This is a genomic window from Halomonas halophila (assembly GCF_030406665.1).
GTDB classification, from domain to species: Bacteria; Pseudomonadota; Gammaproteobacteria; order Pseudomonadales; family Halomonadaceae; genus Halomonas; species Halomonas halophila.
In genome coordinates, this window is the sequence record NZ_CP129121.1 from 731,319 (window position 1) to 788,016 (window position 56,698).

At 68.9% G+C, this 56,698-nt stretch carries 49 protein-coding genes (1 of these 49 running past the window's edge); 23 read left to right on the forward strand and 26 right to left on the reverse strand.

What is annotated here, in order from left to right; all coding sequences use genetic code 11:
* The 4 genes in view from QWG60_RS03345 to QWG60_RS03360 are tightly spaced (at most 26 nt apart) and all read right to left on the reverse strand, a layout consistent with a single transcriptional unit that may run on beyond the window.
* A protein-coding gene (locus QWG60_RS03345) for an alpha-glucosidase family protein (protein WP_046079304.1) crosses the window boundary here: on the reverse strand, positions 1-236 show its beginning. Its footprint begins 1,387 nt before the window's first position; only the first 236 of its 1,623 coding nucleotides appear in the window; it begins with the start codon at positions 234-236; the stop codon falls past the left edge of the window.
* A gap of 26 nt (positions 237-262) precedes the next feature.
* A complete protein-coding gene (locus QWG60_RS03350) occupies positions 263-1,105 on the reverse strand; it encodes a carbohydrate ABC transporter permease (protein ID WP_035594861.1) in 843 nt (280 codons plus the stop codon).
* Entirely contained in the window at positions 1,102-2,076 is a 975-nt protein-coding gene (locus QWG60_RS03355) for a carbohydrate ABC transporter permease (RefSeq protein ID WP_046079303.1), read from the reverse strand. The genes QWG60_RS03350 and QWG60_RS03355 overlap by 4 nt, the downstream gene beginning before the upstream one ends.
* 12 nt (positions 2,077-2,088) lie before the next feature.
* Positions 2,089-3,357: an ABC transporter substrate-binding protein gene (locus QWG60_RS03360; protein WP_106488631.1), complete on the reverse strand. Its 1,269-nt coding sequence runs from the start codon at positions 3,355-3,357 to the stop codon at positions 2,089-2,091.
* A 375-nt stretch (positions 3,358-3,732) separates the two neighbouring features.
* Between QWG60_RS03360 and QWG60_RS03365 the strand changes: the two genes are divergently transcribed.
* The 4 genes from QWG60_RS03365 (at position 3,733) to ugpC (ending at position 10,997) form a co-directional block, all read left to right on the forward strand.
* Entirely contained in the window at positions 3,733-5,250 is a 1,518-nt protein-coding gene (locus QWG60_RS03365) for a carbohydrate porin (RefSeq protein ID WP_146907792.1), read from the forward strand.
* Between the two features lie 106 nt (positions 5,251-5,356).
* Positions 5,357-8,065 carry an HTH-type transcriptional regulator MalT gene (malT, locus tag QWG60_RS03370; RefSeq protein WP_146907794.1) on the forward strand — a complete coding sequence of 903 codons (2,709 nt, stop codon included), beginning with the start codon at positions 5,357-5,359 and terminating at the stop codon, positions 8,063-8,065.
* A 143-nt stretch (positions 8,066-8,208) separates the two neighbouring features.
* The gene (locus tag QWG60_RS03375) at positions 8,209-9,894 is read left to right on the forward strand and encodes an alpha-amylase family glycosyl hydrolase (RefSeq protein WP_107182198.1); all 1,686 of its coding nucleotides are present in this window, start codon (positions 8,209-8,211) and stop codon (positions 9,892-9,894) included.
* Complete coding sequence (gene ugpC, locus QWG60_RS03380) at positions 9,882-10,997, forward strand: sn-glycerol-3-phosphate ABC transporter ATP-binding protein UgpC (protein WP_146907796.1); 1,116 nt, start codon at positions 9,882-9,884, stop codon at positions 10,995-10,997. The genes QWG60_RS03375 and ugpC overlap by 13 nt, the downstream gene beginning before the upstream one ends.
* Before the next feature lie 190 nt (positions 10,998-11,187).
* On the opposite strand, the gene malG is transcribed toward ugpC, so the two are convergent.
* From malG to QWG60_RS03405, 5 genes are all read right to left on the reverse strand, one after another.
* Complete coding sequence (gene malG / locus QWG60_RS03385; RefSeq protein ID WP_146907798.1) at positions 11,188-12,078, reverse strand: maltose ABC transporter permease MalG; 891 nt, start codon at positions 12,076-12,078, stop codon at positions 11,188-11,190.
* 14 nt (positions 12,079-12,092) lie between these two features.
* Positions 12,093-13,667, reverse strand: a complete 1,575-nt coding sequence (malF, locus tag QWG60_RS03390) for a maltose ABC transporter permease MalF (RefSeq protein WP_107182201.1) — start codon at positions 13,665-13,667, stop codon at positions 12,093-12,095.
* 74 nt (positions 13,668-13,741) lie between these two features.
* Positions 13,742-14,938, reverse strand: a complete 1,197-nt coding sequence (gene malE / locus QWG60_RS03395; RefSeq protein ID WP_146907800.1) for a maltose/maltodextrin ABC transporter substrate-binding protein MalE — start codon at positions 14,936-14,938, stop codon at positions 13,742-13,744.
* 335 nt (positions 14,939-15,273) lie between these two features.
* Entirely contained in the window at positions 15,274-16,206 is a 933-nt protein-coding gene (locus QWG60_RS03400) for a lysine exporter LysO family protein (protein WP_146907802.1), read from the reverse strand.
* Positions 16,207-16,297: 91 nt separating this feature from the next.
* A complete protein-coding gene (locus QWG60_RS03405) occupies positions 16,298-16,954 on the reverse strand; it encodes a hypothetical protein (RefSeq protein ID WP_046079293.1) in 657 nt (218 codons plus the stop codon).
* Between the two features lie 186 nt (positions 16,955-17,140).
* Between QWG60_RS03405 and QWG60_RS03410 the strand changes: the two genes are divergently transcribed.
* Positions 17,141-17,698, forward strand: coding sequence for a DJ-1/PfpI family protein (locus tag QWG60_RS03410; RefSeq protein ID WP_046079292.1), 558 nt, complete (start codon positions 17,141-17,143; stop codon positions 17,696-17,698).
* Positions 17,699-17,723: 25 nt separating this feature from the next.
* Here QWG60_RS03410 and QWG60_RS03415 read toward each other — a convergent pair whose 3' ends face one another.
* The 5 genes from QWG60_RS03415 to ehuR form a co-directional block, all read right to left on the reverse strand.
* Positions 17,724-19,079: a nicotinate phosphoribosyltransferase gene (locus QWG60_RS03415; RefSeq protein WP_146907804.1), complete on the reverse strand. Its 1,356-nt coding sequence runs from the start codon at positions 19,077-19,079 to the stop codon at positions 17,724-17,726.
* A gap of 11 nt (positions 19,080-19,090) precedes the next feature.
* A complete protein-coding gene (locus tag QWG60_RS03420) occupies positions 19,091-19,660 on the reverse strand; it encodes a nicotinamidase (RefSeq protein WP_146907806.1) in 570 nt (189 codons plus the stop codon).
* A gap of 88 nt (positions 19,661-19,748) precedes the next feature.
* Positions 19,749-20,684: a 2-hydroxyacid dehydrogenase gene (locus QWG60_RS03425; protein ID WP_107182207.1), complete on the reverse strand. Its 936-nt coding sequence runs from the start codon at positions 20,682-20,684 to the stop codon at positions 19,749-19,751.
* 66 nt (positions 20,685-20,750) lie between these two features.
* Complete coding sequence (locus QWG60_RS03430; protein WP_146907808.1) at positions 20,751-22,373, reverse strand: methyl-accepting chemotaxis protein; 1,623 nt, start codon at positions 22,371-22,373, stop codon at positions 20,751-20,753.
* A 105-nt stretch (positions 22,374-22,478) separates the two neighbouring features.
* Positions 22,479-23,882, reverse strand: a complete 1,404-nt coding sequence (gene ehuR / locus QWG60_RS03435) for a MocR-like ectoine utilization transcription factor EhuR (RefSeq protein WP_052719357.1) — start codon at positions 23,880-23,882, stop codon at positions 22,479-22,481.
* A gap of 207 nt (positions 23,883-24,089) precedes the next feature.
* On the opposite strand from ehuR, the gene doeA reads away from it, so the two are divergent.
* From doeA to QWG60_RS03485, 10 genes are all read left to right on the forward strand, one after another.
* Positions 24,090-25,289: an ectoine hydrolase DoeA gene (gene doeA / locus QWG60_RS03440; RefSeq protein ID WP_146907810.1), complete on the forward strand. Its 1,200-nt coding sequence runs from the start codon at positions 24,090-24,092 to the stop codon at positions 25,287-25,289.
* Positions 25,290-25,300: 11 nt separating this feature from the next.
* Positions 25,301-26,314 carry a N(2)-acetyl-L-2,4-diaminobutanoate deacetylase DoeB gene (doeB, locus tag QWG60_RS03445; RefSeq protein WP_046079288.1) on the forward strand — a complete coding sequence of 338 codons (1,014 nt, stop codon included), beginning with the start codon at positions 25,301-25,303 and terminating at the stop codon, positions 26,312-26,314.
* Positions 26,311-26,790: an Lrp/AsnC family transcriptional regulator gene (locus QWG60_RS03450; protein ID WP_146907812.1), complete on the forward strand. Its 480-nt coding sequence runs from the start codon at positions 26,311-26,313 to the stop codon at positions 26,788-26,790. The genes doeB and QWG60_RS03450 overlap by 4 nt, the downstream gene beginning before the upstream one ends.
* A gap of 170 nt (positions 26,791-26,960) precedes the next feature.
* Complete coding sequence (locus QWG60_RS03455) at positions 26,961-27,830, forward strand: carbon-nitrogen hydrolase family protein (RefSeq protein ID WP_046079286.1); 870 nt, start codon at positions 26,961-26,963, stop codon at positions 27,828-27,830.
* A 179-nt stretch (positions 27,831-28,009) separates the two neighbouring features.
* On the forward strand, positions 28,010-29,485 hold the full coding sequence (locus QWG60_RS03460) for a biotin carboxylase (RefSeq protein WP_146907814.1): 1,476 nt from the start codon (positions 28,010-28,012) through the stop codon (positions 29,483-29,485).
* Positions 29,486-29,541: 56 nt separating this feature from the next.
* The gene (locus QWG60_RS03465) at positions 29,542-30,531 is read left to right on the forward strand and encodes a C45 family autoproteolytic acyltransferase/hydolase (RefSeq protein WP_107182211.1); all 990 of its coding nucleotides are present in this window, start codon (positions 29,542-29,544) and stop codon (positions 30,529-30,531) included.
* A 36-nt stretch (positions 30,532-30,567) separates the two neighbouring features.
* Positions 30,568-33,345, forward strand: coding sequence for an aminotransferase class I/II-fold pyridoxal phosphate-dependent enzyme (locus QWG60_RS03470; protein WP_107182212.1), 2,778 nt, complete (start codon positions 30,568-30,570; stop codon positions 33,343-33,345).
* A 187-nt stretch (positions 33,346-33,532) separates the two neighbouring features.
* Positions 33,533-35,014, forward strand: coding sequence for an NAD-dependent succinate-semialdehyde dehydrogenase (locus tag QWG60_RS03475; RefSeq protein ID WP_046079283.1), 1,482 nt, complete (start codon positions 33,533-33,535; stop codon positions 35,012-35,014).
* A 289-nt stretch (positions 35,015-35,303) separates the two neighbouring features.
* Positions 35,304-36,713 carry an aminotransferase gene (locus tag QWG60_RS03480; protein ID WP_046079282.1) on the forward strand — a complete coding sequence of 470 codons (1,410 nt, stop codon included), beginning with the start codon at positions 35,304-35,306 and terminating at the stop codon, positions 36,711-36,713.
* A 140-nt stretch (positions 36,714-36,853) separates the two neighbouring features.
* Positions 36,854-37,537 (forward strand): haloacid dehalogenase type II, encoded by a 684-nt coding sequence (locus QWG60_RS03485; RefSeq protein ID WP_146907816.1) that lies wholly within the window; start codon positions 36,854-36,856, stop codon positions 37,535-37,537.
* Positions 37,538-37,546: 9 nt separating this feature from the next.
* On the opposite strand, the gene QWG60_RS03490 is transcribed toward QWG60_RS03485, so the two are convergent.
* The 5 genes from QWG60_RS03490 to QWG60_RS03510 are packed head-to-tail and all read right to left on the reverse strand — an operon-like array spanning position 37,547 to position 42,058.
* Positions 37,547-37,747 carry a zf-HC2 domain-containing protein gene (locus QWG60_RS03490; RefSeq protein WP_046079280.1) on the reverse strand — a complete coding sequence of 67 codons (201 nt, stop codon included), beginning with the start codon at positions 37,745-37,747 and terminating at the stop codon, positions 37,547-37,549.
* Positions 37,744-38,343: a sigma-70 family RNA polymerase sigma factor gene (locus tag QWG60_RS03495; protein WP_046079279.1), complete on the reverse strand. Its 600-nt coding sequence runs from the start codon at positions 38,341-38,343 to the stop codon at positions 37,744-37,746. The genes QWG60_RS03490 and QWG60_RS03495 overlap by 4 nt, the downstream gene beginning before the upstream one ends.
* Entirely contained in the window at positions 38,340-39,038 is a 699-nt protein-coding gene (locus tag QWG60_RS03500; protein WP_046079278.1) for an ATP-binding cassette domain-containing protein, read from the reverse strand. Before QWG60_RS03500 ends, QWG60_RS03495 begins: the two co-directional genes overlap by 4 nt.
* Before the next feature lie 8 nt (positions 39,039-39,046).
* Positions 39,047-40,759: an ABC transporter permease gene (locus tag QWG60_RS03505; protein ID WP_146907818.1), complete on the reverse strand. Its 1,713-nt coding sequence runs from the start codon at positions 40,757-40,759 to the stop codon at positions 39,047-39,049.
* Between the two features lie 42 nt (positions 40,760-40,801).
* Entirely contained in the window at positions 40,802-42,058 is a 1,257-nt protein-coding gene (locus QWG60_RS03510) for an ABC transporter substrate-binding protein (protein WP_146907820.1), read from the reverse strand.
* Positions 42,059-42,302: 244 nt separating this feature from the next.
* Here QWG60_RS03510 and QWG60_RS03515 point away from each other — a divergent pair, with 244 nt between their 5' ends.
* The 6 genes from QWG60_RS03515 (at position 42,303) to QWG60_RS03540 (ending at position 49,397) form a co-directional block, all read left to right on the forward strand.
* Entirely contained in the window at positions 42,303-43,817 is a 1,515-nt protein-coding gene (locus tag QWG60_RS03515; protein WP_379825659.1) for an NfeD family protein, read from the forward strand.
* 52 nt (positions 43,818-43,869) lie between these two features.
* Positions 43,870-44,649, forward strand: a complete 780-nt coding sequence (locus tag QWG60_RS03520; RefSeq protein WP_146907824.1) for a slipin family protein — start codon at positions 43,870-43,872, stop codon at positions 44,647-44,649.
* A 459-nt stretch (positions 44,650-45,108) separates the two neighbouring features.
* Complete coding sequence (locus QWG60_RS03525; RefSeq protein ID WP_146907826.1) at positions 45,109-46,734, forward strand: SulP family inorganic anion transporter; 1,626 nt, start codon at positions 45,109-45,111, stop codon at positions 46,732-46,734.
* 72 nt (positions 46,735-46,806) lie between these two features.
* Positions 46,807-47,154 (forward strand): putative quinol monooxygenase, encoded by a 348-nt coding sequence (locus tag QWG60_RS03530; RefSeq protein ID WP_035596534.1) that lies wholly within the window; start codon positions 46,807-46,809, stop codon positions 47,152-47,154.
* 106 nt (positions 47,155-47,260) lie between these two features.
* On the forward strand, positions 47,261-48,115 hold the full coding sequence (locus tag QWG60_RS03535) for a universal stress protein (RefSeq protein WP_046079274.1): 855 nt from the start codon (positions 47,261-47,263) through the stop codon (positions 48,113-48,115).
* 94 nt (positions 48,116-48,209) lie between these two features.
* Complete coding sequence (locus tag QWG60_RS03540) at positions 48,210-49,397, forward strand: MFS transporter (protein WP_146907828.1); 1,188 nt, start codon at positions 48,210-48,212, stop codon at positions 49,395-49,397.
* Here QWG60_RS03540 and QWG60_RS03545 read toward each other — a convergent pair.
* Genes QWG60_RS03545 through QWG60_RS03560 form a run of 4 tightly spaced genes read right to left on the reverse strand, consistent with a single transcriptional unit; the run spans position 49,379 to position 51,842 of the window.
* On the reverse strand, positions 49,379-49,849 hold the full coding sequence (locus QWG60_RS03545; RefSeq protein ID WP_046079272.1) for a DoxX family protein: 471 nt from the start codon (positions 49,847-49,849) through the stop codon (positions 49,379-49,381). The two genes, QWG60_RS03540 and QWG60_RS03545, sit on opposite strands and share 19 nt — an antisense overlap.
* Complete coding sequence (locus tag QWG60_RS03550) at positions 49,846-50,631, reverse strand: HvfC/BufC N-terminal domain-containing protein (RefSeq protein WP_146907830.1); 786 nt, start codon at positions 50,629-50,631, stop codon at positions 49,846-49,848. The genes QWG60_RS03545 and QWG60_RS03550 overlap by 4 nt, the downstream gene beginning before the upstream one ends.
* On the reverse strand, positions 50,628-51,509 hold the full coding sequence (bufB, locus tag QWG60_RS03555; RefSeq protein WP_246124629.1) for an MNIO family bufferin maturase: 882 nt from the start codon (positions 51,507-51,509) through the stop codon (positions 50,628-50,630). The genes QWG60_RS03550 and bufB overlap by 4 nt, the downstream gene beginning before the upstream one ends.
* 51 nt (positions 51,510-51,560) lie before the next feature.
* Positions 51,561-51,842 carry a BufA1 family periplasmic bufferin-type metallophore gene (locus QWG60_RS03560; RefSeq protein WP_046079270.1) on the reverse strand — a complete coding sequence of 94 codons (282 nt, stop codon included), beginning with the start codon at positions 51,840-51,842 and terminating at the stop codon, positions 51,561-51,563.
* Positions 51,843-52,141: 299 nt separating this feature from the next.
* Here QWG60_RS03560 and QWG60_RS03565 point away from each other — a divergent pair, with 299 nt between their 5' ends.
* Entirely contained in the window at positions 52,142-52,504 is a 363-nt protein-coding gene (locus QWG60_RS03565; RefSeq protein ID WP_107182224.1) for a RidA family protein, read from the forward strand.
* Between the two features lie 106 nt (positions 52,505-52,610).
* Here the strand turns inward: QWG60_RS03565 and QWG60_RS03570 are convergent, their stop codons facing one another.
* Genes QWG60_RS03570 through QWG60_RS03580 form a run of 3 tightly spaced genes read right to left on the reverse strand, consistent with a single transcriptional unit; the run spans position 52,611 to position 55,737 of the window.
* Positions 52,611-54,122, reverse strand: a complete 1,512-nt coding sequence (locus QWG60_RS03570) for a PhnE/PtxC family ABC transporter permease (protein WP_186810043.1) — start codon at positions 54,120-54,122, stop codon at positions 52,611-52,613.
* Complete coding sequence (locus QWG60_RS03575; RefSeq protein ID WP_146907832.1) at positions 54,119-54,883, reverse strand: ATP-binding cassette domain-containing protein; 765 nt, start codon at positions 54,881-54,883, stop codon at positions 54,119-54,121. Before QWG60_RS03575 ends, QWG60_RS03570 begins: the two co-directional genes overlap by 4 nt.
* Complete coding sequence (locus tag QWG60_RS03580) at positions 54,883-55,737, reverse strand: putative selenate ABC transporter substrate-binding protein (protein ID WP_146907834.1); 855 nt, start codon at positions 55,735-55,737, stop codon at positions 54,883-54,885. Before QWG60_RS03580 ends, QWG60_RS03575 begins: the two co-directional genes overlap by 1 nt.
* A 194-nt stretch (positions 55,738-55,931) precedes the next feature.
* On the opposite strand from QWG60_RS03580, the gene QWG60_RS03585 reads away from it, so the two are divergent.
* Entirely contained in the window at positions 55,932-56,681 is a 750-nt protein-coding gene (locus QWG60_RS03585; protein WP_046079266.1) for a FadR/GntR family transcriptional regulator, read from the forward strand.
* Positions 56,682-56,698: the final 17 nt, after the last annotated feature.

Consider the following 56,698-nt stretch of genomic DNA (forward strand, 5'->3'; position numbering starts at 1 on the left):
CTGCCGAACATCGGGTCGACATCGCGGTAGTCGCTGACGTCGTAGCCGAAGTCGGCCATCGGCGAGGTGAAGAAGGGCGACAGCCAGATGCCATCGACGCCCAGGCTCGCCACGTAGTCGAGCTTCTCGGTGATGCCGGCCAGGTCGCCGATGCCGTCGCCGTTGGCGTCCATGAAGCTGCGCGGGTAGATCTGGTAGATGACGCCGCCGCGCCACCAGCTCAGGTTGTCTTGCATGATCGGGGTCCTTGATGACATGAGGCCTATCCCTTGACGGCGCCGGCGGTGAGGCCGGAGACGATGCGGCGCTGGAAGATCATCACCAGGATGACCAGCGGCACGGTGACGGTGACCGAAGCGGCCATGATCGGGCCCCAGGGCAGCTCGTGCTGGCTGCCGCCGGAGATCAGGGCAATCGCCACCGGCACGGTGCGCTGGTCGTCGGTGAGGGTGAAGGTCAGGGCGAACAGGAACTCGTTCCAGGCGGCGATGAAGGCCAGCAGTCCGGTGGTCGCCATGGCGGGCCACATCAGCGGCAGGAATACCTTGGTGATGGTCACCCAAGGGGTGGCGCCGTCCATGATCGCGGCCTCCTCCAGCTCCATGGGCAGCTGGCGCATGAAAGTGGTCAGCACCCAGACGGTGAAGGGCAGGGTGAAGATGGTGTAGCTCAGGATCAGGCCGCCCGGGTTGTTGTAGAGGTTCAACGCGCGGATCACCTCGAACAGGCCGGAGAGCACCGCCACCTGGGGGAACATCGATACCCCGAGGATGGTCAGCATCACCGTGGCGCGGCCGCGGAAGCGCACCCGGCCCAGGGCGTAGGAGGCGGTGATCCCCAGCAGCAGGGCGATGACCACCACCGACACCGAGATGAGGATGGAATTGAAGATGGCGCGCACGAAGCTCTTCTGGGTGAAGATCTGCACGTAGTTGCTGACGTCCACCGACGACAGCCAGAAATCGACCCGGAACAGCTCGCTCGAGGGCTTCAGCGAGGTGATCACGGCGTAGTAGAAGGGAAAGATGGCGTAGACCATCACCACGGCGATCAGGGCGTAGAGGCCGACGCGCTTGGCGAGTTTCATCAGCTGATACTGGTTCATTGGTCGACTCCCAGTTGACGGCGGCCCAGGTACAGGTAGACGACCACGGCCAGGGCGATGATCAGGAACAGCATCGTCGAGGCGGCGCTGCCATAGCCCACGTCCTGGAACTCGACCAGCTGCTGACGGGCATAGATCGACATGGTCATGGTGCTGGTGGAGTTGGAGGTCAGCACATAGATCACGTCGAACACGCGCAGGGCATCGAGCAGGCGGAAGATCACCGCCACCAGCAGTGCCGGGGTGATCAGCGGCAGGGTGACGCGGAAGAACACCTTGACCGGATGGATACCGTCGACCTCGGCGGCCTCGAAGCAGTCCTTGGGCAGCATCTGCAGGGCGGCCAGCACCAGCAGGGCGACAAAGGGAATGGTCTTCCACACATCGACCATGATCACCGCCCACATGGAGAGGTCGGCATCGGCGGTCCAGGCCAGGGGGGCATCGATCAGGCCCAGCGCCATCAGCAGGTGGTTGATGATCCCGAACTGGTCGTTGAGCATCCAGGCCCACATCTTGGCCGAGACGATAGTGGGAATGGCCCAGGGGATCAGCACCGCGGCCCGCACCAGCATGCGGCCCTTGAACTCGGCGTTGAGCAGCAGGGCGACGACGATGCCGAACACCACTTCCAGCGAGACCGATACCACGCTGAAGTAGACGGTGTTCCACACCGCGTTCCACCACACCGGGTCGGTGAGCAGGCCGTACCAGGCGCCGTCGTCATAGACCAGATAGTTCTCGAAGCCGATGAAGGCCGCGCCGGCGGTGTCCGACAGCGAGGCGTCGGTGAGGCTCAGGTAGAAGGTACGCAGCAGCGGCCAGCCGGCGACCAGCGCCAGGGCGACCAGCATCGGGGTCAGATAGGTCCAGGCGGCGCGGACCCGCTGGCGGCGGACCTTGGTGCCCCGGTAACCCGCCTTGGCCGTGCGCCCCTCGCGGGGGGCACTGTCGGTTGCAGAAGTGGACATGTCGACCTCCGGTTACCAGCGACGACGCTTGATGCGTGACAGCTCGCTGTCCAGCTCGGCGACGGCATCGGCGCCGTCCTGTTCGTCGGTGAGCACGCCGTGCGCGGCGTTGAAGAAGGCGTTGCTGACACGGCCGTAGTTGTCGCCGGTGACGGCGGAGGGGCGGGCCACGGCGTTGGTGAAGGTGTCGTAGAGGGTGCCGAAGAAGGGCACGGCCTCGAGGACTTCCTCGTCGGCGTAGAGCGAAGTGAGCGTCGGGTTGTAGGCCGCCTCGATGGCGCGCCGCTTCTGTTCGGCCTCGCCGGTCAGGTAGGCCACCAGATCGGCGGCGAGCTCGGGATTCTCGCTGTACTTCGACACCGCGAGGTTCCACCCGCCCAGCGTGGCCGCGCTCTCTCCATTCGGCCCGTGGGGCAGCTTGACCACGCCGACCTTGCCGGCCACCTCGCTGTCCTCGCTCTGGGCCAGCGACCAGGCATAGGGCCAGTTGCGCATGAACACGGCGTTGCCCGACTGGAAGATGCCGCGGGCCTCCTCCTCGGTGTAGTTCAGGGCGCCCCGCGGGGTGATCTCGCCGATCCAGCTCGCGGCCAGGTCCAGCGCCGTGGCGGCATTCTCGTTGTCGATGGTGATCTCGCCGTCGGCATCGACGAGGGTGCCGCCGCCGTGGCTCGCCACCCACTCCAGGGCGTTACAGGTCAGCCCCTCGTAGGCGCGGCCCTGGAAGACGTAGCCCCATAGCTTGTCGTTGCCCGCCTCGCGTTCGGCGGCCTGGATCTCGACGGCGATATCGGTCAGCTGCTGCCAGGTCTCGGGCGGCGCGACGCCGTGCTTTTCGAGCAGATCCTTGCGGTAGTAGAGCACGCCGGCATCGGTGAACCAGGGCATCGCCACCAGCCGGTCGTCGACGGTGTTGTTGGCGACGATGGTCTCGAAGTGGCCCTCGGCGGCATCCTCGCCGAGCGTCTCCTCGAGATCGATCAGGTGGTTGGCCAGCAGGCCCGGCCAGACCACGTCGATCTGCAGCACGTCGATATCGCCGGAGCGCGCCGACAGGATCTGCTGGTAGAGCGACAGCCGCTCGGTGGAGGAGTTGGGCGTGGAGACGATTTCCACGTCGTGGCCGGTCTCGTTCTCCCAGGCCTCGACGCCCTGCTCGCAGAGCGTGAGTTCGGCGCCGACCGCGCCGCAGGAAATGGTCAGCTCGGCCGACAGGGCCGGAGCGGCGCCTGCCGTGCCCAGCAGGGTGAGTCCAGAGGCGATCAGGAACTTGCGTTGCATGGCGTATCCTCGTCACTTGTTGTTGTCGCGTTCCGGCACGGCGATGGCGCATGGAAGCCTGGCCTGCCAGGACGTGTCTTAATCGATTAAGATCTGCGCTCAGTTAAGCGATGCGGAGACGGCGGTGCAACCTAGACTTTGGTCGTGAAAATGGCGACCTTCGACGTTAAAACTTGTTTATTTACTACTTTTTGATGTCTCTCGTCGGGTTTTAGACATAAGTCGTGTGTTTTTCGCGTTACATTCCAACTACTGTCTTAAACGATTAAGTCCGGATGCCCGGAGCTGCCCGGCACCGCTCAACGGCTGGGCAGGGCGTCGGTTCGCCGGACGCGATCGAGATCTCACGCGACAACAACAAAGGCATTGATCACGATGACAATTCCGACCCAACGCCCGCGCAAGTCACCGCTCGTCATGGCCGTTGCCGCCGCCGCCCTGAGTGCCAGCGGGCTGGCCAGTGCCCAGGCCTCGAGCGACCTCGAGGCTCGCCTGGCCGAGCTCGAGCAACGCATCGTCGCCGCCGAACAGCGTGCCGCGGCCGCCGAGCGACGCGCCGACGAGGCCGAGCAGGAGATGGCCGAGCAGCTGTCCGACGAGGATCTGGAGGCCCGACTGGCCGCCGTGGAGCGCCAGGCCAGCGGTGAGGAGGGCTTCTCCTTCAACGCCTACGCCCGCTCGGGGCTGCTGATCGGTGACGGTGGCAAGAGCGCCGAGGGTGGCCCCTATCTGACGCCGGCGGGCGGTCAGGGCGGCGCCGTGGGACGCCTGGGCAACGAGCCGGATACCTACGCCGAGGCGATCCTCAACTACAAGATGCGCTTCGACAACGGTGCCAAGGCGCATTACCGCACCATGATCGCCGACGGGGTGCAGACCAGTAATGATTGGACGTCCGACGAGTCCAGTCTCAACGTGCGCCAGGTCTACGCCGAGTTCAGCGACCTGCCGAGCTTCACCGGTGCCTTCGAGAATGCCTCCATCTGGGCCGGCAAGCGCTTCGACCGCGACAACTTCGATATCCACTGGCTCGACAGCGACGTCATCTTCCTGGCCGGTACCGGTGGCGGCATCTATGACATGCAGCTGGCCGACAACTGGACGTCGAACCTGTCCCTCTACGGACGCAGCTTCACCGATTTCCCGGTCGACAGCATGAATCCGGCAGAGGACACCGGCAGCACCGATAACCTGATCCTGACCTCCAACAACTATGTCGGTAACTGGCAGTGGATGATCAGCGGCATGAGCGCCACCGACAACGAAGAGCGTCTGACCGAAGGCAATGTCGATGCCGCGGATGACGGCGTCCACACCATGGTCGCCTACCATGGCGATGATTTCTTCGGCCTCAGCGACGGCAGCTTCAAGGCCGCGGTGCTGCATGGCCAGGGCCTCGGCGCCGAGACCAAGAGCCTCGGTTCCAACGGCAACCTGAGTGAGGATGCCACCGCGACCCGCCTCGCGCTGTACGGCACCACCTATCTGGCGCCCCGCTGGCGCGTGGCGCCGGCCATCCTGGCCGAGACCAGCGAGGATCGTTACGTCGAGGGTGACCGGTATGACTGGGCGACCTTCAACGTGCGTCTGGCCAACGAGCTGACCGAGAACTTCGAGATGCAGTACGAGGGCAGCTACCAGTGGATGGACCTCTCCCCAGAGGGTTATGGGGGCAACAACTCGGCCGAGGGGAGCTATACCAAGTTCACCATTGCCCCGACCTTCAAGCCCCAGGTGGGCGGCTTCTGGCAGCGTCCGGAGATTCGCCTGTTCGCCTCCTGGAGCGACTGGGACGAGGAGCTCAACGGCTACTCCGGGGATGATGCCCTCGGCAGCGACGGCTTCACCGGCGATGAGTGGACCTTCGGCGTGCAGAGCGAGGTCTGGTTCTGACCCGCGCCTGGTCGAGCGCTGTTTCGATGCTTGCCCGCGACCGAGGTCGCGGGCGTTTTGCATGAGGTCGATGCCACCTTCCCCTTGTCCATCGGGAGTCTGATTCATGCCACTGCTCGAGGAAAAACTCGCCCCTCCGAGGCCTCTCCCCACCCTGGTGGCCCGGCCGCGGCTCAACGATCGCTTCGCCCTCGACGAGCGTGTCCGCCTGCTGGTGGTGCAGGCACCGCCGGGCTATGGCAAGAGTACCCTGGTGGCCGAACGGCTGGCGGCACTGGATCAGCCGGCCGCCTGGCTGCGGCTGGATGATCGCGACGACGACCCGGAGCGCTTCGCCGATTACTTCGGTGCGGCGCTGGATCGCCTGTGCCGCGAGTGGCCGGGCGTCTCGCCGCTTGCCGCCGTGGAAGGAACCTTCGATGAGCGCATCGATGCCTGGCTGGCCAGCCTGCCCGCCGAGGCCGCCCCTTGCCGTCTGGTAATCGACGAGTTCGAGCATGTCCGCCACCCCGCCATCCACGATGGCCTGATGCACTGGCTGCGTCATCAGCCGCACTGGCTGACGCTGACCCTGGTATCACGCCATCGGCCGGCGCTCGGCCTGCCGCGCCTGCGCCTGCGCGGCGAGCTCGAGGAGATCGGTACACCGGCGCTCGCCTTCGACCTGGAAGAGGCCCAGACGCTGTGCGCCGAGCAGCTCAGCTTCCCGCCCACCCGGGTCAGCCTGGAGCGGGCCCTGCGCCTGACGGGCGGCTGGGTGATGGCCCTGGACTGGCTGATCCAGCGCACCACGACCCGCGCGGGCTTCGACAGCCTGCTGGAGCGGCTGGGCGGGAGCCATCCGGATTTCGTCGCCTGGTTCGACGACCTGCTGGAGGCCTGCCTCGACGAGCCCGATCGTCGCCTGCTGTGGCAGCTCGGCGTGCTGGAGCGCTTCTCGCCGACGCTGGTGGCGCGCCTGCTCGAGGGGGAGGGGGTGTCCCAACGGCTCGAGGCCCTGGAAGGGGCGGGCCTGTTCCTGGAGCGGACCGATCCCCACGACCAGTGGTTTCGCTTCCAGCCCCTGTTCGCCGGCTACCTGCGCCATCGCCGTCACGCGCTGAGCCTCGAGTCCCAGCGCCAGCTGCATCGTCGTGCCAGCCAGGCCTGGCTGGCGCTGGGCGAGCCCGCCCTGGCGCTGGCCCAGGCCATCGAGGCCGATGATCCCGAGATGCTGACCATGCTGGTCGAGGGCCAGGGCCCACGGCTGCTGGCCCATGGCCACTTCGCGCTGCTGGCACGAGCCCTGGCGACGCTCGGCGAGACATGCCTGTGCGCCTCGCCACAGCTGACGCTGCTGCATGGCTGGGTGTCCCACGCCCAGTACCAGTTCGAGCGCACCGCCCAGGCCATCGGCTGGATCGAGGCCCAGCTCGACGACCCCGCCTGGCAGGCGCTGGCCGCCGAGTTCGCTACCCTGCGCGCCCAGCTGGCGATCAACCGGGGCGATGCCGAACGGGCCGCGCCGCTGGCCGAGCAGGCCCTGACCCGGCCGGCCCGCTACCTGGCCGTCACGCCGGTGTCGGCCGCTGCCATTCTCTGCAAGGCACGGTTCGTCCAGGGGCGACTCGCCGAGTCGCTGACGCGGGTCCATGACGTGGAGCGGGAGGCGCAGCGCATCGGCGACGACCAGCTGATGCTGTGGGCGCTGTGCCACCATTCGGAGACCCTGGTCGCCCAGGGGCGGCTGCAGGCCGCCTACGACATCCAGGAACGGGCCTTCGCGCATATCGAGCACTGCGGCCTCGATCGGCTGCCGGTCGCCGAGTTTCTCTATCGCATCCGCAGCCAGCTGCTGTGGGAGTGGCACCGCCTGGACGAGGCCGAGCAGGCGGCCCTGGCAGGCATCGCCCTGCTCGACCGCCAGGGCGAGCGCTGGACCCTGCAGTGTCACGTGAGCCTGGCCAAGGTCGCCCTGGCGCGCGGCGACCAGGCGCAGTGTGCCGACCATGTTCGCCGCATCCGCAAGATTCTTGCCGACGGCGACTACCACATCGACTGGCGGGCCAACGCCCATGCCACCCTGCTGGCCTGGTGGCAGGCCAACGACGACCGCGATGCCGTGGCCCGCTGGCTGCAGGAGGCGCCGACCGCCGAGCCCCACATCGCCAGCAACCACTTCGCCCAGGCCAACGTGCGCAATCACGCCCGGGCGCTGATGCTGCTCGGTCGGCCCGACGAGGCCCGAGCGCTGCTGGACACGCTGGAGACTCAGGCTGCGCGCTTCGGCCTGGTCACCGATGCCAACCGCAACCGGCTGTGTCTGGCGCTTCTGGAGTGGCAGTGCGGCCATGAATCGGCGGCGCTGGAGCACCTGGCCGAGGCCCTGGAGCTGGCCTCGCGCACGGCGCTCATCGGCAGCTTCCTGCGTCTGGGCCGACCGCTGTCCGAGATGCTCGGTCGTCTGCTCGAGACCCGGGCACTGGACGAGCTGGCCAGGCGACGCGCCGAGCGACTGCTCTCGCTGGCCGGCCGTCAGCGCGACTTCGGCCGCGCCGTGCGCCTGATGCTCGACGAGGCGGTGATCGCCGACATCGTTGCCCGCCCCGACGTGCCCGAGCTGATCCGCACCTCGCCGTTGACCCGTCGCGAGTGGCAGATCCTGGGGCTGATCCATGCGGGGCTCTCCAACGAGCAGATCGCCGAACAGCTGTCGGTGGCGCCCACCACCATCAAGACCCATATCCGCAGTCTTTACCAGAAGCAGGGCATCCGCCGCCGCGAGGAGGCCATCGCCCTGGCCGGCGACCTCCTCGCGCGCATCCAGGGGGAGTAGGGGACGCCTCCTCCCCCCGCCTACGCCTGTTGCCCTCCCCGCAGGAGGATTTCTCCCGCCGGTCCTGCCGCCACCATGGGCATGACGCTTTTCCTGCGGTGTCGGCCCGCCGATACCCGCGATTCACCACAAGGACCCGGCACATGACCACAGACACTTCCCAGTACCTTGGCCGACAGGGCGCCGACTGGTGGCGCGGCGCGGTGATCTACCAGATCTATCCGCGCAGCTTCCTGGATGCGAACGGCGACGGCATCGGCGACCTGCAGGGCGTGATCGAGCGGCTCGACTACATCGCCTCGCTGAACGTCGACGCCATCTGGCTGTCGCCGTTCTTCACCTCGCCGATGCTCGATTTCGGCTACGACGTCAGCGACTACCGCGACGTGGACCCGATGTTCGGCACTCTCGAGGACTTCGACCGCCTGGTGGAGGCCGCTCACGCCCGCGGCCTCAAGGTCACCATCGATCAGGTGCTTTCCCACACCTCCGATCAGCACCCCTGGTTCGCCGAGAGCCGCCAGAGCCGCGACAACCCCAGGGCCGACTGGTACGTCTGGGCCGATCCTCGGCCCGACGGCGCCCCGCCCACCAACTGGCAGGCGATCTTCGGCGGCTCCGCCTGGCAGTGGGACACCCGCCGCTGCCAGTACTACCTGCACAACTTCCTGGTCGAGCAGCCGGACCTCAACTTCCAGAACCCCGCGGTGGTCGAGGCCATTCTCGGCGAGGTGCGCTTCTGGCTGGAGCGGGGCGTCGACGGCTTCCGCCTGGACGCGGTGAACTTCTGCACCCATGGCGAGCTCCAGGACAACCCGCCCCGCGAGGAGATCGCCGAGGGCTTCATCGGCGTGCGCCCCGATAACCCCTATGGCTATCAGCAACATATCCACGACAAGACCCAGCCGGAGAACCTGATCTTCCTGGAGCGGCTGCGGGCGCTGCTCGACGAGTATCCCGGCACCACCAGCGTCGGCGAGGTCGGCGACGATGACTCGCTGGGCGTGATGGCCGAATATTCCCAGGGGGGCAAGCGTCTGCACATGGCTTACTCCTTCGACCTGCTCGGCGAGCGCCATGATCCGGAGTACCTGCGCGGGATCCTCACCGAGATGGAGGCGCGCATCGGCGATGGCTGGCCCTGCTGGGCGCTGGGCAACCACGACGTCACCCGCCTGGCCACCCGCTGGGGCGCCGAGGGCAACGACGCGGCGCTGCGCCTCTACCTGGCCTTCCTGCTCACTCAGCGCGGCAGCATCTGTCTCTACCAGGGCGAGGAACTGGGCCTGACCGAGGCCGAGCTGACCTTCGAGCAGCTGGTCGACCCCGCCGGCATCACCTTCTGGCCGGCCTACAAGGGGCGCGACGGCTGCCGCACCCCCATGCCCTGGCAGGCCGACGCCCGCCACGGCGGCTTCTCCACGGGAACCCCCTGGCTGCCGGTGCCCGATGCACACCTGGAGCTGGCGGTGGACCAGCAGGAGCCCCAGGAGGATTCGCTGCTCAACGCCAGTCGCGCCTTCCTGGCCTTCCGCCGTCGGCATCCGGCGCTGGTCAAGGGCGATATCGCCTACCATCCGGTGCGCGACGAGGTGCTGTGCCTCGAGCGACGCCATCCGGCGAGCGCCCCCGGCGAACGCCTGCTGGTGGCGCTGAACTTTGCCGATGAGCCTCGCGAACTGCCGGCCCCGCACGACGCCTGTGCCCTCGACGATGCCCCGGCCATGGTCAACGGCCAGTGGCAGAGCGGCACGCTCACCCTGCCGGCACATGGTATCGCCATCGCCCGCTGTACCACTGACTCGGAGGAAGCCTCATGGGACGTCTGACCCTGAGCGACATCGGCAAGGACTATGACGGCGTCGAGATCTCGCGCGACATCGACCTGACCATCGAGGACGGCGAGTTCGTGGTCTTCGTCGGGCCCTCGGGCTGCGGCAAGTCGACCCTGCTGCGCATGGTCGCCGGGCTCGAGGACATCAGCCGCGGCGAGATGTGCCTGGACGGCGAGCGGATCAACGAGATCCCGCCCCAGGAGCGCGATATCGGCATGGTCTTCCAGTCCTATGCGCTGTACCCGCACATGACGGTGGCCGAGAACATGGCCTTCGGCCTCAAGCTGGCGCGCACCGACAAGGCCGAGATCCGCCGCCGCGTCGAGCACGCCGCCGATATCCTGCAGCTTGCCCCGCTGCTCGAGCGCAAGCCGAAGGACCTCTCCGGCGGCCAGCGCCAACGGGTGGCGATCGGCCGCACCCTGGTCAAGGAGCCAGCGGTGTTCCTGTTCGACGAACCGCTGTCGAACCTGGATGCCTCGCTGCGGGTCGAGATGCGGGTGCGGATCGCCGAGCTGCACAGGCGCCTCGGCGCCACCATGATCTATGTCACCCATGACCAGGTCGAGGCGATGACGCTGGCCGACCGCATCGTGCTGCTGTCGAGCGGCCGCATCGCCCAGGTCGGCGCGCCGCTGTCGCTCTACCACTTCCCCAACTCCCTCGAGGTGGCCGAGTTCATCGGCTCGCCGCGTATCAATACCCTGCCGGTGACGGTGGTCGACCCGGGCCCGCAGCGCACCGGCGTGCGCCTGCCGTCCGGCGAGACGCTGGCCGTGGCGGTGGACGGCCGCGGCCTCCAGGCGGGCGACACCGCCACCCTGGGGGTGCGCGCCGAGGACTTCGTCGCCCCCGAGCAGGGCGAAGCGATGCTCGAGGCCAGGCTGATGGTGGCCGAGAAGCTCGGCTACGAGACTCTCGCCCACCTGCAGGTCGAGGGCGTCGAGGGCACCGTGACGCAGCGCCTCGACGGCCTGGCCCGGTTCGAGGAGCACCAGACCGTCGCCCTGGGCCTGTCCGGCGACCACTGCCACCTGTTCGGCCCCGACGGCCAGGCCTGTCCGCGCCAGGTGGAGATCCCCGGCATCGTCCACTGAACGACAGCCTGCCCGGACCACCCCGCCCCGGTGCGCCTTGCGCCCGGGGCGTTGTCTTTGCCATGGCCCATCATCGGGGGGCAGCGGTCGATACCTGCCCACGACCACATATAAAAAACCCCGGCGAAGGCCGGGGAAGCAGGGAGTCCCTGTCGGGACGAGGAAATCGGGGGGCAGAGGTGGGAGGAGCTCAGCCCTTCACGCCGCCGGCGGTGAGTCCGCCGGCGATCCAGCGCTGGCAGAGCAGGAAGGCCAGGGTGATGGGCAGCCCGGAGAGCACCGCCGCGGCGGCGAAGTCACCCCAGCGCTGGTTGTGATCGGCCAGATACTGCTGGGCGCCCACGGCGAGGGTCAGCTTGTCCTCGTCGAGCAGCAGCACCGAGGCCATGGGGTACTCCATGATCGACATGATGAAGGCGAGGATGAACACCACCATCAGGATCGGCACCGAGAGCGGCAGCAGGATGTGGTAGAAGGCCTGCCAGGTGCTGGCGCCGTCGACCATCGCCGCCTCCTCCAGGGAGCCGTCGATGGACTCGAAGTAGCCCTTGATGGTCCAGATATGCAGCGCCACCGCGCCCAACGAGGCGAGGATCAGCGCGCCGTGGGTGTTGAGTCCCAACCATGGCACCAGCTGGCCGAGGCGGTCGAACAGCGCGTAGAGCGCCACCAGCGAGAGCACGGCCGGGAACATCTGGAAGATCAGCATGCCCTTGAGGATCGGCGCCTTGCCCTTGAAGCGCATCCGGGCGAAGGCGTAGGCGCTGGTGGTGGAGAGCGCGAGGATCATCAGCGACGATGCCATCGCCACCTTGATGGAATTCCACAGCCACAGCAGCACCGGGAACGGTGGCTGGACCACGGTGCCGTCGGTCCGCTCCCAGGGGATGCCCAGGGCCAGCGCCCAGTGCTCCAGCGAGAAGCGTTCGGGGATCAGGCTGCCGGTGGCGAAGTTGCCCTCGCGGAAGGAGATCGAGATCACCAGCAGTAGCGGGAACACCACCAGGCTTGCGAAGCCCAGCAGGGCGAGGTGGGCGCCCAGCTTGCGGGCACGAATCGAACGGGGTTGAACCATGGCCATGAGACGACTCCTCCTTAGACCTTGACCTTGGACAGGCGCAGATTGAGCCACGACAGCCCGATCACCAGAAGGAAGATCAGGGTGGCGATGGCGGCCGCCAGGCCGAATTGCTGGCCGGCATCCTGGAAGGCGATGCGGTAGGTGTAGCTGACCAGCAGGTCGGTGGTACCCGCCGGAGTGCTGGCGCCAAGGATGTCCGGCTTGCCGCCGGTGAGCAGGGCGATCAGCACGAAGTTGTTGAAGTTGAAGGCGAAGGCGGCGATCAGTAGCGGCGTCAGCGGCTTGAGGATCAGCGGCAGGGTGATGCGCATCATGTTGGTCAGCGGCCCGCCACCGTCCACCGCGGAGGCCTCGTAGAGATCGCGGGGGATCGACTGGATCAGGCCCATGCACAGCAGCAGCATGTAGGGATAGCCGAGCCAGGTGTTGACGATCAGCAGCATGGTGCGCGCCGTCGACGGGTCGGTGAACCAGTCGGGGCTGATGCCGAAGAGGTTCTCGAGGATCAGGTTTATCTCGCCGTGGTTCTGGTTGAACATGCCCTTGAAGATCAGGATCGAGATGAAGGCCGGCACCGCGTAGGGCAGGATCAGCAGGGTGCGATAGATGGCCTTGCCCTTGAGCTGGTCCCACTGCAGCAGCGTGGCCAGCACGAAGCCCACCGCCAGGGTGAAGACCACCGTCAGCCCGGCGAAGACGAAGGTCCAGACGAAGATCTGCAGGAAGGGCCCGCGGATGTCCGGATCGGTGAAGATCCGGGTGTAATTGTCCAGCCCCACCGCCACCGGCCAGCCGGGGGTGAGGCGCTCGCCGTCCTCGGTGACGAAGAAACCGGTCTCCTGATCGGGGGTCAGGAGGATGCCCTCGCGCAGGTCGGTCAGGCTGCCGTCGGGATTCGCCTCGAAGCGCGGCAGCATCGGCGCGAAGCGGCGCAGCCCCGCCATCTTGAGCTCGATACCCTCCGGCGTCACCAGGGTCAGGCGCTGCAGGCGATCACGCCGGGCGATGACCTCGCGCATGCCCAGCGCCTCGCCGGAGGGGGCCGCCTCGGTCGGCTCGATCGCCAGGGGCTGTCCTTCGACGGCCTGGGCCAGCGGCAGGGACACCAGTTGTCTCGCGCCTTCCGGGTCGACGGCCCCCTGGGCCTCCAGATACAGGCGTGTGCGGTTTCCTTCACGTACCAGCTGGAAGTCGAAGGCCTGGCCCTCGGCCTGGTAGGTCCGGTCGAGGAACTGGGCGCGTACCCGCTCCTCGCCGAGCAGGTTGCTCGAGCTGTAATTGCTGAAGCTGATGCCGATGGTATAGACCAGCGGGAAGATCACGAACACACCCATTCCGGCCAGTGCCGGGAAGATATAGCGGTGGCTCATCCATTCACGCTTGCCGAAGACGATCGCCAGCGAGGCCCCCAGCACCAGGAACAGCAGCGAGAACATCCATTGGCCGCGCAGGTGGAAGGCCACCACCAGCCACAGGGTGGCGAGTACCAGCAGGGCCGTCAGGGTGCGCAGCGCCCAACGGCCGTAGCGCTCGGCGGGATGGCGGGAACGATGGCGCGGCAAGCCGCGCGAAGCGTTGGTCACAAACATGGGATTACCTGCGGTCTGCCCCGGCCGCGGTTCGCGGCCGGGCCGGGGCGGGAAGGAGCCCCGGAAGGCGGGCGTTACTCGATGGCGGTACGGATACGCTCTGCGGCGGCATCCAGCGCCGCCTGCGGCGACTGGCGGCCGCTGCCGATGTTCTGCAGCGCCGGTTCCATGGCCGACCAGAAGGCCCCCATCTCGGGGATGTTGGGCATCGGCTCGCCGAGCTCGGCATTCGCCAGGGTGGCGGCGATGTGCGGGTTGGCTTCCAGCTCCTGCTGATAGGCCTTGTGGGCCACGGCGCCCAGCGAGCCGTCGCCGTTGAAGGTGCGCAGGCCTTGCTCCTCGAGCAGGTAGCCCTCGAGGAACTCGGTGGCCAGGAAGTCGTTGGGCGAGGCCGAGTTGATCATCGCCGCCATCACGCCGAACATCGGCTTGGCCCGCTCGTCGCCGACCCTGGGGAGAAGCGCCACACCGAAGTCGATGCCGCTCTTCTCGAGGTTGCTCCAGGCCCAGGGGCCGCTGATCATCGTCGCCACTTCCCCCTGGTTGAAGCGGGTATCCATCACGCTGTAGTCCGTGCCCTCGGGCAGCACGCCGCTGTCGATCAGTGCGCGCAGGCGTTCGGCGCCTGCCACCGCACCGGCGTTGTTGACCCCGATATCGCTGACGTCATAGCCGCTGCCGGTATGCTGGAACGGATAGCCGCCATTGGCGGCCAGCAGCGGCCAGCTGAAGTAGGGCTCGCCGTAGTCGAAGAGAATCGCCTTCTTGCCGTCCTCGGCCAGTTCGGCATCGAGCCTGGCCAGCTCGTCGAAGCTCTCGGGCGCTGTCTCCACCAGGGCCTTGTTGTAGATCAGGCCCAGCGATTCCACCGAGATGGGGTAGCCGTAGGTCTCGCCGTTCCACTCGACGGCGTCCCAGGTGAAGTCGAAGTAGCGCTCACGGTAGGCCTCGGAGGGCGCGACGGCCTTGAGCAGCCCGCTCTGGGCCCACTCGCCCATGCGGTCGTGGGCGAAGATGACGATATCCGGCCCCTGGCCGCTGCCGGCGGCCTGCTGGAAGCGGTTGGTCATGTTGTCGGGGTGGACGATGTCGATGGCGATGCCGGTATCGGCGGTGAACCGCTCGGCCACCTCACGGATGCCCTCGGGGCCCTTGTTGTCGCCGATCCAGACGGTCAGGCCGTCGTCCTCGAAGGCCATGGCGGGCAGGGCGGCTCCGACGCCCAGGGTGGCGGCCAGCAGCAAGGAGGCGTGGTGCAGGCGTGGGGTCATGATGTCGACTCCCTTCTTGTTGTGGTGACGGTGTCGTGGCGTGGGTGAGTCCACGGCAAGGCTCGCCGATCCAGGGGGCAGCCGCCTCCTCCCCGAGGGGGGAGGAGGACGGCGTAAGCGCGGGGCGTAGGTCATGGCCCCGGGAATCCGGGAGGAGCAACAGGGGCGGTGGTGGGGAAGCCGGGGGCCGAGAGCGGACGCCCCACGAGACCACGGCCACCGGCACACCGCCTCCAGGGCGGGGCCGGGGCTCTCACCTCACAGGGTCAGCAGAAGCGGGCATCCGCGGCGGGAAATGGCGAGCACGGCGAGAGGCTGCCGCCATGGGGCTGATATCACAATGACAGCAGAAACAGGATCAGCGGCGGCGACAGCAGCGAGAGGATGAACCCCGAGACCACGGCCACCGGCACGCACCTCACGCCGCCATGCTGCTGGATCACCGGCAGGGTGAAGTCCATGGAGGTGGCGCCACCGTAGCCGATGGCCAGCGCCGGGTGGCGGCCGATCACCAGCGGGATCAGCACGAAGGCCAGCAGCTCGCGGCCCAGGTCATTGAAGAAGGCCACGCCGCCGAGCAGCGGCCCGAGTTCGTCGCCGACCAGGATGCCGGACAGCGAGTACCAGCCGAAGCCGGCGGCCATGGCCAGGCCCTCGTTCCAGCGCAGCTCGAGCAGCGGGGCGGCGACCAGCCCGCCGATCAGCGAGCTCGCCGCCAGGGTCACGGCAATGGCCAGCCCGTGGCGGTTGAGTAGTATCTGCCTGAGCGGCATGCCGGAGTTCCTGAGCTGGCAGCCGATCAGCGCCAGCAGGGCGTAGAGCACCCATTCCGACAGGCGCTCGGCCCAGGCGAAGGGCGCCTCGGCGCCGCCGGACAAGGCATGGATCAGAAGGCCCAGCACGATGCCGGCGGCCACAACGCCGACCAGCGCCAACGAGCCGGCCATGGCGGCCAGCTTGCTGGTGGGCGCGCCGTCCACCGCATGGCTCGGGTCCACGGTCAGGTGCAGTCGACACGACAGCCAGCCCAGGGCGGCGAGGTTGCAGGCCGAGGTGACGGCGAGCAGCGCGAGCGCCTGGCCGCCCATGCGCGAGAGCTGGCCGCCGAGATCGTCGAGCCCGGCCAGGCTCACGCCCATCAGCAGCAGGATGGCGTAGATCGAGGCGCTGACGCCGCGGTTGATCAGCGCCATGACGGCGTCGCGGCGTACCCGGACCAGATAGCCCAGGATCAGCGGCAGCAATACGATCAGCAGTCCGGTGAGCATGCGAGAGTTCCTTCTCTGTCTTCCCGTTCGGGCCGTCGGCGACGGCCAAAACCGCTCACTCTAGCAGCTTGCCGCCGCCGCGGCAGCGGCGTCAGTCGTCGCCGAGGCGGGTCAGGGACAGGCGGCTCTTGCGCTCGCCGTCGCGGTAGTAAGCCATGCCCAGCAGCAGGCCCGGGCGATCGGCGTCGAAGGTGATCTCCATGCGTCGGTCGTCCTCGTCGGGTTCGGCCAGCGCCACCCGCACCGCCGCGAAGCGCCCGGCCGGCAGCGTCACGGGATCGCGGTCCAGCACCCGGTAGTCGAGCCGTTCCTCGCGGCCGCGGTGGTCGCGATAGCGCAGCCGGCCCTGGCCGTCGGCGTCGTCGATGACGCGCCGGGCCAGCGCGACCAGGGCGCTCTGGCGGTCGGGCAGGGGGGCCAGATCGGCCTGGGCCAGCGAGTAGGAGCGGCGGATGCCCAGCAGCGAGTAGCCGGCGGCGTAGTGCAGCGAGCTGACACGCTCGTCGTCGAGCCGGAAGCGGCCCCATTCGTGGCCGCTGGCGCCGGGCAGGCTGGCGCGCATCTCGCTGTGCCAGTGGCCGGCCTCCTGCGACAGCTGATGTTCGATATCGACGTCCGGCCAGCCCGAGACCTCCAGATGGTAGCGGGCGTCGAAGGGCTGGGGTGCGGTGGCGGCCAGGCTCGGCAGGGCCGTGACGACCAGGGCCAGGCCCAGCAGCCAGGCGCGGCGCGGCAGGCGAAACGTCATCGGGAAGTCCTCGCGGGAAAAAGCATCGGGGTGATTCGATTGAGAGGGCGCGGCGGCCGCCGGGTTCCCCACCGACATTCCCGACGGCCGTCTCGATGACGGTCTCGCTGACATGGCCGAGTCATCGGCGAGCGGTTAGGCTGGCGGGGCAGGCCCCCATTTTCGTCTTTCACAGGAGGTGTTGTCATGGCCAGACTGCTGCTTATCGCCGGCGACTTCGTCGAGGACTACGAGATCATGGTGCCGTTCCAGGCCCTGCAGGCCATGGGCCATCAGGTGGACGCGGTATGTCCCGACAAGCGCGAGGGCGACAGCATCCGCACCGCCATCCACGACTTCGAGGGCGATCAGACCTACACCGAGAAGCCGGGACACAACTTCACCCTCAACGCCACCTTCGCCGAGGTCGCTGCAGACGACTACGACGCGCTGGTGATCCCCGGCGGCCGGGCGCCGGAGTACCTGCGCCTGGACGAGCGGGTGCTGGAGCTGGTGCGCCACTTCTTCGACACCGACAAGCCGGTGGCCGCCATCTGCCACGGCGCCCAGCTGCTGGCCGCCGCGGTGTCGCTGGCCGACTACCGGGTCTCGGCCTATCCCGCCTGCGCCCCGGAGGTGCACCTGGCCGGCGGCGACTACGCCGAGATCGGCATGGACGAGGCCATCGTCAGCGGCAAGCTGGTGACCGCTCCGGCCTGGCCGGCGCATCCGGCCTGGCTGGCGCGCTTCAACGAGCTGCTGTAAGGCGGCGCTGCGGTCAGAAAAGACGTCAGGGCGCCTCGCCGGCCCGCCCGGCGAGGCGCTCGGACAGCGTGACCGGATAGTCGCCTTCGCCCTCGAGTGGCGCTAGCCGGCGCAGTGCGGCCGGCAGGCGCTCGAGGTCCCGCGCGACCCGCTCCCGGGCGGCGTCGGCCGCCGCCATGGCGTCCGGCGCTGCCTGACCGTTCACCACGCAGGGATGCAGCAGCGGCGTCGCGTCTTCCACCCGCTCGGTGCGGCCGGTGATGACGTCGCCGACGAAGCCGCCATGGGCGTCGTGACGGCGGAAGACCTGCTTGCGCCCGGGCAGGTTGATCTTGCCGGGGGAGTGCTTGATCGTCGGCTCCCCGGCGTATTCCACCAGCTTGTAGGACAGGTCGATGACCGGGGCGTCGGCGGCTACGCCCATCCGGGTGCCGACGCCGAAGGCGTCGATCGGCGCGCCGTCGGCCAGCAGCGCCTCGATGGCGTGCTCGTCGAGACCGCTGCTGGCGACGATCTTCACGTCCACATGGCCGGCCGCGTCCAGCAGTGCCCGGGCGCCGCGGGCCAGCTCGCCCAGGTCGCCGGAGTCCAGCCGGATGGCACCGATCTCGAGCCCGGCCTCCTCGCGCATCAGCGCGATCACCGTCTTCACGCCCTCGAGGGTGTCGTGGGTGTCCACCAGCAGGGTGGTGCCGGGGTAGTGGCGAGCGAAGGCGCGGAAGGCCTCGCGCTCGCTGTCGTGGGCCAGCACGTAGCTGTGGGCCATGGTGCCGTTCAGCGCCAGGCCGTGGCGCAGCCCGCCCAGCACGTTGCTGGTGCCGGAAAGCCCCGCCGCGCGATAGGCGCGCACCCCGCGTACCGCCGCGTCCACGCCGTGCATGCGGCGCAGGCCGAAGTCCACCACCGGCCGGCCCCGGGCGGCCATCACCATGCGCACCGCCTTGGAGGCCAGCACGGTCTCGAGCTGCACCAGATTCATGATCAGGCTTTCCAGCAGCTGGGCCTGGGCGATGGGCGCGTCGACCTCCAGCAGCGGCTCGTTGGCGAACACCGGCGTGCCCTCGGGCAGCGCCCAGATATCGCCCTCGAAGCGCCAGTCGGCCAGCCAGTCGAGGAAGGCCGGTTCCAGATGATCGACCTCGGCCAGCCGTCGGAGCGCGCGGTCGGTGAAGCGCAGCCGGCTGACCCGTTCGGCGGCATGTTGCTGGCCGCAGGCGAGCATGAAGCGTCGCTCCGGGGGCAGCCGGCGGAAGAACAGGCTGAAAGTGGCCGGCGCCGTCATGGCCTCCTTCCAGTAGGCCTGGGTCATGGTCAGCTGGTAGAGGTCGGTGAGCAGTGCCAGCTCGTCGTCGTCGACGCTCAGCGGGGCGATATGGTCCATGCGCGTGTCCCTCACGGCATGACCCTGACGCCGGCTTCGGCGAAGGCGGCCCGGCAGTCGGCCACGGCGTCCGGGGCCACCGCCGCGCTCAGCGATTCGAGCAGCAGGGGCTCGAAGCCGTGCCGGCGGGCGTCGAGCACCGTGGCCCGCACGCAGACGTCCAGCGCCAGGCCGCAGACGACCACCCGGGTGACGCCGCGCTCGCGCAGGTAGCCGGCCAGGCCGGTGGCGTCGAAGGCCGAATAGGCGTCGGCGTCGAAGGCGGTGGCCTTGCTGACGCGAAGCGTATCGGCGTCGAGGTCGAGGTCGGGGTGGAAGGCCGCGCCCGGCGTGTCCTGGACGCAGTGCACCGGCCAGGGGCCGCCGCGGTGGGCGAAGCTGACGTGGTCGATGGGGTGCCAGTCCCGCGAGGCGACGATCAGCGCACCGCCGGCCCGGGCGGCGGCGATCTCGGCGTTGATGCCCGGCACCAGGGCGTTGCCGCCGGCCACGGCCAGGGCGCCGCCCTCGCAGAAGTCGTTCTGCATGTCCACCACCAGCAGTGCGTCCACGGGGCCGTAGTCCAGCTGGGCATGAGGCATCGGCTTCTCCTTCGAGGTCGGTGACGTCTCCTCTTCAGCGTATGCCCTGAGCCGACGTTCGTGTAGGGGCTCGCGAACCTGGAGAACCCTAGTAGCCGGCGTCGGGGTCGATGGTCTCGACGTCCTCGCCGGCATCCATGGCGCGCAGCGCCTCGGCCACCTGGTCGAGCGCCTCGCCGAGCGGCGTGGGGCCGGCCATGTGCGGGGTGATCAGCACCCGCGGATGCGACCACAGCGGGCTCGATGCCGGCAGTGGCTCTTCGGGGAAGGCGTCGAGCTGCGCGCCGCGCAGCCGGCCTTCGGCCTCGCCGTCGCCCAGCGCGGCGAGCAGCGCGGCCTCGTCGATCAGGCTGCCGCGCCCCGGGTTGATCAGGCTGGCGCCTTCGGGCAGGGCGGCCAGGGCCTCGGCGTCGATGATGCCGCGGGTCGCCGGCGTATCGGGCAGCAGCAGCACCAGGCTCTTCACCTCGGGCAGCAGCTCGCGCAGGCCGTCGTCACCGTGATGGCAGCGCACGCCGGGCAGCGTCTTGGGCGAGCGGCTCCAGCCGTGCACCGGGAAGCCGTCGTCGGCCAGTGACTGCGCCACCCGGGCGCCGATGGCGCCGAGCCCCAGCACCCCCACCGGCCAGTCGGCCTTGTCGACCGGCGGGCACTCGCGCCACTCGGCGCGGGCCTGCTGGCGACGATAGCGGTCGAAGTCGCGCTGGAAGTGCAGCACGCCGTAGCGCGCGTAGTCGGCGATGGGACCGGCCATGCCGGCGTCGCGCAGCTTGACGATGGGCACGCCCCGGGGCAGGGCGGGGTTGCCCAGCAGCGCATCGACCCCGGCGCCGAGGTTGACGATGCCCTTGAGCGAGATGAGCTCGTCGAGCAGCTCGGCGGAGGGCTTCCAGGCCGCCAGATAGTCGGCGCGGCGGCGCTCGTCGGCGGGGGCGGCGCTGGTGAGGATCTCGGCGTCGGGCAGGCGCTCGGCCAGGGCATCGCGCCAGGCCTCGGCGGCATCGGTGTGGACCAGGACTCGCATCGGTTCTCCGGGCGGCGAAGGGTTCGCGTCCATCTTCGCGATTTCGCCGCCGCGGGGAAAGCCCGTTCAGGCAAGCGCCGGTGTGTGGGCGCGGCGGGAGGTCGGGGCGGCGAGGGGAGCCGGTGCCTCCTCGAACGATTCGGCGAGGCGGAAGCGGGCGACCAGGGCATTGAGTTCGCCCGAGTCCTGCTCGAGCGACGCCGCCGATGCGGTGGTGGCCTGGGCCAGGCTGGCGTTGCGCTGGGTCGCCGAGTCGAGCTCGGCCACGGCGGTGCCGATCTGCGTCAGGCCGTCGGACTGCTCGCGGGTGGCCGCGCCGATGCTCAGCACCTCCTCGCCGAGACGCTCGATGCTCTGCTTGGTGTCGGTCATGCTGGCGCCGCTCTGTTCGGTCTGGCGGGCGCACTCGTCGAGCTGACGACGGGTGCCCTCCAGCAGCTGGCGGATCTCGCCGGCGGCTTCGGCGCTGCGGCCGGCCAGGGCGCGCACCTCGGTGGCCACCACGGCGAAGCCGCGGCCGCGCTCGCCGGCCCGGGCCGCCTCCACGGAGGCGTTGAGGGCCAGGATATTGGTCTGGAAGGCGATGGCGTCGATGGTCTCGATGATGCCGTCCATGCGGGCGGCATCGGCGACCACGTCCCGGATCAGCGCCACGCTGCTGGCCACGCTCTCGTGGCTGACGCGGGCCTGGACGGTGGCGTCCTCCGCCAGTCGGTCGGCCTGGCGGCTGCTCTCCGCGGTCTGCGTCACCGAGCCGGTGATCTCTTCCATGCTGGCGGCGCTCTGCTGCAGGGCGCTGGCCTGCTGTTCGGTATAGGCGGCCAGCTCGTGGCCGTCCCGGGCGATCGAGGTGGCGCCCCGATGCACGGTGTCGCTGGTGCGGCGGATCGAGGCGACCAGGCCCGAGAGCGAGTCGCTCATGCGTCGCAGGGCGCCGAGCAGGCGGGCGGTCTCGTCGCTGCCTCGCGCCTCGATGACCTGGCGCAGGTCGCCCTCGGCGACCCGTTCGGTGACGGCCAGCGCCTGGTGCAGCGGACGCACGATGCTGCGGGTGATGATCAGCGACAGCAGCACGGCCGCGGCGACGGCCAGCCCGGCGAAGATCAGCAGGCCGGTGACGGCGCCCCGATGACGCGCGGTGATGCCGGCCTCGGCGCGGGCCATGCGCTGCGTGGCGCGTTCGCCGATGGCATCGGCGGCGTCCTGCAGCCGATAGACCGCCGCCTTGTAGTCCGAGAAGGCGCGGTTGGCCTCGGCGGTGGTGGTGAAGTCGCCGTCGCGCAGGCGGGCATGGGTGGCGTCGAAGCCGGCGGCGTAGCCATCCAGGGCCGTGTCGGCCTCCCGGTAGAGGTCGCCGAGATCGGGCGTGGGCGCCAGCTCGGCGCCACGGGTCAGGACGTCATCGAGGTCGGCGTGTGCGCCCAGCCACTTGTCACGATAGGAGGCGACCCGGTCAGCCTCGCGCAGGTTGATGAAGGTGTCCTTCTCGTAGCGGCGCAGCTCCAGCGACAGCTGCTGCACGCGGGCCGCGTTGAGGGCGGTGGCGGCATCGACGTTCAGGGTGTCGACGGCGGTGTCGCGGACCTGGGACAGGCCGCGCAGGCCGACGGCGCCCGCGGTCAGCAGCAGCAGGACGATCAGGGAAAAGGCGATGGCGAGGCGGGCGCCGATGGAGAAGCGTTGCAGCATGGGGAGCGACCTTGGCGTGGACAGGAAGGGACGCCTCCCTATCGGCATGGAAGATCGCTTCTTTAGATCACGAAGTTCTAAAAATCATTGGGGGGCACGAGACGGTCAGTAGATGATCTGCATCGGAGGCGGGGCCTCGTCGAGCAGTCCGGCCAGACGCGACAGGGCGCCTTTCAGGCGTTCGAGATCCGGTTCGGCGCCGAGGCTCAGGCGGATGCGCCGCGGCGCCGGGGCCTGCTCGACCATGAACGGCGTGGCGGTGGTGACGGCCATGCTTTCCTGCTCGGCCTGCTGCTGGAGCTCCTCGGCGCGCCAGGCGCTGGGCAGCGACAGCCAGAGATGCAGGCTCGTGGGTCGGGCGCTGAATTCGTGGCCGGCAAGCAAGCGGCCGGCCAGGCGCTGGCGCTCGGCCAAGAGCTCGCGCTGCTCGATGGCCAGTCGGGCCAGGGTGCCGTCGGCGAGCCAGGCGTCGGCCAGCTCGAAGATCAGCGGGGTGGCCATCCAGGTGGTGGCGCGCATCCGCGGCAGGGCATGGTGCAGCTGGCCGCGGGGCACGCTGAGGTAGCCGGCGCGCAGCCCCGGCAGGGCGACCTTGGTCAGACTGGTGACGTGGAAGCACAGGTTTGGCAGCCGGGCGGCCAGCGGCGAGAGCCCCGGCGGCTCGAGCAGCGCATGGACGTCGTCCTCGATCAGCCACACGCCGTGGTGGTCGAGCACCCGGGCCACGGCGTCGCGCCGGGCCTCGTCCATGGTGGCCCCGGTGGGGTTGAGCTGGGTCGGTGTCAGGCACACGGCGCGCGGCCGCAGGCGCCGGCAGGCCAGGTCGAGGGCCTCGGGAATCACCCCGCGTTCGTCGATGGCCACGCCGCGCAGCTGGAAGCCCAGGGTGCGCGACAGGGCGATCAGGCCGTGATCGGTGAGCGCCTCGGTGAGCACCAGGTCGCCGTGCTGGACCACGGTGGAGATGGCCAGCATCAGGCCGTGGGCGGCGCCGTTGCACAGCACCCGGTCCTCGGGACCGCCCGGCACGCCGAGGCTGGCGGCCAGCCAGTCGCTGGCGCGCTCGCGCTGGTGCAGCAGCCCGGCGATGGGGCGGTTGGCGGCGATCACCTCGGGGCGAACGTGCTCGGCCAGCGAGGCCAGGGTCTCGCGGAAGCGGCGGTGATGGGCCGCCGTGCACACCGGATGGGCGATGGACAGGTCGACCAGCGCACTCTCCCGGCGCGGTTCCTGGCCGCGCAGGTAGGCCGATTCCCGGGCGTCGTCCAGGGTGTTGATCCAGGTGCCGCTGCCGATCCTCGACTGCACCAGGCCCATCTTCTCGGCCTGGGCGTAGGCGCGCGAGACGGTCTGCACGCTGACGCCGAGGGTTTCGGCCAGTCGACGGTGCGGCGGCAGCCGGGTGCCGGGGGCAAGCTCACCCTGGCGGATGGCCTCGGAGAGGGCTCGGGCGATGGCCAGGTACTTGGGGCCGGCGTCCTGCAGGAAGGGCGTCAGATCGAGTGTCATGATGCAATAAAGCCTTTGACCGTCGGCCAAGCGGGGGTGCTAGTATCGGCTGAAAGACATTGACTGATATTGTCATGCATTGTGCTGTCGTCAATCATGACAATTCAAGCGGCCCCTCGCATGGCCGTCAACCGCCTTGGCGCCCCGGCACCTCCAGGATCGAGAGGTGGCCGGTATCGGTGACGTGATCGTTGGACGAGCGATTTCATGATTCAGGTTTCCCTGCCTTTCACTCGCGAGGAATATGCCGGCCGGCTCTGGAAAGTCCGCGCCGAGATGGCGAGCCGGGGCATCGACGTGCTGATCATCAGCGACCCCTCGAACATGGCCTGGCTGACCGGCTATGACGGCTGGTCCTTCTATGTCCACCAGTGCGTGCTGCTCGGGCTCGAAGGCGAGCCGGTGTGGTACGGCCGGCGCATGGATGCCAACGGGGCGCTGCGCACCTGCTGGATGGACCCCGAGAACCTCACCTACTACCCGGATCACTACGTGCAGAATCCGGACATGCACCCCATGGAGTACCTGGCCCAGTCGATCATGCCCGATCGCGGCTGGCACCAGGGCGTGGTGGGCATGGAGATGGACAACTACTACTTCTCGGCCAAGGCCTACCAGTCGCTGCTGCGCGAGCTGCCTCACGCTCGCTTTCTGGACGCCAACGGTCTGGTCAACTGGTGCCGGGCGATCAAGTCGGCCCAGGAGATCGAGTACATGCGCATTGCGGCGCGGATCGTCGAGGGCATGCACTCGCGCATCCTCGAGGTGATCGAGCCGGGGCTGCCCAAGAGCAAGCTGGTCTCGGAGATCTATCGGGTCGGCATCGAAGGCTGGAAGGACGAGCATGGCAAGGTCTTCGGCGGCGACTATCCGGCCATCGTGCCGATGCTGCCTACCGGCAAGGACGCCGCCGCGCCTCACCTGACCTGGGACGACACGCCGTTCCGCGAGGGCGAGGGCACCTTCTTCGAGATCGCCGGGGTGTTCAAGCGCTATCACGCGCCGATGTCGCGCACCGTGTTCCTGGGGCGGCCGCCGGCGGAGTTCGTGCGCGCCGAGTCGGCGCTGCTCGAGGGCATCGAGCACGGCCTCGATGTGGCCAGGCCCGGCAACCGCACCGCGGACATCGCCATGGCGCTGGGCGCGGCCATGGACAAGTACGGCTTCGACCGCGGCGGTGCGCGCTGTGGCTACCCCATCGGCATCAGCTATCCGCCGGACTGGGGCGAGCGCACCATGAGCCTGCGCCCCTCCGACGAGACCATCCTCGAGCCCGGCATGACCTTCCACTTCATGCCCGGCCTGTGGGTCGACGACTGGGGCCTGGAAATCACCGAGAGCATCCTGATCACCGAGGACGGCTGCGAGACGCTGGCCGACTTCCCCCGCCAGCTGTTCGTCATGTAAGGAGTAACGCCATGAGCAAGCGACCGAGCCCCATTGCCGCCACCGTCGACTTCGAGGCCGACGGTGTCCAGCACGGCTTCCTCAAGCTGCCGATCTCCAACGACGAGTCGGCCTGGGGGGCGGTGATGATCCCGATCACCGTGGTCAAGAACGGCGAGGGCCCGACCGCGCTGCTGACCGGCGGCAACCACGGCGACGAGTACGAGGGCATCACCGCGCTGCACAAGCTCTCGAGCTCGCTGTCCGCCGAGGACGTCACGGGGCGTGTGATCATCGTGCCGATGATGAACACCCCGGCGGCCCAGGCCGGCAAGCGCACCTCGCCGATGGACGGCGGCAACCTCAACCGCAGCTTCCCCGGGGACCCCGACGGCAGCGTCACCGAGAAGATCGCCGACTACTTCACCCGCACCCTGGTGCCGATGAGCGATGCGGTGCTCGACCTGCACTCCGGCGGCCGCACCCTGGACATCGTGCCGTTCGCCGCCTCCCACGTGCTCGACGATGCCGACCAGCAGCGTCGCGCGCTGGACGGTGCCAAGGCCTTCGGCGCGCCCTACGCCATGATCATGTTCGAGCTCGACGCCGAGGCGCTGTTCGACACCGCCGTGGAGCGCCAGGGCAAGGTGTTCGTGGCCACCGAGCTCGGCGGCGGCGGCACCTCCACGCCGGAGAGCCTGGCCATCACCGAGCGTGGCATCCACAACTTCCTGGTTCACTTCGGGCTGGTCGCGGGCGAGATCGAGGCGCCCGTCGAGCCCCAGGTCTATCTCGACATGCCGGACGCCAGCTGCTACGTGCAGAGCGAGCACACCGGGCTGCTCGAGCTGACGGTGGCGCTGGGCGAGACGGTGGAGAACGGCCAGGTGATCGCCCGGGTCTACGACATGACCCGCAGCGGCGCCGCGCCCATCGAGTACCGCGCCGAGCGCGACGGGCTGCTGATGGCGCGCCGCTTCCCGGCCAACGTCAACATGGGCGACACCATCGCGGTGATCGCCGAGGTGGTCGATTCCTTGTCATGAAGCTCGATCGCTACGATCTCAAGATCATCGAGATCCTGTCCCGCGACGGGCGCATCACCAAGTCGAAGCTGGCCGAGGCGATCAACCTCTCGGTCAGCCCCTGCTGGGAGCGGGTGCGGCGGCTGGAGAAGGCCGGCATCATCGAGGGCTATGGGGCGCGCCTCAATCCGGAGGTGCTGCGGCCGCGCACGCCGGTGTGGGTGCAGATCGAGCTCAAGAGCCACAACGCCGAGAGCTTCGCCCGCTTCGAGGCACTCGTCCATGACACCCCCGAGGCCACCGAGTGCGTGGCCGTGGGCGGCGGGGTCGATTACCTGGTCAAGTTCGAGGCCGCCTCCATCGATGCCTACCAGCGCCTGATCGATGCCTGGCTGATGTCCGACGTCGGCATCGAGCGCTACTTCACCTACATCGTCACCAAGCGCGTCAAGCGGCCCGATGGCGGATTCGCCGCCGGCGACTTCGTGGCCGACTGAGGGCGGCAGATCGCGGCGTTCCTGTTGCGTTGATTCGCCCCGCCGCACGTGGCATAAGCTAGAAGAGCGGTGGGATTTCCCCACCACGCCGGGCGATCCCTCCGGCCAAGCACGATGCGTGGCGCCGGCCGCCTGCAGTGATTCGAGATCGCCTGACGCGAGGGTATGACATGTCCTACTTCACGATTGCCGGTGTCCAGATGCATGCCCTGCATCACGGCGACAACACCGAAGCCATGCGTCATCGCATCGACGTGCTGATGAGCCGCTTTCCCCAGGTGCAGATGGTGTTGTTCAGCGAGCTGATGCCGTTGGGCGCCTCGCCACACCACGCCCAGCCGATGCCCAGCCACGCCGAGGCGATGTTTTGCCACCTGGCCGAGAAGCACCGCATCTGGCTGATTCCGGGCTCGATGTTCGAGCAGGCCGGTGATGCCATCTATAACACCCTGTCGGTGATCAGTCCCCGCGGCGAGGTCGTGACGCGCTATCGCAAGATGTTCCCGTTCCGCCCCTACGAGGCCGGCGTGGAGAGCGGCGAGGAGTTCGTCGTCTTCGACGTGCCGCAGGTGGGTCGCTTCGGCGTGTCGATCTGCTACGACATGTGGTTTCCCGAGACCACCCGCACCCTGGCGGCGATGGGTGCCGAGGTGATCCTGCATCCGACCATGACCGACACCATCGACCGCGACATCGAACTGTCGATCGCGCGGACCAACGCCGCGGTCAACCAGTGCTATTTCTTCGACATCAACGGGGCCGGGGCCATCGGCAACGGGCGTTCTATCGTGGTGGGGCCCTCCGGCGATGTCATCCACCAGGCCGGCACCGGCGAGGAGATCATGCCCGTCGAGGTCGATCTGAGCCGAGTGCGTCGCGAGCGCGAGACCGGCCTGCGCGGCCTCGGTCAGCCGCTCAAGAGCTTCCGCGACCGGCGCGTCGACTTCACGCTGTATCGCCACGAGGGCGGTTTCTCGCCCTTCCTGGATACCCTGGGGCCGCTGGAAAAGCCACAACGCACTAACCTTGAGGAGTACTGATCGTCTCTCAGCAACCATTCCGGAATTGAGGAGCCACCATGTTCGCCAGAATCCTCGGTGGTTTGCGTCGCCTGTTCCATCCGTCCGCGGCCGCCGGCCATGCCGACGCCGAGCGGCCCCGGGGTTCCGCCTCTGCGGCGGCACCCGAGGCCTCCGAAGCCCCTCAGGGAGCGACTACGATGAGCAGCAAAATAACAAGCATTGCCGATGTCCGTCGTCATTTCCTCAACAACAAGCGCCCGATCTATTTCATCTCGGCGACCAACTTCAATCTGCTGGGAATCGGCGATTGGGTCGGGAATTTTCGCCATATCAACTACATCGACTGCTTCGATCGGCGTCAGCGCAACGTCTTCGTGCCGCGAGAGAAGTTTCCCCGCGACTTCGAGGGTATCGAGGACATCAACAACTACCTCCTCGAGCACAAGGAGGTGATCGATTTTATCCAGTCCCGCGCCCAGGGCGATGACGCCGGTATCGCCACCTTCCTGATGTTCGACGAGCACACCGAGGAGGTCTGTGAACAGCTGGGGCTCAAGATCGCCTTCCCGCCCGCGGCGCTGCGCTCGCGGATGGACAACAAGATCGAGACCGTGCGTATCGGCAACAAGGCCGGGGTGCCCAGCGTGCCCAATGTGCTGGCCAAGGTGGGCAGCTACCAGGAGCTGCTCGAGGTGAGCCGCGAACTCGGCACCGATCTGGTGGTGCAGACCGCCTACGGCGACTCCGGGCATACCACCTTCTTCATCGCCAGCGAGGAGGACTACTACAAGGTCGCCGAGGAGATCGAGGCCGAGCCCGAGGTCAAGATCATGAAGCGCATCAACTGCCGCGGCTCTGCCATCGAGGCCTGTGCCACCCGCAGCGGCACCGTGGTCGGCCCGCTGATGACCGAACTGGTCGGCTTCAAGTCGCTGACGCCCTACAAGGGTGGCTGGTGCGGCAACGAGATGTTCGCCGGCGCCTTCAGCCAGACGGTGCGCGACAAGGCCCGCGAGTACACCTTCAAGTTCGGCGAGGCCCTGCGCGAGGAGGGCTACCGGGGTTACTTCGAGCTCGACTTCCTGATCGACATGGATGGTGGAGAGGTCTATCTCGGTGAGCTCAATCCACGGGTCACCGGGGCCAGTTCGCTGACCAACGTGGCGGCCTTCGCCCACTCCGACATCCCGCTGTTCCTGTTTCACCTGCTGGAGTTCTCGGAGCTGGACTTCGACCTCGACATCGCCGAGATCAACGAGCGCTGGTCGCATCCCGAGAGCATCGACAGCTGGAGTCAGCTGGTCATCAAGCATACCGAGGAGAGCGTCGATCTGCTGACCGCGGCCCCGGCCTCGGGGGTGTGGCGCATGGAGCAGGACGGCCGCATCGCCTACGACCACTACGACTCCCATCCCCATGCCGCCGAGAACGAGCACGAAGCGTTCTTCCTGCGCATCAGCGGCGAGGGCGACTTCCGCTACGAGGGGGCGGATCTCGGCATCCTGATCACCCGCGGGCGGCTGATGGACGACGACTTCCAGCTCACCGAGCGCGCCCGCGCGTGGATCGAAGGCATTCGCGGCGAGTACGCCGGCCAGCCGCTTCAGGATCCCGTGGTGGAGGAGGTCGCCGTCAGCCATGCCATCGGCGGTGGCAACTTCAAGATCCTATGAGCGGCAGACATCACCCCGGCCCGTCCCCGGGCAGGTGGGGGAGCGGGCCGGAAAAGATGCTGGACTTTCGCACCGTGCGCGAGGAGCTGCCGGGGCCCAAGTGGCGGTCGCTGTTCGACTACCACTGGCCGGCCTACGAGCAGTGGTACCTCAGCGAGGGCGAGCGCGAGCGTCCGGCCTATCTGGCCTGCTACAACGCCCTGCGCCGGCACATGCCCGAGCTGATGGACACCTACCGGATGCTGTGCGAGCTGGCCGGCGGCGGAGATCTCAGCGCGCGCCTGCTGAGCCTGTATCGCCCTCCGGCCTACATCACCGGCTGCTCCCAGGCGGTGCTGGCGCGGCCGTCGTCGACGGTGCTCGCGCGCAACTACGATTATCCGCCCGAGCTGTGCGAGGGCACCATCCTCTGCAGCCGCTGGAACCGGCGCCGGGTGATCGCCATGTCCGACTGCCTGTGGGGCGTGCTCGACGGCATGAACGATGCCGGGCTGGCGGTCTCGCTGGCCTTTGGTGGCCGCAAGGCGGTAGGTGACGGCTTCGGTGCGCCGATCATCCTGCGCTACCTGCTCGAGACCTGTGACGACGTGCCTCAGGCCGCCGAGGTGCTGGCCCGGGTGCCGACGCACATGGCCTACAACATCACCGTCGCCGACCGGGCCGGGCGCTACGTGACGGCGATGATCGCCCCCGACCGCCGGGCCAGCATCCGCCGCGTGCCGGTGGCCACCAACCACCAGAAGAAGATCGAGTGGTATGCCCACGCCCTGGCCTCGGAGACGCTGATCCGCGAGCGCCAGCTGTCGATCCTGGTGGACGACGAGAGTACTGGCGAGGCGCGCCTCGTCTCCGCCCTCGCGTCGCCGCCGCTGTTCCGTCACGACTATGGCCGTGGTCTGGGCACGATCTATACCGCCGTCTATCGACCGACCGAGGGGAGTGCCGGCTTCCACTGGCCGGGGCTCAACCTGGAGCTGGGTTTCGAAGACTTTCCCGAGGAACGCATCACCGTCCGCTACGGGGCACGGGGGCTCTACACGGGCTGAACGGGTGCAGAAAAAGAACAGCCAGAGGGGATCGCCATGCACGACAGCAGCCATTCCGAAACGCCCTACACCGCGCTGGGCTTCTATCACAAGATCTCCCAGCTGCGTGCCGACACCTGGAACGCCCTCAAGCGCGATCTCGGCCAGCTCGTGCGCCTCAAGGACGAGGGCGGCCAGCGTCAGCTGATCAAGGCGATCGACGTCAAGCTCACCCGGCTGGAGATCATCGAGGACTATCACGCCTTCCCTTCCAAGGAGGACTTCCGTCACATCTGGGCGCTGTTCGAGCGCCAGGAATACGGGCTGCTCGAGAAGGTGGTCAGGCGCCTGGTGCGGGCGCTGATCAGCGAGTCCTACCGGCGTCGCCACGTCGATCTCTCGGAGACCGACGCCGATGCCGAGGACCTCGAGACCCTGGACGCCCTCAATCAGCTGCGCCGTGGGCATCCGGCGTCGAACAGCTCGGCTCAGCCCTACTTCGAGCTGCTGATCGTCGACAACCTCTCGGCCCAGGAAGAGGAGGTGGTGCGCGAGGCCTTCCACAACCTGCGTCGCCCCGAGGACCGCTTCGTCTACGACGTGGTCACGGTGCGCAGCTTCGAGGACGCCCTGATCGCGGTGCTGGTCAATCCCAATATCCAGGCCTGCCTGATCCGCTACGAGTTTCCCTACAAGTCGAAGTACAACCTCAGCGCGCTGCGCAACTATCTGGAGGGGCTCTCCGAGCAGGAGCTGGAGCACCAGTCCGAGGCGGAGCGCAGCATCCTGCTCAGTTCGATGATCAGCGAGCTGCGCCCGGAGATCGACCAGTTCCTGGTCACCAGCGGCGACGTGGAGAGCACCGCCAGCGGCGACATCCGCCACTTCAGGCGCATCTTCTACCGCGAGACCGACTACATCGAACAGCATCACACCATCCTGCGCGCCATCGACGACCGTTACCGCACGCCCTTCTTCGACGCCCTGCGCGAATACAGCCGCAAGCCCACCGGGGTCTTCCACGCCATGCCGATCTCGCGGGGCAAGTCGGTGACCCGCTCGCACTGGGCGGGGCACATGATCGACTTCTACGGCATCAATATCTTCCTGGCCGAGACGTCGGCGACCTCCGGCGGGCTGGATTCGCTGCTGCAGCCCTACGGGCCGATCAAGAAGGCCCAGGAGTATGCCGCCCGGGCCTTCGGCGCCCGGCGAAGCTTCTTCGTCACCAACGGCACCTCGACGGCCAACAAGATCGTGGTCCAGGCGTTGATCAAGCCCCGCGACATCGTGCTGGTCGACCGCGACTGCCACAAGTCGCACCACTACGGCATGGTGCTGGCCGGCGCCCACGTCAGCTATCTGGATTCCTATCCTCTCGACGACTACTCGATGTACGGCGCGGTGCCGCTGCACGAGATCAAGAAGACCCTGCTCGCCTATCGGCGCGCCGGCGAACTCGAGCGGGTGAAGATGCTGCTGCTGACCAACTGCACCTTCGACGGCGTGGTCTACAACGTGCGCCGGGTGATGGAGGAGTGCCTGGCGATCAAGCCGGACCTCGTGTTCCTGTGGGACGAGGCCTGGTTCGCCTTCGCCTCCTTCAACCCGACCTATCGGCCGCGCACCGCCATGCACGCGGCACGCACGCTGCGTGACCGCTACCGCAGCGAGGCCTATCGGGAGGAGTACGCGGCCTGGAAGGCCGAGTTCGACGCCCTCGACCCCGACGACGACGCCACCTGGCTCGAGCGTCCGCTGCTGCCGGATCCCGACCTCGTGCGCCTGCGCGCCTACGCCACCCATTCCACCCACAAGACCCTGACCTCGCTGCGTCAGGGCTCGATGATCCACGTCTTCGATCAGGATTTCCGCCAGCGGGTCGAGGCCCCGTTCCACGAGGCCTACATGACACACACCTCGACCTCGCCCAACTATCAGATCCTGGCCTCGCTGGACGTGGGGCGCATGCAGGCCGAGATGGAAGGCTTCGAGCTGGTACACGCCCAGGTCGAGGCGGCGCTGTCGCTGCGCGAGCAGCTGTATACCCATCCCTTGCTGCAGAAGTACTTCCGGGTGCTCAAGAACGCCGACATGGTGCCCGCCGAGTATCGTGAGTCCGGGGTCGAGTCCTTCTACGATCCGGTGACCGGCTGGAACCAGATGGAGGAAGCCTGGGCCCGGGACGAGTTCGTGATCGACCCCTCCCGGATCACCATCGCCATCGGCGCGACCGGCGTCGACGGCGATGCCTTCAAGAACGAATACCTGATGAACAAGTACGGCATCCAGATCAACAAGACGTCGCGCAACACCGTGCTGTTCATGACCAACATCGGCACTACCCGCGGCTCCATCGCCTATCTGCTCGACGTGCTGATCAAGCTGGCCAAGGAGTTCGAGACGCGCTGGGAGGAGAGCAGCCGCCCGGAGCGCAGGATCATCGAGCAGCGGGTCCACTCCCTGACCCGGGAGCTGCCGCCGCTGCCCGACTTCAGCCGCTTCCATGACGCCTTCCGGCGCAGCCCCGAGACTCCCGAGGGCGACATCCGCAGCGCCTACTTCCTCAGCTACGACGAGGAGAACACCGAATACCTGCGGTTCGACAACGGCGAGCTTCAGGCCCAGACGCGCCAGGGCCGGGACGTGGTCTCGGCGAGCTTCGTGATCCCCTATCCGCCGGGATTCCCGGTGCTGGTGCCTGGCCAGGTGGTCAGCGAGGAGATCCTGCACTTCCTGCAGGCCCTGGACGTCACGGAGATCCACGGCTATCGCCCGGAGCTCGGGCTGCTGGTGTTCACCGCGGCCGCCCTGGCCGAGCCGCCGGCGTGTTGAGGACCGCGCCAAAAAAAACGCAACTCTTTGGCGCCGGAACGAAAAAACGTCACGTCTCCGGCGCCTGACTTCAAAAACTCCCGCCCGCCCATCTGCCTTACCCTGACACCATCACGCGGCAACCGCCGCGGATGTCATATCATCGCCGTCGCGCCTCTCTCGCGGCGGCGTTTCAGGGGAGGTGCTTATGACGCTGTCCAACATGCTCGACGACCCGCGCCTGTTCCGGCAGTACGCCTATGTCGACGGCAAGTGGACCCACGGCGACGAGGGCCGCGAGGACGCGGTCGTCGATCCGGCCACCGGCGAGGTGCTGGGCCATATCCCGCTGCTCGAGGCGGCGCAGATCAGCGCCGCCGTGGACGCCGCCGAGGCGGCCTACGTGCACTGGCGGGCACTGCGCGCCGACGAGCGCTGCGAGCGTCTGCTGGCCTGGTACGACCTGCTGCAGGCCCATCGCGAGGACCTGGCGCTGATCATGACCCGCGAGCAGGGCAAGCCGCTGCCGGACGCCCGCGGCGAGGTCGAGTACGGCGCCAGCTTCGTGCGCTGGTTCGCCGAGGAGGGCAAGCGCACCTTCGGCGAGACCATTCCCAGCCATATCCCCAACGCCGCCCTCGGCACGCTCAAGGAGCCGGTGGGCATCGCCGCGCTGATCACGCCCTGGAACTTCCCGCTGGCGATGATCACCCGCAAGGCCGCCGCCGCCATGGCCGCCGGCTGCCCGGTGATCGTCAAGCCGGCCCACGAGACGCCGTTCTCGGCGCTGGCGCTGGCCGAACTGGCCGAGCGCGCCGGCATCCCGGCCGGCATCTTCAACGTGGTGCTGGGCGACGCCGCCGAGGTCTCGAAGCTGTTGTGCGATGAGGATCGCATCAAGGCGCTGTCGTTCACCGGCTCCACCCGGGTCGGCCGTCTGCTGATCGAGCAGTGCGCCCATACCGTCAAGCGGGTGTCGCTGGAGCTCGGCGGCAACGCGCCCTTCATCGTCGGCCCGGACATGGACCCGAAGGAAGCGGCCTATGCCGCGGTGGCGGCCAAGTTCCAGACCGCCGGTCAGGACTGCCTGGCGGCCAACCGCATCCTGGTGCACGAGTCGATCCACGACGCCTTCGTCGAGCAGTTCGCCGAGCGCATGGCGGCGTTGAGCGTGGGCAACGGCCTGGACGGCGAGGTCGACCTGGGCCCGCTGATCCATCGTCAGGCGGTGGAGAAGGCCGCCTCCATCGTCGACGACGCCGTCTCCCGCGGCGCCACCCTGGTGGCCGGCGACCAGAATCAGGCGCCGGGCGAGAACTTCTTCATGCCGACCCTGCTGACCGGGGTGACGCCGCAGATGAAGGTCTGGCGCGAGGAGAACTTCGCCCCGGTGGCGGGCATCACCGCCTACCGCGACGACGACGAGGCCATCGAGATGGCCAACGATACCGAGTATGGCCTCGCCGCCTACGTCTACACCCATGACATCCGGCGCATCTGGAAGCTGCTGCGGGCGCTGGAGTATGGCATGGTCGCGGTCAACTCGGTGAAGATGACCGGCCCGCCGGTGCCCTTCGGCGGCGTCAAGCAATCCGGCCTGGGCCGCGAGGGCGGCGTGACCGGCATCGACGAGTACCTGGAGACGAAGTACTACTGTCTCGGAGCGCTGGGCTCCGTTTCCGGGAGCTAGCTTTATCCGGGAGCTTGCTGCGCTCGACCATACGGCGTTGGATCCTGTCTCGGGCGCGAGTCCGATCGAACATGCTCATTTACAGAACGTAAACTCCGCAGTTCTCTCCAGGATCCGCCTTGTCTGGTCGTCGCTCGCAGAGCTCTCTTGTTTTGAGGCAGAAGTTTTTCAGCAACCCGTGCCCGAGCGGCGCGGGTTCAGGAACAGAGGACCGGCGGTGGCCGGTCCGGACATAACGAACGACGAACATCCTCCCCGCCGGAGTCGGGGAGCCTTACTGGAGACACGCATGACCACCCATCAGGATCTGATCGATCGCGACCGCAAGGTGACCTTCCACGCCTCCACCCACCTGCGCGACTTCGCCCACGGCGATGCGCCGGGCCGCGTGATCACCGGTGGCAAGGGCATCCACATCGTCGACAAGGACGGCCGCGAGTTCATCGACGGCTTCGCCGGCCTGTACTGCGTCAATATCGGCTATGGCCGCACCGAGGTGGCCGAGGCCATCTACCAGCAGGCCCTCGAGATGTCCTACTACCACACCTATGTGGGGCACTCGAACGAGCCGCAGATCGCCCTGTCCGAGAAGATCCTCGAGCTGGCCGGCCCCGGCATGTCCAAGGTCTACTACGGCATGTCCGGCAGTGACGCCAACGAGACCCAGCTCAAGATCGTGCGCTACTACAACAACGTGCTCGGCCGTCCGCAGAAGAAGAAGGTCATCTCGCGCATGCGCGGCTACCATGGCTCCGGCATTGCCACCGGCTCGCTGACCGGCCTCAAGGCCTTCCACGACCAGTTCGACCTGCCGATGGACGGCATCCTGCACACCGAGGCGCCGTACTACTATCATCGCGCCGCCGAGCAGGAAGGCATGACCGAGCGCGAGTTCTCCAAGCACTGCGCGACCAGGCTCGAGGAAATGATCCTGGCCGAGGGGCCGGACACCGTGGCCGCCTTCATCGGCGAGCCGGTGCTCGGCACCGGTGGCATCGTGCCGCCGCCGGAAGGCTACTGGGACGAGATCCAGGCCGTGCTCGACAAGTACGATGTGCTGCTGATCGCCGACGAGGTGGTGTGCGGCTTCGGGCGCATCGGCGCCGACTTCGGCAGCCACCACTACGGCATCAAGCCGGACCTGATGACCACCGCCAAGGGCCTGACCAGCGCCTACCAGCCGCTCTCCGCGGTGATCGTCGGCGATCGCGTGTGGCAGGTGCTCGAGCAGGGCACCGGCGAATACGGCCCGATCGGCCACGGCTGGACCTACTCCGGCCACGCCCTGGGCTGTGCCGCCGGCCTGGCCAACCTGGCGATCATCGAGCGCGAAGGCCTGACTGCCAATGCCGCCGAGACCGGCGCCTACCTGCAGGAGCGCATGGCCGCGACCTTCGGCGATCATCCGATCGTCGGCCAGGCGCGCGGCGTCGGCATGCTGGCCTCGCTGGAGTTCTCCGCCGACCCGGAGAAGCGCGCCCACTTCGATCCGTCGCTCAAGGTCGCGCCGCGCATCGCCGCCGCCGCCATGGAGGAGAACCTGATCGCCCGTGCCATGCCGCAGGGCGACATCCTCGGCTTCGCGCCGCCGCTGGTCGCCACCCGTGACGAGGTCGACGAGATCATCGCCCGCACCGAGCGTGCGGTGAACAAGGTCACCGACGAGCTGACCCGCGAAGGCGTGCTGCAGACCGCCTGATCGTACTCGCCCTCCACGAACGCCGCGGCCTCGCCCGCGGCGTTTCTGGTTCCGGGCGCCGCACTCGCCCTTCGTCTCCTTGTGCCCGGCTCGATGCTGGCCCAGTCTTGGGAAGGTTTATCGTATGGAGGAAGACGCCCATGGCGACGCTACTGGCCTTCGATGTCTACGGCACCCTGATCGACACCCACGGGGTGGTCACCGAACTGGAGGAACGCCTCGACGATCCGTCGCGGGCGGCCGAGTTCTCGCGCCGCTGGCGCGACAAGCAGCTCGAGTACAGCTTCCGCCGCGGGCTGATGGGCGCCTATGTGGACTTCGCCCGCTGCACCCGCGAGGCGCTGGAGTACACCGACCGCGCGCTCCAGACCCGGCTCTTCGAGGCCGACAAGGATCATCTGATGGGCAGCTACGGCCAGTTGCCGGCCTTTCCCGAGGCCGAGCAGGCGCTGGCACGGCTGGCCAAGGCCGGCGTCAGCTGCGTGGCCTTCTCCAACGGCAGCCAGGAGGCGGTGACCCGGCTGCTCTCCGCGGCCGGGCTGCGCGACCGCTTCGAGGAGATCGTCAGCGTCGACGAGGTGAAGCGCTTCAAGCCCGACCCGGCGGTGTACTTCCACCTTCGCCAGCGCCTCGAGGCCGAGCCGGCCGACACCTGGCTGGTCTCCAGCAACCCCTTCGACGTGATCGGTGCGCGCCATGCCGGCCTCCATGCGGCCTGGGTGCGGCGCAATCCGGAGGCACCGTTCGACCCCTGGGGCATCGAGCCCGACATCACCGTGGCCGACCTGGAGGCGCTGGCCGACTATCTGGTGCCTGCGTCGTGACGTCGGCGCTCAGCCGCGAGGAGAGGGCTCGTCCTCATCGTCGGGCCGGTAGCGTTCGCCGGCCCGGTGCAGCAGCGAGAACTGGCGCTCGCAGGCCCGGCAGGCGCCGCACATCGTCAGATGCAGGCGCAGCGACAGCCGCTCGCGCCGGGTGAGCGGCCGGTCCTGCTTGAGCGACATCAGGCGCGTGGCCTGTTTGCACTTCATCATGGGGTATCCTCCTCAAGCCAGCCGCGCTCGATGCAGGCCCGCAGGCGCAGGCGGGCGCGGTGCAGCATCACCCAGCAGTTGTTTTCCTTGATGCCCACCGTCTGGCAGATGTCGTCGGTGGACAGCCCCATCAGCTCGCGCAGCGAGAACACCCGGGCCAGGTTGTCGGGCAGGCCGATCATGCAGGCGTCGAAGACCCGCCAGAAATGCTCGCTCTCGAAGGCCGCCTCCGGCTCGCCCCAGCCGCGTGGCCGGGCCTCGGGGTTCCAGTGCCCGTCGCGGTGGAACTGGCGTTCGATGGCGTCGTCGGTGTCGTCGTCCTCCAGCGGTGTCCAGCGCCCCTGGCGCTTCTGGACGCGCATGGCATCGAGGATCTTGTGCTTGAGGATGCCGAACACCCAGGTCTCGTAGCCGGATCGCTCGCCGAAGCTGTCGTCCTTCTCCAGCGCCGCGGCCAGGGCTTCCTGGACGGCGTCCTCGGCCTGGGTGCGGTCGCGCAGGTGCATCAGCGCGAAGGACACCAGTCGCGGGCGCACCGCGGCCAGGCGGCGCCGGCGATCCGCGCCGGGGCGTGGGCTATCGGAATGCTCGATCACGTCGTCTCCTCGTCGTCCGTGGCGTTCGCTCGCCATGTCTCCAGCCTGGTGCCCCGGGCCGTGAGCTCGATCACGCGTCCGCCGGCCGCCTCGGCGTCTTCCCGGTCGTGGGTCACCATCAGGGTCGGCAGGCCCCGCGCGCGAACGCGGGCGAACACCAGCCGGCGCATCTCGTCGCGTCGCGCCGCGTCGAGCCGCGAGAAGGGCTCGTCGAGCAGCATCGCCCGCGGCTCGGCCAGCAGCACCCGCATCAGCGCCACCCGGGCGCGCTGGCCGCCGGACAGCGTCTCCGGGTCGCGCTCGGCGAAGCCGGACAGCCCGATATCGGTCAGCGCCTCGTCCACCCGCCGGCGGCGTTCGGCCCGCTTGCCGCCGGCGGGCAGGCCGAAGGCCAGGTTGCCGCCCACGCTCAGGTGGGGGAACAGCAGCGGGTCCTGGAACAGCAGCCCCAGCCGGCGCCGCTCCGGCGGCGCGTCCGTCAGGTCGTCGTCGCCCAGCCGGACCCGCCCGGTGGCCGTGAAGGCCGGGGCCAGGAAGCCGGCGACCTGGGCCAGCAGGGTCGACTTGCCGACGCCCGAGGGGCCCATCAGGGTCAGCACCTCGCCGGGGGCAATGCGGGCGTCCACGGCCACCAGCGGGCGGCCGTTGCGTGTGATGACGACGTCGTCGAGGATCAGCGGGTTCGGCGCGGGCATGGCATCGCTCATGTCGAAGCAGTGGTGGATGAATGGGGCGTGACCCGGTGGCGAAACAGCCACCGCGGCAGGCCGGCAGCCAGGACGAAGCCCAGCGCCGGCAGCGCCAGCTGGCCCAGTGCGAAGACCGCGGTCAGGCGGCGGTCGCCGCCACTGGCCAGGCTCACCGCCTCGGTGGTCAGGGTCGCCAGCCGGCCGCCGCCGAGCAGCAGGGTCGGCAGGTACTGGCCGACGCTGACGGCGAAGCCCACCGCGGCGGCCACGGCGATCGGCGCCGCCAGCAGCGGCAGGCGAACCCGCCAGAACACGCGTGCCCTCGAGGCGCCGAGCGCGGCGGCGACCTGGCCCCAGCGTGGATCGAGCCGGCGATAGCTCTCGGCAAGCGTGAGGAAGACGTAGGGCAGCACGAACAGCGCGTGTCCCAGCGCCGCCGCCAGCCAGCCGGCGGCCAGCCCCAGCTGGGCCTGCCACTGCACCAGGCCGTAGAGGAAGGCCACCGGCGGCACCAGCAGCGGCAGGTAGAGGATCAGCTGCGTCCCCGGCGCCAGCGGTCGGCGACGCAGGGTCTCGGCCTCCAGGCAGCAGAGCACCAGCGTCAGCGCCAGCAGGGTCGAGGCGAGCCCCAGGCTCGCGGTGTCGGCGAGCGGTGCGCTGCCGGACGCGAGTCCCTGGCGCCAGGCGTCGAGCGTCATCGGCGAGGGCCAGGCGGCGGGGAAGGGCCACCAGGCGGCCAGCGACCACAGCGCCAGGCCCATGAGGCTCGCGCCCAGCAGCAGGATCGAGAGCGCGGTGGCCCCGGCGGCCAGCGCGCGCCCGAGCCGCTCGCCGCGGGCGCGTGTGCCGCCGATCAGCCAGCCGGCGGCGAGCCTCGCCACCAGCCGCTCGGCCAGCCACCAGGCCAGCAGCGACAGGGCGGTGACGCCGAGCTGCAGCAGGGCCGCGGCCGAGGCCTGGAAGCGCAGCGCCAGGTCAGGATCGTTCAGCCAGCGCACCACCGCCACGGCCAGCGTCGGCGGCGTCGAGGGGCCGAGGATGATCGCCACGTCCACGGTCGAGCCGGCGAAGGCGATCACCGCATAGAGCGGCAGACGGATCAGCGGATAGAGCCCCGGCAGCACCGCGCGCAAGAAGGCGTTGAGGCGCCCGTAGCCCAGCGATCGCGCGACTCGGAGGCGCTCCTCGGCGCGGCACTGGGGCAGGGCGGCGAGGCTCATCAGCAGCAGGAAGGGCACCTCCTTGAGCACCAGCCCGGCGATCAGCGCTAGCCCTGCCGGGTCGCCGGGAAACAGGTAGTCCGGCGGCTGCTGCCAGCCGCTCGCCCAGGGCGAGACCAGCCGGCTGGCGAGCCCCGAGGGGGCGAGCAGGAAGGCCAGGCCGATGGCCGCGGCGGCGTGGGGCACCGCCAGCAGCGGCGCCAGCAGGCGCTGCACCCAGCGCAAGGGGCGAGTGCCGAGGAAGGCGCCGAGAAACAGCGTCACGATGGCCAGCGCGATCAGGCTGCTGGCGAGCCCGGTGACCAGGCTCAGGCGCAGCATGTCGGCCAGGCCCGGGGCCTGCAGGAGGGCGCGCCAGGGCGCCAGCGTCAGGGTCTCGCCACCCAGCGCTGGCAGCCAGCCGAAGGCCGGCGCCACCACACCGACGAGCCCCGCCGCCACCGGCAGGCCCAGCAGCGCCAGGGTCAGGCCCGGGAAGGGGCGGATCGCCCGCTCGAACGGCGTCATCGCCCCCGGCCCCAGCGCGAGATCCGGGAGGCGTCTGCCGACTCAGCCGTCGCCATAGCGCGCCAGCCAGCCGGCCTCCAGGGCCTCCATCCAGCTGGGATGCGGTTCGGGCAGCAGCCGTCCCAGCGCCTCGGGCGGCAGCCGGGCGGGGGAGGCGTCGTCGACGTCGAAGGCCGCGCGCTGCTCGGGGGTGAGGGCGTCCATGTCGAGCACCGTGGGATCGCCCCAGACCGCGATGTCCTGCTTGCGGGCCTGGGCCTCGGGCGAGAGCAGGAAGTTGGCCAGCACCATGGCCCCGGCCTTGTGGGCGGCATTGAAGGGGATCGCCACGAAGTGCACGTTGCCCAGGGTGCCGCCGTCGAGCACGTAGCTGCGGGTACTCGGCGGCAGCCGATGGGCGGCCACCGCGGCGGCGGGCTCGGAGGGGTTGAAGGTGAAGGCCAGCGACAGTTCGCCGTCGCCCATCAGCCGCTTGAGTTCGGGGCCGCCGCTGGGGAAGTCGCGGCCCTCGCGCCACAGGTGCGGGTGCAGGGCGTCGAGAAAGTCCCACAGCGGGGCGGTCACCGCGGCCACGTCGTGGGCCGAGGCCGGCTCGGCCAGCACGCTCGGGTCCTCGGTCAGCGCGATCAGCCCCTGCTTGAGGAAGGTGGTGCCGAGGAAGTCCGGCACCAGCGGGTAGGTGAAGCGCCCGGGATGGGCACGGGCCCAGTCGAGCAGCGCGGCCATGCTGCCGGGCGGCGCCTGGACGCGCTCGGCGTCGACGTAGAAGGTCAGCTGGGCCTTGCCCCAAGGCGACTCATACCCCTCGGTGGGCAGGGTGAAGTCGGTGACGACCTCGGGGTTGGCCGCCGGGGTGGTCAGTTCGAAGTTCGGCAGCAACGAGGCGAAGGGGCCGTAGAGCAGCTCGTGGCGCTTCATGGCGGCGAAGTTCTCGCCGTTGATCCACACCAGGTCGATGGCGCCGTCGTCGACGTTGCCGGCCGACTTCTCGGCGATCACCCGCGATACCGCGGCGGCGGCGTCATCGACCTTGACGTGCACCACCTCCACGTCGAAGCGCTCGTCCACCCGCTCGGCGACCCAGTCGATATAGCGATTGATGGTGGCGTCGCCGCCCCAGGCGTTCCAGTACACGGTCTGTCCCCGGGCCTCGGCCTCGATAGCGGCCCAGCGCTCGGCCGACGGCGCGTCCTGGGCTCGGGCCGGAGGAGCGGTCAGCACGTCGGCGAACGACAGGGCCGCGCCCAGCAGCAGCGGCAGGAAAGGGAGCGAGCGTGTCGGCGAGCGGCGTGAGGGCATCGAGGCGTCCTTGGCGATGGAAAGAAATGATGAGAGTGGCGTGAGGCGGCTTCGGTTGTGTCGTGGCCGCGCCGTTTTCCTTACGGCGCCACCAGCATAGCGCGGCGAGGGCGTTGCCCTCTCGGGTCGATGGTAAACGCTGGGCCCTCGTCCGTGGTCACGGCGTCTACACTGATCGGCAGGCCCTAATGCGTTCCGACGCTATGGCCTGTACCCATACCGAGATCGAGGCGAGGTTGCCATGATGTCCCGGTCGTCCCTGCCGCATCGCGTGCTGTTCTGGTTCAGCCTGGCCTGCCTGCTGATGGGCGGGCTCGCCGCCTGGCACGCCGCGGCGCAGCAGCAGCGCGACACGGCGCTGGTGATGACGCTCGACGGCGCCATCGGCCCGGCCACTGGCGACTACTTCGTGCGCGGCCTGGACATCGCCGCCGAGCGCGAGGCGCGGCTGGTGGTGGTGCAGCTGGACACCCCCGGGGGGCTCGACGCCTCCATGCGCGACATGATCTCGGCGATGCTGTCCTCGGAGATTCCCGTGGTGTTCTACGTCTCGCCCGGCGGCGCCCGGGCGGCCAGCGCCGGCACCTACCTGCTCTATGCCAGCCACGTGGCGGCCATGGCGCCGGCCACCCATCTCGGCTCGGCCACGCCGGTGCAGATCGGCGGCGGGGGCGGGCTGCCCGGCATCGGCGAGCCGGAAGCGCCGGACGACGCCGATGCGCAGGATGCGGAGCCCACGTCCGGCGGCAAGGCGAAGTCGGCCGCCGCGACGGCGTCGTCGACCGAGGGCGACGAGGCAGTCGAGACCTCGGCCGGGGCGGGCGACGACACGGCGGCGGACGATGAGGAGGCCGTGCCCAAGCGCCGCGGCGAGACCGCCATGGAGCGCAAGGTGCTGGAGGACGCCGTGGCCTATATCCGCTCGCTGGCCGATCGCCACGGCCGCAACGCCGACTGGGCCGAGGACGCGGTGCGCGAGGCGGTCAATCTCACCGCCCGGGAGGCGCTGGAGCGGAACGTCATCGACGTGCTGGCCACGGACCTCGACGACCTCCTGGCCCAGATCGACGGCCGCGAGGTGGTGATGGAGGACGGCAGCATCACCCTTCGGACCGCCGACCTCGCCGTGGAGCGTTTCGATCCCGACTGGCGCACCCGGCTGCTGGAGGTGATCACCAACCCCAATGTGGCCTACTTCCTGATGATCATCGGCTTCTACGGCCTGATCTTCGAGCTCTCCAATCCCGGCAGCCTGGTGCCGGGGACCATCGGCATCATCTGCCTGCTGCTGGCGCTGTTTGCCTTCCAGGTGCTACCCGTTAACTATGCCGGCCTGGCGCTGATCCTGGTGGGGCTGGGGCTGATCGTCGGCGAGGCGCTGATGCCCAGCTTCGGCATCCTGGGCATCGGCGGCATCGTGGCCTTCGTGATCGGATCGGTGATGCTCATGGACGCGGATACCCTGAATATTTCCCTGCCGCTGATCGGCGGCATCGCCCTGGTGGCGGCGGGCCTGATGCTGTGGGTGCTGACCCGCTTCCTGGGCCTGCGCCGGCGCCCCCCGCGCACCGGTCAGGAGGAGCTGGTGGGCCTCGAGGCCGAGGCGCTGGAAGACTTCCAGGGCGAGGGTCACGTGCGCCTGCACGGCGAACGCTGGAACGCCCGCAGCGAGCAGGCGCTGCGCCGCGGACAGACGGTGCGGGTGATCGCCATCGACGGCCTCACAGTCGAGGTGGTGCCCCGCGAGGCATCGTCCTGACGTCCACAAATCGACCGCACCCTCTCTCGATCACTACCCAAGGAGAACCGACATGCTGATTTCCTATCTCGTGCCGCTGGTCCTGCTGCTGATGCTGATCGCGGCCTCGATCCGCATCCTGCCGGAGTACAAGCGTGGCGTGGTGTTCTTCCTGGGGCGCTTCCAGGCGGTGAAGGGCCCGGGCCTGTTCATCATCATCCCGGGCATCCAGAAGATGGAAGTGGTCGACCTGCGGGTGATCACCATGGACGTGCCCGAGCAGGACGTGATCTCACAGGACAACGTCACGGTGAAGGTCAACGCGGTGCTCTACTTCCGGGTGGTCGACCCGGAGAAGGCGATCATCCAGGTCGAGCACTTCGTCAGCGCCACCAGCCAGCTGGCCCAGACCACGCTGCGTTCGGTGCTCGGCAAGCATGACCTCGACGAGATGCTGTCCGAGCGCGACCGGCTCAACGACGACATCCAGGAGATCATCGACGCCTCGGCGGAGAGCTGGGGCATCAAGGTGGCCAACGTGGAGATCAAGCACGTCGACCTGGACGACAGCATGATCCGCGCCATCGCCCGCCAGGCCGAGGCGGAGCGTGAGCGGCGCGCCAAGGTGATCCACGCCGAGGGCGAGCTGCAGGCCTCGCAGAAGCTGCTCGAGGCCGCCAACGTCATGTCCGGCAACCCGACGTCGCTGCAGCTTCGCTACCTGCAGACCATGAGCGACATGAGCAACAAGAACGCCTCGACCATCGTGGTGCCGCTGCCCATCGACCTGGTGGAGGCCTTCAAGTCGATGACCGGCGCCGGCGCTGGCGGCAACGACAAGGGGAATCCGTGATGGCAGGTGGCATGAACCGCCATCGTGTCCCCGGTGCCCCTCGTCGATCCTCGGGTCTCGCCGGATGCAGCGATCCGGCGTGTCTGGTAGACTCCCGCGCTCCTGACGGGGTAGCCGGATCTGCCCGTTGTCTCGTCGATCCAACGCAAGGGAACCGACATACCGTGATGCCCTCTCGTTCCGGGCTGGCCACGCCGCCCTAGCCTTTCCCTCCCGAATTCGGGCCGCGATGACGTCGTCACGATGTCATCGCGGCCGGGCATCGTCTCGATGTCCTGGGCGCCCCGCGCCCGCCTTGCACCGTCAGCCTCTCTCCCGCAGCGCCACGATGCGTTCCATGTGCCTCGGCGCATGACCGGCGCCACGGCATCGGCCTTCTCGCGAGGCCGGGAAGGGCTGCGCACGACACGACCCTGACGCCTTCATGGCATCCACCTCCACCCTCGACTGGACCGCAGCATGACTCGATCCCTCAAGCAAGACTGGTTCTCCAACATCAAGGGCGATCTCCTGTCGGGCATCGTCGTCGCCCTGGCGCTGATTCCCGAGGCCATCGCCTTCTCGATCATCGCCGGCGTCGATCCCAAGATCGGCCTCTACGCTTCCTTCTCCATGGCGGTGATCATCGCCTTCGCCGGCGGCCGGCCGGGCATGATCTCGGCGGCCACCGGCGCCATGGCGCTGCTGATGGTCACGCTGGTCAAGGAGCACGGGCTCGAGTACCTGCTGGCCGCGACCCTGCTCACCGGCGCGCTGCAGATCGTCGCCGGCTACCTGCGCCTGGCCGACCTGATGCGCTTCGTCTCGCGCTCGGTGGTGACCGGCTTCGTCAACGCCCTGGCGATCCTGATCTTCATGGCGCAGCTGCCGGAGCTGACCAACGTCACCTGGCACGTGTATGCCATAACCTTGGTAGGGTTAGGCATCATCTATGGCGCCCCATGGCTAGGTAAGATTACCTTTCCCGGCGTCGGGGTTTACCTTTTAATTTTAGGCTTTGCGTTGGCGGTTGGTGGCTTTGATCCCCGCTGGGGCTATGGCGTAGCCATCGTTGGTCTCGCTTGTGCAAAGATATTTTCTCGCTGGGTGAATAACCTTGAGATTCCATCGCCTTTGTTGTGCATCGTTTTAATGACAGGCGTTGCCTCGGCTCTTGGCCTCGACATCAACACCGTGGGCGACATGGGCGAGCTGCCCGATACCCTGCCGGTGTTCCTGTGGCCGGACGTGCCGCTCAACCTCGAGACCCTGTCGATCATCTTCCCCTACGCCATCATGCTCACCGTGGTGGGCCTGCTGGAGTCGATGATGACCGCCACCATCGTCGACGACCTGACCGACACCGAGAGCGACAAGAACCGCGAGTGCAAGGGCCAGGGCATGGCCAACATCGGTACCGGCCTGCTCGGCGGCATGGCGGGCTGCGCGATGATCGGGCAGTCGGTGATCAACATCAAATCCGGCGGTCGCGGTCGTCTTTCCACCCTGTTCGCCGGCGTGATGCTGCTGATCATGGTGGTGTTCCTCGCCGACTGGGTGTCGCAGATTCCCATGGCGGCGCTGGTGGCGGTGATGATCATGGTCTCCATCGGCACCTTCAGCTGGACCTCGATCCGCGACCTCAAGCAGCACCCGATGTCCTCCAACCTGGTGATGCTGGCCACCGTGGCGGTCACCGTGGGCACCCACAACCTGGCCATGGGCGTGTTCGTCGGCGTGCTGCTGGCGGCGTTGTTCTTCGCCAACAAGGTCGGCAACATCCTCTACATCGGCGTCGAGGAGGCCGAGGCGGGTCGTCACCGGGTCTATCGGGTGGTGGGCCAGGTGTTTTTTGCCTCCTCCGAGCGCTTCGGCCGCGCCTTCGACTTCAAGGAGAGCGTGGAGAAGGTCACCATCGACCTGTCCCGGGCACACTTCTGGGACATCACCGCCGTGCAGGCGCTGGATCGGGTGGTGATCAAGTTCCGCCGCGAGGGCACCGAGGTCGAGCTGGTCGGCCTCAACGAGGCCAGCGCCACCATCGTCGATCGCTACGCCATCCATGACGATCCGGAAGCCGTCGAGAAGCTGATGGGCGGCCACTGAGTCGCGTCAGGCATTCGGCCGCACGGGCCGGCGCGACCGCCGGCCCGCCCCACCATGACAAGGAATGACGACATGTCACAGAAGGTCTACTGCATCGCCCAGTTCCAGCCCAAGCCCGGCCGCGAGGCGGCGGTGTTCGCCGCGCTGCAGGCGCTGGAGCCCAACGCCCATCGCGAGGACGGCTGCCTCCAGTACACGGTGACGCGCCACGTCGATCACCCCAACGCCCCGGGCACGAGCTACCCGATCGTGTTCCACGAGATCTGGGCCAGCCGCGAGGCCTTCGAGGCGCACTGCAACCGCCGTGAGATCCAGCACTTCTTCGCCACCCAGGTCGAGGCCGAGGACGGCGATGTGGCCGACGCCAACGTCTGCGTCTACACCGACGAGCCCCAGGACTTCGACGCGCCGAAGCGCTGAGCCCGCCTGCCGGGCGTCAGGCAGCGCCCGGCCCTATGCAGGTCGCCGCCGATGGGGTAGAACTCAGGGCAGCGACAACGACACACGCCGGCTTCAGGACAGACAGATGACAGAACAGGTGATGGCCGCCATCGACGGCTCGCAGTTTTCCGAGGGCGTCTGCGACTACGCCGCCTGGGCCAGTCAGGCGCTGGAGGCGCCGCTGACCTTCCTGCACGTGGTCGACAACCACCCCCAGACCGCCGAGGCGGATCTCTCCGGCAACATCGGGCTGGGCTCCCGCGAGCACCTGCTCGAGGAACTCTCTCAGCTCGATGAGCAGCGCGCCAAGGTGGCCCAGGAGCAGGGCCGGCTGATGCTCAAGGCGGCCCAGGAGCGCGCCGTCGAGGACGGCGTGGCGGAGCCCGGCAGCCGCCAGCGCAACGGCACCCTGGTCGAGACCCTCGCCGAGCTGGAGGACGAGATCCGCCTGCTGGTGGTGGGCAAGCGCGGCGGCAGCGCCCACCAGGACAGCGAGCACCTGGGCTCCAACCTCGAGCGGGTGGTGCGCGGCCAGCATCGCCCGATCCTGGTGGTGCCTCAGGCCTTCAAGCGCCCCGAGAAGGTGATGATCGCCTTCGACGGCAGCAATACCACCCGCAAGGGCGTCGAGCTGCTGGCGAAGAGCCCGCTGTTCGCCGGCATCGCCTGCCACGTGGTGATCGTCGGCGCCGAGACCGGCGACAACCGCTCCCAGCTCGACTGGGCGCTCGCCACCCTGCGCGAGGCCGGCCACGAGGCCGAGGGCGCGATCCGCGCCGGCGAGGTGGAGGAGACCCTGCGTGCCTACAAGGACGAGCACGACATCGACCTGGTGGTGATGGGGGCCTACGGCCATTCCCGCATCCGTCACCTGCTGGTGGGCAGCACCACCACCGCCATGCTGCGCCACGCCAGCGTGCCGGTGCTGCTGCTGCGCTGAGCCGCGTCATCGCGCTTCAGGGCCCCGCCATGGCGGGGCCTTTTCGTGTCATCGCGCCTGTTACCGTGATGTGTCAGGGCACCGGGAGAACACCATGAGCTATCGCACCCTGCTGAGGGACCATCGGGGGCTGATGGGCATCGCCGTGCTGGCGATGTTCTCGTCGAGCCTGGGGCAGAGCTTCTTCGTCGGCCTGTTCCAGGCGCCCATCGCCGAACGGCTGGGCTTCTCCGCCGGCGAGTTCGGCACCGCCTATTCGCTGGTCACCCTGGCCGCCGGCTTCGCCATGCTGCGCCTGGGGCCCGCCATCGACTGGGTGGCGCCGCGCCGCTTCGCGCTGGCCATCCTGGCGGCGCTGGGCATCGGCATCCTGCTGCTGACCGCCTCGCCCTGGTGGCCGCTGGGGCTGCTTGGCCTGGGGCTGGTGCGCCTGTGCGGCCAGGGCATGATGAGCCACCTCGGCAACACCCTGGCCGGGCGCGAGTTCGAGGGACTGCGCGGTCGGGCCCTGGGGCTCGCCGGCATGGGGCTGATGCTCGGCGAGACCCTGCTGCCGCCGCTGGTGGCGGGGCTGCTGGTGTGGCTCGGCTGGCGCGAGCTGTGGTGGGGGCTGGCCGCGGTGCTGGCGGCGCTGTGGGTACTCGTGCTGATGCGGGCGCCCTGGCCCGAGGCGCCCGGCGCACGCCCCGACAGGGCCGCGGCGGCGCAGGGGCCGAGGCCGTTTCGCGATGCACGCTTCTGGCGCCTGCTGCCGCTGCTGATGACCCTGCCGGTGGCCATGACCGGGCTGTTCATCTATCAGGCGCAGCTGACCTCGTCGATGGGCAGCTCGCTGGCGATCTATTCCCTGGCGCTGACCGGCATGGGGCTCGCCAAGCTGCCCGGCGCGCTGCTCGGCGGGCACTGGGTGGATCGGCTGGGCGCGGTGCGCCTGGCCAGGCTCTATCTGCTGCCCTTCGCGCTGGGGCTGGTGCTGGCGCTCACCCTGGGCGGCCATCTGGCGATCTGGGCGCTGATGGTCGGCGGCGGGCTCGCCATGGGGTCTCAGGAATCCATCGCCACCAGCCTGCTGGTGCGGCTGTGGGGCGCCGAACATCTGGGGCGGGTACGGGCCACGCTGAGCGCGGCCATGGTCTTCTCCACCGGCATCGCCCCGGCGGTGCTCGGCGTGGCGCTGGATCTGGGGGCGTCCTTCTCGCTGGTGCTGGCCGGCATGCTGGCGCTGTTGGTTGGCGGCTGGTGCCTGGCCCAGGGCGTGCTGCGTCAGGCCGCCGATACCTGACGGCCCAGCAGGCGGCTTAACAGGCGATCCAGCGACAGCGCGCCGGGGCCGCGCAGCAGCAGGGTCAGCAGCCCCGTGGCCCAGAGGCCGTGGGTGACCCAGGCATCGGGATAGACGAACGTCTGGATCACCAGCGTCATGAGCAGCAGGCCCAGGGCGGCCAGGCGGGTCGCCAGGCCCGCCCACAGCAGCAGCGACAGCCCGAACTCGGCCAGCGTCGCCAGCCAGGCGGCGAGCACCGGCGAGATCAGCGGCAGGGCGTACTCGTGCTCGAACAGGAAGAAGGTGCTCTGGGCGATCGAGAAGCCGTCGACCTTGGTCAGCGCCGAACGGAAGAAGACGCTACCGAGCACGATGCGCGCCAGCAGGGCCACGAGATCGAAGGGCAGCCGGTCGAGGGCCGGCTCGAGGCGGCGATAGTAGAGGCGCAGTGGCATCAGCAGCACGTTCATGGGGCGGCCTCCTCGTTCGGCTCGTCATCACTGGGCGCGGCATGGCGCTCGCACAGCGCGCCGAGGCCGAGCAGGGTGCCCAGTGCCTCGCCGGCCGCCGTCTCGCCGTGGGCCTCGGCGACCGTCGCCAGCGCGTCGCCCAGGGCCGCGCCGGGATGCTCCCGAAGCCTGCGATACAGCGTGGCGGTGACGGCGTCGATTGGCGTCAGCAGCACGCGCTCGCCGTGGCGCACCGCTAGCCAGTCCTCCTCGCCGGCGACGACGGGGTCGTCCGTCGCCTCGTCCTGCTCCAGTCGCTGCCACAGCGTGCCCACCGCGAAGCGACAGCGCACTCGCCGCGTGGCCGGCCGCGGCGTCACGCACAGGCGTGCCGGGTCGGGATGCTCGGCCAGCCGGGTGGCGTCCAGGGCCGGCGCCTCGGCGGCATGGCCGACGTCGAGCCGGGCGCGCTCCAGCCGGCAGACGTCGCTCGCGTAGCGATGGCCGGCCAGCGGCGGCAGGTCGTCCAGGAAGTCGGCGAAGCCGGCGCCGTAGCGAGATAACCGCGGCTCCCGGGGCAGGTGATCGCGGGCGTAGTCGCCGGCCGCGGCGGCGAAGTAGCGCGGGCCGAGCAGGGTTCGGGTATGGGGAAAGGCGGTGGCCAGGGCCTCGATCAGGCTCTGACGGACGTTGTTGCGATACACGTCGAGTCCCGCGCGCGTGCCCAGTTCGGCGGGCGTCTCGACACCGGGGGCGCGCAGGGCGGCGGCGAAGCGTCGCTGCCAGTCGGCCAGGGCGATCATGCCGGCATCCTCCTCGGCGCCTTGTCCCGTGACGCCTCGCCCGGCAGGGCGGTGGCGCGATGGGCACGGGCCAGCTCGGCCTCCTCGAGCCAGCGATCGAGCGTCGGCACGTTGGCGTCCCACTCGATCAGGGTCGGCGCCTCGGGGGCGGCGGGCGCCCAGCGGCGATACAGCGACCAGACGGCCTCGGTGACCGGGCCGCCGTGGTCGTCGATGCGCAGCGGCGGCTCGACGGCGGTGTCGAGGCTATGGCCGGCCAGGTGCATCTCACCCACGGCCTGCCAGGGCAGGGCGGCCAGGTAGGCGTCGAGGTCGCGCCCCAGGTTATGGGCGCAGATATAGGCATTGTTGAGGTCCAGCAGTAGCCCGCAGCCGGTGCGGGCCACCAGCTCGGTGAGGAAGTCGGCCTCGTCGAGCGTGTTGATCGGGATCGTCACGTAGAGGCTGGGGTTCTCGATCAGCAGCCGGCGCCCCAGCGCCTGCTGGACGATGTCGATATTGCGGGCGAGCAGCGTCAGGCTCTCCTCGGTGAGCGGCACCGGCAGCAGGTCGTTGTAGCAGTCGCCGTCGAGCCGGCTCCAGGCCAGGTGCTCCGAGACCAGCGCCGGCGATAGCCGATTCACCAGCTCGACCAGCCGGGCGAGGTGCGCCGGGTCGGGGCGCTCGGCGCCGCCCAGCGACAGCCCCACGCCGTGTACCGAGAGCGGATAGCGCTCGGCCAGTTCAAGGAGCTCCTCGCGGGCGGGACCACCCGCGCTCATGTGGTTCTCGGCATGCAGCTCCAGGAAATCCGCCGTCCGGGGGGCGGCGAGCAGCGCCTGTGCATGCTGCGGCTTGAAGCCGATGCCCACGGCATTCGGCGTCAGGGACGGTGACATGGCGATCTCCTTGTCAGCGCCGGCCCGCCGCGTGGCGGGCCGGCATGGCCATCAGGGACGCTCGATCTCGCTCAGGCTGCCCATACCGTGGGGCGTCTCGATGCTGGTGCAGGTGCCTTCCGGCACCAGCGTCCAGGCGTTGCCCTGGTAGTCCACGGTGGAGGTGCCGGCGCAGGTGGTGCCCGGGCCCGCCTTGCAGTCGTTCTGGCCGGCCAGGGCCACGCCGTAGCACTTCTCCATGGCTTCGTCGTCCTGGGCCTGGGCGGCGCTCATGGCGCCCGCCTGGGCGATGGCGGTGGTGAACACGGCAGCCAGCATGGTGGAACGCTTCATGGGATCTCTCCTTCTGGGTCGTCGGGTGCGCCTCGTGGCGATTCGCCTGATACGCCCTGCTCTGTCGTGGCGATGGGGAAAAACTTACAGCGCGACAATCGCACGACGATGTTCATGCCGCTGAAGGCAGAGGAAGCATGAATGCCTCATCATTCATTTGGATGATATTTCTGCTTTAGTTTCGAAGATTGGTTGATATTGCTATATATGTGAAAAACTTTGGTAGGCATGACGGGTCGCTAAGCCTTGCACTGCTGTAAGATCGAGGGCCTTTTTTTATCGACTTCAGGAGCGATGCCATGACCCTCCAGCGCCATGACACCAAGGCCCGCATGAGCCGGGCCGTGATCCACAACGGCGTGGCCTACCTGTGCGGCCAGGTGGCCGGCCCCGAGGCCCGCCAGGGCGACATCACCGAGCAGACCGAGAGCATGCTGGCCCGCGTCGATGGCCTGCTGGCCGAGATCGGCTCCGACCGCGAGCACCTGCTGACCGCCACCGTCTACCTCAAGGACGGCAACGACGTCGCGGCCATGAACGCCGTGTGGGACGCCTGGGTGCCCGAGGGCCACGCCCCGGCGCGTACCTGCGTTTGCGCGCCGCTGCCGGCCGACGAGCTCCGGGTCGAGGTCACCGTCACCGCCCTGGTAAAGGACGCCTGAGCCGGCGTTCGAGCAGCCGCTTCCTGAGCGAGCGGCCATGAAATGCTAAAAGGCCGACGCATCATGCGTCGGCCTTTTTCGTTGGCGTCACTGCCTGACGATCGGTTCAGCGCAGGCAGGGGTCTTCGAGCGGCACCTCCCGGGGCCTGAGCCGGCGCGAGAGGGCATCCACGGCGATGTTGAGCCCGGCGGTGACCAGCAGCAGGAAGGCCGCGGTGTCGAACATCAGGTACTGGAAGTTCTCGTCGATGTAGTAACCGAGCGTCGCCACCCCCAGCATGCCGAGGATCGCCGTCTCGCGCAGGATCACCTCGGCGCGGTAGTAGAGCAGCGCCAGCAGGCTCGGATAGACCCGCGGCAGCAGCTCGTAGGCCAGCCGGCCCGAGGCGGGCAGCCCCGGCATGCCGGGCTCCAGGCCGTCGGCGTGGCGGGCGGCGAGGAAGGCGATCAACGCGCCGTTGTGCAGCGCCAGCGCCAGCCAGGCGGGCAGCAGCGAGGGGCCGAGCAGCAGCAGGAAGACGAAGGCCAGCATCAGTTCCGGCGTCGAGCGCAGCAGCACCAGCAGCCCGCGGCCGGCCAGCCGGGTCGCCGGATGGCCGAAGTGGCGGCTGGCCAGCGGCCACAGCGCCATCGCCACCAGCAGCGCGCCGACGGTGCCGAGCAGCGCCAGCAGCAGGGTGTTGCCGATGGCCGGGCCGAGCTTGGGGATGCTCGCGAACCAGTCGACCAGCCCCGCCCAGTCGCTCGCCAGCAGCGGCGCGGGCCACAGGTCCTGGCTGACGAAGCGCCACAAGAGCCCGCCGTCCACCGCCGGCCAGGGGCCGAGCAGGAAGACGCCGCCGACCAGCAGCAGCGGCACCAGCCGCCGGTGGCTCCACCAGGGCAGGGTGGCGATCAGCAGGTAGAAGCACCACAGCAGGGCGCCGGCCTCGGGATAGCGTCCCTCGCGGAAGGCGGTCTCGAGCTGGAAGCCCAGCGTCGGCAGGCCGACGAAGCCCAGCAGCACGCTGGCGCGCAGGCCGCACTCGAAGCGGTAGCGGGTGTAGGCGGCGAGCTGGGTCCAGGCCAGCGGCAGCTCGGCGTAGAGGAAGCGCGACAGCCGGCCGACGCCGGGCGGCAGGGCATCGGCCGGCGCGCGCGGGGTCTGCTCGAGGATCTCGGCGAACACCTTGGCGAAGATGCCGGCGTAGGGAATCGCCAGCGCCGCCAGGGCGGTCAGCGCCGAGAGGCCGAACACCTGCAGGAACAGCAGCGCCCAGAACAGCTCGTGGATGGCGCGCACGAAGGCGCAGCCGGCGCGCACCAGCCGCGAACGGGCGAACAGCAGCGCCAGCGGAAATCCCAGCACCACGCCGGCCAGCGTGCCCCACAGCGCCACCGAGACGGTCAGCCCCAGGGCATGGAAGGGCGACTCGACGCCGGCGAAGTCCGGCCAGGCCAGGCCCTGGAGCATTCGCCCGAGTTCCGTCCACGGGTCGCGGGTGACCACCGACAGATCGGCCAGCGGCAGCAGCAGCACCGCCAGGGCGATCAGCGTCAGGGTGTGGCGGGCCAGGCGCGGGCCCGTGGCGCGGCCGGCCAGCCAGGTCGGCCGGCGTGGCAGGGCGATATCGCTCATGCGCGCCCCCGGGAACAGGGCAGGGACGCCGGCGAGGGCGCCGCGGGTTCGGGCGTCTCCCCGGGCGGGACGGTATCGTCGGCGTCCGGGTAGAGGGCGTCGAGGTCGGTCAGGCTCAGCGTCGACGTCGGGGCGTCGATCATCAGCCGGCCGTCGCGCACGCCCCAGACGCGGTCGAAGCGGGTCAGCGCCAGCTCGCGCTGGTGCAGGGCGATCACGCTGGTGGTGTGGCGTTCCTCGATCAGTCCCAGCAGGCGGTGGGCCTGGTGGGGATCGACGCTGGCCACCGGCTCGTCGCCCAGGAACACCTCACGCTGCTGGTAGAGCGCCCGGGCGATGGCGGTGCGCTGGCGCTGGCCGCCGGACAGCTGCCCCACCGGGCGGCGCATCAGCCCGTCCAGGCCGACCAGCTCGCACAGCGCGGCCACCTCGCCCCAGGGGCCGCGCAGCGGCCGCACCAGGTTCCACAGATTGGCCAGCGCCGAATGCTCGGCGAGCCGGCCCATGTAGACGTTGTGATAGACCGCCAGCCCCGGCACCAGGCCGTGGTGCTGCGGGCACCAGGCGACCGTATCGCCGAGCCGCGTGCGCAGGGCCGCCAGCAGCGTGGACTTGCCGGCCCCGCTGGGGCCAAGCAGAGCGACGCGCTCGCCGCGCGCCAGCCGCAGATGCACCCGGGGCAGCACCACCCGCTCGCCGTGGCCCAGATCGACGCCGTCGAGCGTCAGCAGTGTCTCGCCCGTGTCTGCCGTCGGCGCCATCAGCGCAGCAGGCCGAGCTCTTCCGCGACGTCCTCGATCGGCGCGTACATGGTGTTGTCGGCGGGGATGAAGGCCGAACGCGGGAAGCTGTCGAGCAGCTCGGGGTCGTCCATCGCCAGCAGCGCCTCGCGGACCCGGTCGGAGAAGCCCTCGCCGTAGCGCTCGTCGGCGTCGCCGCGCAGCGTCCACTGGTAGTCGGGGTAGCTCGGCGTGGTCCAGATCACCTGCACCTGGTCGGTGTCGACGCGGCCATCCTCCACCGCGGCGTCCCACACCGCGTAGTTGACCGCGCCCAGCTCGTAGGTGCCGGCCTCGACCAGGGCGATGGTGCGCGAGTGATCGCCGGAGAAGCCGACCCGCGAGAACAGCTCGTCCGGCGCCTCGCCGAAGCGCTGACGCAGGTAGTGCTCGGGCATCAGGCGCCCGGAGGTGGAGGTCTTGGAGCCGAAGGTGAAGCTCATGTCCTCGATCGCGTCGGGCAGCTCGTCCCCTTCTTCCAGCCCCGTCGACTGGTGGGCGATGAAGTAGGTCTCGAAGGCCGCGTCCTCGGCGCCCTGGGCGATGGCCTGGGAGCCCGGCACCAGGCGGCGCGCCTGGACGCCGGAGAGGCCGCCGAACCAGGCCAGCTGGACCTGGTCGTTGCGGAAGGCGGTGACCGCCGCGCCGTAGGACTTCACCGGCACGTATTCCACCTCGACGTCGAGCCGCTCCTCGAGGTAGTCGGCGACCTTGGAGAAGCGCTCGACCAGGCGCGACTGGTCCTCGTCGGGGATGGCGGTGAAGCGGAAGGTATCGGCGGCCGCACCCTGGGCGAACAGGGCGAGGGCGGCGGCGGAAGCGGCGATCCAGCGCATGGGCGGTCTCCTGGAAGGAAGCGGAAGGGGGTTATTGTTGTGGCTGGTGGCGGGCATGGCAAGCCTGTCGTCAGGTAACCATTGGACCAAAGGCGCATGACGCGAGGCCCCGGAGCGGCTAGACTCTGTGGCCATAAATGTCTGACATTTCGTCCGCGACGTCCGAGGCGCCGCGACCCCGTGAGGAACCATCGATGAGTCTCGAGGATCTGGGCCCCCACCTGGGCGATGCCGACGCCCTCGCCCGGCGGCTGGCTCGGGCGCTGCTCGGCGGGCGCTGGCAGCCCGGCGACGCCTTCCCCAAGGAGCTGGACATCGCCGCCCACTGCGCCGTCAGCCGCAACCTGGTGCGCAACGCCCTGGCCAGCCTGACCGCCGCGGGCCTGCTCGAGCGCACCGCCGGGCGCGGCACCCGGGTGCGTGAGGTCGGCGACTGGCATCTGCTCGATCCGCAGATGAGCGACTGGCTGGTCGGCCTGACGCATCCCCAGCCGCAGCTGGTGCGCGAGCTGCTGGCGTTCCGCTACTCCGCGGAGCCGGTGGTGGCGGAACTGGCCGCCCGCGCCGCCGGGGACGACGATCTGGCCCGCCTCGAGGCGGCCTTCCGCGGCATGGAAGACACCGCCGATGCCTCGGCGCTGGCCGGCCAGCACGTGGAGTACGACGTGGCCTTCCACGAGGCCATCTACGAGGCCAGCCACAACCTGATCTGGCGCCAGATGGGGCACCTGCTGCGGCCGTCGATCCTGGCCTTGGTGCAGCACTCCCAGCGCCCTGCCCGCGGCGACGACGGCCTCGGCGACAGCCTGGCGCGTCACGGCGCGGTGCTGGAGGCGATCAAGGGCGGCGACGGGCCGCGTGCCGCCCGGGCCGCCCGCGAGGTGCTGGGCCGCACCGCCCGCGACCTGGGCGTCGACACCGATACCGGCGCCCGCGCCGACTGAGTCGACGGATTATCCAC

Coding starts and splice junctions, on each gene's coding strand:
- QWG60_RS03350 (WP_035594861.1), bottom strand. CDS start 1,105: ATGAACCAGTATCAGCTGATGAAACTCGCCAAGCGCGTCGGCCTCTAC.
- QWG60_RS03355 (WP_046079303.1), bottom strand. CDS start 2,076: ATGTCCACTTCTGCAACCGACAGTGCCCCCCGCGAGGGGCGCACGGCC.
- QWG60_RS03360 (WP_106488631.1), bottom strand. CDS start 3,357: ATGCAACGCAAGTTCCTGATCGCCTCTGGACTCACCCTGCTGGGCACG.
- QWG60_RS03365 (WP_146907792.1), top strand. CDS start 3,733: ATGACAATTCCGACCCAACGCCCGCGCAAGTCACCGCTCGTCATGGCC.
- malT (WP_146907794.1), top strand. CDS start 5,357: ATGCCACTGCTCGAGGAAAAACTCGCCCCTCCGAGGCCTCTCCCCACC.
- QWG60_RS03375 (WP_107182198.1), top strand. CDS start 8,209: ATGACCACAGACACTTCCCAGTACCTTGGCCGACAGGGCGCCGACTGG.
- ugpC (WP_146907796.1), top strand. CDS start 9,882: ATGGGACGTCTGACCCTGAGCGACATCGGCAAGGACTATGACGGCGTC.
- malG (WP_146907798.1), bottom strand. CDS start 12,078: ATGGCCATGGTTCAACCCCGTTCGATTCGTGCCCGCAAGCTGGGCGCC.
- malF (WP_107182201.1), bottom strand. CDS start 13,667: ATGTTTGTGACCAACGCTTCGCGCGGCTTGCCGCGCCATCGTTCCCGC.
- malE (WP_146907800.1), bottom strand. CDS start 14,938: ATGACCCCACGCCTGCACCACGCCTCCTTGCTGCTGGCCGCCACCCTG.
- QWG60_RS03400 (WP_146907802.1), bottom strand. CDS start 16,206: ATGCTCACCGGACTGCTGATCGTATTGCTGCCGCTGATCCTGGGCTAT.
- QWG60_RS03405 (WP_046079293.1), bottom strand. CDS start 16,954: ATGACGTTTCGCCTGCCGCGCCGCGCCTGGCTGCTGGGCCTGGCCCTG.
- QWG60_RS03410 (WP_046079292.1), top strand. CDS start 17,141: ATGGCCAGACTGCTGCTTATCGCCGGCGACTTCGTCGAGGACTACGAG.
- QWG60_RS03415 (WP_146907804.1), bottom strand. CDS start 19,079: ATGGACCATATCGCCCCGCTGAGCGTCGACGACGACGAGCTGGCACTG.
- QWG60_RS03420 (WP_146907806.1), bottom strand. CDS start 19,660: ATGCCTCATGCCCAGCTGGACTACGGCCCCGTGGACGCACTGCTGGTG.
- QWG60_RS03425 (WP_107182207.1), bottom strand. CDS start 20,684: ATGCGAGTCCTGGTCCACACCGATGCCGCCGAGGCCTGGCGCGATGCC.
- QWG60_RS03430 (WP_146907808.1), bottom strand. CDS start 22,373: ATGCTGCAACGCTTCTCCATCGGCGCCCGCCTCGCCATCGCCTTTTCC.
- ehuR (WP_052719357.1), bottom strand. CDS start 23,882: ATGACACTCGATCTGACGCCCTTCCTGCAGGACGCCGGCCCCAAGTAC.
- doeA (WP_146907810.1), top strand. CDS start 24,090: ATGATTCAGGTTTCCCTGCCTTTCACTCGCGAGGAATATGCCGGCCGG.
- doeB (WP_046079288.1), top strand. CDS start 25,301: ATGAGCAAGCGACCGAGCCCCATTGCCGCCACCGTCGACTTCGAGGCC.
- QWG60_RS03450 (WP_146907812.1), top strand. CDS start 26,311: ATGAAGCTCGATCGCTACGATCTCAAGATCATCGAGATCCTGTCCCGC.
- QWG60_RS03455 (WP_046079286.1), top strand. CDS start 26,961: ATGTCCTACTTCACGATTGCCGGTGTCCAGATGCATGCCCTGCATCAC.
- QWG60_RS03460 (WP_146907814.1), top strand. CDS start 28,010: ATGAGCAGCAAAATAACAAGCATTGCCGATGTCCGTCGTCATTTCCTC.
- QWG60_RS03465 (WP_107182211.1), top strand. CDS start 29,542: ATGCTGGACTTTCGCACCGTGCGCGAGGAGCTGCCGGGGCCCAAGTGG.
- QWG60_RS03470 (WP_107182212.1), top strand. CDS start 30,568: ATGCACGACAGCAGCCATTCCGAAACGCCCTACACCGCGCTGGGCTTC.
- QWG60_RS03475 (WP_046079283.1), top strand. CDS start 33,533: ATGACGCTGTCCAACATGCTCGACGACCCGCGCCTGTTCCGGCAGTAC.
- QWG60_RS03480 (WP_046079282.1), top strand. CDS start 35,304: ATGACCACCCATCAGGATCTGATCGATCGCGACCGCAAGGTGACCTTC.
- QWG60_RS03485 (WP_146907816.1), top strand. CDS start 36,854: ATGGCGACGCTACTGGCCTTCGATGTCTACGGCACCCTGATCGACACC.
- QWG60_RS03490 (WP_046079280.1), bottom strand. CDS start 37,747: ATGATGAAGTGCAAACAGGCCACGCGCCTGATGTCGCTCAAGCAGGAC.
- QWG60_RS03500 (WP_046079278.1), bottom strand. CDS start 39,038: ATGCCCGCGCCGAACCCGCTGATCCTCGACGACGTCGTCATCACACGC.
- QWG60_RS03505 (WP_146907818.1), bottom strand. CDS start 40,759: ATGACGCCGTTCGAGCGGGCGATCCGCCCCTTCCCGGGCCTGACCCTG.
- QWG60_RS03510 (WP_146907820.1), bottom strand. CDS start 42,058: ATGCCCTCACGCCGCTCGCCGACACGCTCGCTCCCTTTCCTGCCGCTG.
- QWG60_RS03515 (WP_379825659.1), top strand. CDS start 42,303: ATGTCCCGGTCGTCCCTGCCGCATCGCGTGCTGTTCTGGTTCAGCCTG.
- QWG60_RS03520 (WP_146907824.1), top strand. CDS start 43,870: ATGCTGATTTCCTATCTCGTGCCGCTGGTCCTGCTGCTGATGCTGATC.
- QWG60_RS03525 (WP_146907826.1), top strand. CDS start 45,109: ATGACTCGATCCCTCAAGCAAGACTGGTTCTCCAACATCAAGGGCGAT.
- QWG60_RS03530 (WP_035596534.1), top strand. CDS start 46,807: ATGTCACAGAAGGTCTACTGCATCGCCCAGTTCCAGCCCAAGCCCGGC.
- QWG60_RS03535 (WP_046079274.1), top strand. CDS start 47,261: ATGACAGAACAGGTGATGGCCGCCATCGACGGCTCGCAGTTTTCCGAG.
- QWG60_RS03540 (WP_146907828.1), top strand. CDS start 48,210: ATGAGCTATCGCACCCTGCTGAGGGACCATCGGGGGCTGATGGGCATC.
- QWG60_RS03545 (WP_046079272.1), bottom strand. CDS start 49,849: ATGAACGTGCTGCTGATGCCACTGCGCCTCTACTATCGCCGCCTCGAG.
- QWG60_RS03550 (WP_146907830.1), bottom strand. CDS start 50,631: ATGATCGCCCTGGCCGACTGGCAGCGACGCTTCGCCGCCGCCCTGCGC.
- bufB (WP_246124629.1), bottom strand. CDS start 51,509: ATGTCACCGTCCCTGACGCCGAATGCCGTGGGCATCGGCTTCAAGCCG.
- QWG60_RS03560 (WP_046079270.1), bottom strand. CDS start 51,842: ATGAAGCGTTCCACCATGCTGGCTGCCGTGTTCACCACCGCCATCGCC.
- QWG60_RS03565 (WP_107182224.1), top strand. CDS start 52,142: ATGACCCTCCAGCGCCATGACACCAAGGCCCGCATGAGCCGGGCCGTG.
- QWG60_RS03570 (WP_186810043.1), bottom strand. CDS start 54,122: ATGAGCGATATCGCCCTGCCACGCCGGCCGACCTGGCTGGCCGGCCGC.
- QWG60_RS03575 (WP_146907832.1), bottom strand. CDS start 54,883: ATGGCGCCGACGGCAGACACGGGCGAGACACTGCTGACGCTCGACGGC.
- QWG60_RS03580 (WP_146907834.1), bottom strand. CDS start 55,737: ATGCGCTGGATCGCCGCTTCCGCCGCCGCCCTCGCCCTGTTCGCCCAG.
- QWG60_RS03585 (WP_046079266.1), top strand. CDS start 55,932: ATGAGTCTCGAGGATCTGGGCCCCCACCTGGGCGATGCCGACGCCCTC.